The sequence below is a fragment of the Terrihabitans aquatilis genome (assembly GCF_052542005.1).
The window spans coordinates 285,295-342,965 of record NZ_JBOCUO010000003.1 but is presented as its reverse complement, the minus strand read 5'-3'; the positions used below and the strand labels follow the sequence as shown (position 1 = coordinate 342,965).

General features: G+C 60.3%; 49 protein-coding genes, 2 tRNA genes and 1 riboswitch (2 of these 52 only partly in view). Of the genes, 23 read left to right on the top strand and 28 right to left on the bottom strand.

Going from position 1 to position 57,671, the window contains the following annotated elements; translation table 11 throughout:
- The 5 genes from ACQ6S1_RS12545 to ACQ6S1_RS12525 form a co-directional block, all read right to left on the bottom strand.
- A protein-coding gene (locus ACQ6S1_RS12545; RefSeq protein ID WP_445041549.1) for an O-antigen ligase family protein crosses the window boundary here: on the bottom strand, positions 1-917 show its 5' portion. 604 nt of this gene lie to the left of the window's left edge; only the first 917 of its 1,521 coding nucleotides appear in the window; the start codon lies at positions 915-917; its stop codon lies beyond the left edge, outside the window.
- A gap of 34 nt (positions 918-951) precedes the next feature.
- Complete coding sequence (locus ACQ6S1_RS12540; protein ID WP_445041548.1) at positions 952-2,214, bottom strand: outer membrane beta-barrel protein; 1,263 nt, start codon at positions 2,212-2,214, stop codon at positions 952-954.
- Between the two features lie 35 nt (positions 2,215-2,249).
- On the bottom strand, positions 2,250-2,714 hold the full coding sequence (locus ACQ6S1_RS12535) for a hypothetical protein (protein WP_445041547.1): 465 nt from the start codon (positions 2,712-2,714) through the stop codon (positions 2,250-2,252).
- Between the two features lie 172 nt (positions 2,715-2,886).
- Positions 2,887-3,480 carry a polysaccharide biosynthesis/export family protein gene (locus ACQ6S1_RS12530; RefSeq protein ID WP_445041546.1) on the bottom strand — a complete coding sequence of 198 codons (594 nt, stop codon included), beginning with the start codon at positions 3,478-3,480 and terminating at the stop codon, positions 2,887-2,889.
- A gap of 105 nt (positions 3,481-3,585) precedes the next feature.
- A complete protein-coding gene (locus tag ACQ6S1_RS12525; protein WP_445041545.1) occupies positions 3,586-4,308 on the bottom strand; it encodes a metallophosphoesterase family protein in 723 nt (240 codons plus the stop codon).
- Between the two features lie 124 nt (positions 4,309-4,432).
- On the opposite strand from ACQ6S1_RS12525, the gene ACQ6S1_RS12520 reads away from it, so the two are divergent.
- Positions 4,433-4,507: transfer RNA gene (locus ACQ6S1_RS12520), tRNA-Gly, on the top strand.
- Between the two features lie 104 nt (positions 4,508-4,611).
- Positions 4,612-6,096: an MDR family MFS transporter gene (locus ACQ6S1_RS12515; RefSeq protein ID WP_445041544.1), complete on the top strand. Its 1,485-nt coding sequence runs from the start codon at positions 4,612-4,614 to the stop codon at positions 6,094-6,096.
- On the opposite strand, the gene ACQ6S1_RS12510 is transcribed toward ACQ6S1_RS12515, so the two are convergent.
- On the bottom strand, positions 6,073-7,176 hold the full coding sequence (locus tag ACQ6S1_RS12510; RefSeq protein WP_445041543.1) for a 2'-deoxycytidine 5'-triphosphate deaminase: 1,104 nt from the start codon (positions 7,174-7,176) through the stop codon (positions 6,073-6,075). The two genes, ACQ6S1_RS12515 and ACQ6S1_RS12510, sit on opposite strands and share 24 nt — an antisense overlap.
- A gap of 77 nt (positions 7,177-7,253) precedes the next feature.
- Positions 7,254-7,332: riboswitch (SAM riboswitch) on the top strand.
- A gap of 42 nt (positions 7,333-7,374) precedes the next feature.
- Between ACQ6S1_RS12510 and ACQ6S1_RS12505 the strand changes: the two genes are divergently transcribed.
- The 4 genes from ACQ6S1_RS12505 (at position 7,375) to argE (ending at position 11,701) form a co-directional block, all read left to right on the top strand.
- Complete coding sequence (locus ACQ6S1_RS12505) at positions 7,375-8,574, top strand: O-succinylhomoserine sulfhydrylase (protein ID WP_445041542.1); 1,200 nt, start codon at positions 7,375-7,377, stop codon at positions 8,572-8,574.
- Positions 8,575-8,610: 36 nt separating this feature from the next.
- Complete coding sequence (apaG, locus tag ACQ6S1_RS12500; protein WP_445041541.1) at positions 8,611-9,003, top strand: Co2+/Mg2+ efflux facilitator ApaG/CorD; 393 nt, start codon at positions 8,611-8,613, stop codon at positions 9,001-9,003.
- A gap of 62 nt (positions 9,004-9,065) precedes the next feature.
- Positions 9,066-10,517, top strand: coding sequence for a TrkH family potassium uptake protein (locus tag ACQ6S1_RS12495; protein WP_445041540.1), 1,452 nt, complete (start codon positions 9,066-9,068; stop codon positions 10,515-10,517).
- An 8-nt stretch (positions 10,518-10,525) separates the two neighbouring features.
- Entirely contained in the window at positions 10,526-11,701 is a 1,176-nt protein-coding gene (gene argE, locus ACQ6S1_RS12490; RefSeq protein WP_445041539.1) for an acetylornithine deacetylase, read from the top strand.
- Between the two features lie 11 nt (positions 11,702-11,712).
- Here argE and ACQ6S1_RS12485 read toward each other — a convergent pair whose 3' ends face one another.
- From ACQ6S1_RS12485 to ACQ6S1_RS12475, 3 genes are read right to left on the bottom strand one after another with little or no spacing between them, the layout of a single operon-like run.
- A complete protein-coding gene (locus ACQ6S1_RS12485) occupies positions 11,713-12,681 on the bottom strand; it encodes an Hsp33 family molecular chaperone (RefSeq protein WP_445041538.1) in 969 nt (322 codons plus the stop codon).
- 29 nt (positions 12,682-12,710) lie between these two features.
- Positions 12,711-13,637 carry an ornithine carbamoyltransferase gene (gene argF / locus ACQ6S1_RS12480; protein ID WP_445042019.1) on the bottom strand — a complete coding sequence of 309 codons (927 nt, stop codon included), beginning with the start codon at positions 13,635-13,637 and terminating at the stop codon, positions 12,711-12,713.
- Positions 13,638-13,643: 6 nt separating this feature from the next.
- Positions 13,644-14,852, bottom strand: a complete 1,209-nt coding sequence (locus ACQ6S1_RS12475; RefSeq protein WP_445041537.1) for an aspartate aminotransferase family protein — start codon at positions 14,850-14,852, stop codon at positions 13,644-13,646.
- A gap of 373 nt (positions 14,853-15,225) precedes the next feature.
- Here ACQ6S1_RS12475 and ACQ6S1_RS12470 point away from each other — a divergent pair, with 373 nt between their 5' ends.
- Positions 15,226-15,741, top strand: a complete 516-nt coding sequence (locus tag ACQ6S1_RS12470) for a GcrA family cell cycle regulator (protein ID WP_445041536.1) — start codon at positions 15,226-15,228, stop codon at positions 15,739-15,741.
- Positions 15,742-15,823: 82 nt separating this feature from the next.
- Here the strand turns inward: ACQ6S1_RS12470 and phoB are convergent, their stop codons facing one another.
- The 3 genes from phoB to ACQ6S1_RS12455 all read right to left on the bottom strand — a co-directional run bounded on the left by phoB (position 15,824) and on the right by ACQ6S1_RS12455 (position 18,549).
- Positions 15,824-16,525 carry a phosphate regulon transcriptional regulator PhoB gene (phoB, locus tag ACQ6S1_RS12465; protein ID WP_445041535.1) on the bottom strand — a complete coding sequence of 234 codons (702 nt, stop codon included), beginning with the start codon at positions 16,523-16,525 and terminating at the stop codon, positions 15,824-15,826.
- A gap of 3 nt (positions 16,526-16,528) precedes the next feature.
- Positions 16,529-17,248 (bottom strand): phosphate signaling complex protein PhoU, encoded by a 720-nt coding sequence (gene phoU, locus ACQ6S1_RS12460; RefSeq protein ID WP_445041534.1) that lies wholly within the window; start codon positions 17,246-17,248, stop codon positions 16,529-16,531.
- A 74-nt stretch (positions 17,249-17,322) separates the two neighbouring features.
- Entirely contained in the window at positions 17,323-18,549 is a 1,227-nt protein-coding gene (locus ACQ6S1_RS12455; protein ID WP_445041533.1) for an ATP-binding protein, read from the bottom strand.
- Between the two features lie 264 nt (positions 18,550-18,813).
- Between ACQ6S1_RS12455 and ACQ6S1_RS12450 the strand changes: the two genes are divergently transcribed.
- Positions 18,814-21,333: a heavy metal translocating P-type ATPase gene (locus ACQ6S1_RS12450; RefSeq protein WP_445041532.1), complete on the top strand. Its 2,520-nt coding sequence runs from the start codon at positions 18,814-18,816 to the stop codon at positions 21,331-21,333.
- Positions 21,334-21,395: 62 nt separating this feature from the next.
- Positions 21,396-23,885, top strand: coding sequence for a glycogen/starch/alpha-glucan phosphorylase (locus ACQ6S1_RS12445; protein ID WP_445041531.1), 2,490 nt, complete (start codon positions 21,396-21,398; stop codon positions 23,883-23,885).
- Positions 23,886-23,919: 34 nt separating this feature from the next.
- Here ACQ6S1_RS12445 and ACQ6S1_RS12440 read toward each other — a convergent pair whose 3' ends face one another.
- Complete coding sequence (locus ACQ6S1_RS12440) at positions 23,920-24,849, bottom strand: polyprenyl synthetase family protein (RefSeq protein WP_445041530.1); 930 nt, start codon at positions 24,847-24,849, stop codon at positions 23,920-23,922.
- Positions 24,850-25,034: 185 nt separating this feature from the next.
- On the opposite strand from ACQ6S1_RS12440, the gene ACQ6S1_RS12435 reads away from it, so the two are divergent.
- The 4 genes from ACQ6S1_RS12435 to hpnH all read left to right on the top strand — a co-directional run bounded on the left by ACQ6S1_RS12435 (position 25,035) and on the right by hpnH (position 30,786).
- Positions 25,035-27,680: an MMPL family transporter gene (locus ACQ6S1_RS12435; protein ID WP_445041529.1), complete on the top strand. Its 2,646-nt coding sequence runs from the start codon at positions 25,035-25,037 to the stop codon at positions 27,678-27,680.
- A 57-nt stretch (positions 27,681-27,737) separates the two neighbouring features.
- Complete coding sequence (locus tag ACQ6S1_RS12430) at positions 27,738-28,754, top strand: NAD-dependent epimerase/dehydratase family protein (protein WP_445041528.1); 1,017 nt, start codon at positions 27,738-27,740, stop codon at positions 28,752-28,754.
- A gap of 58 nt (positions 28,755-28,812) precedes the next feature.
- Positions 28,813-29,253, top strand: a complete 441-nt coding sequence (locus tag ACQ6S1_RS12425; protein ID WP_445041527.1) for a DUF2141 domain-containing protein — start codon at positions 28,813-28,815, stop codon at positions 29,251-29,253.
- Positions 29,254-29,580: 327 nt separating this feature from the next.
- Positions 29,581-30,786, top strand: a complete 1,206-nt coding sequence (gene hpnH, locus ACQ6S1_RS12420) for an adenosyl-hopene transferase HpnH (RefSeq protein ID WP_445041526.1) — start codon at positions 29,581-29,583, stop codon at positions 30,784-30,786.
- A gap of 46 nt (positions 30,787-30,832) precedes the next feature.
- On the opposite strand, the gene ACQ6S1_RS12415 is transcribed toward hpnH, so the two are convergent.
- The 8 genes from ACQ6S1_RS12415 to ACQ6S1_RS12380 all read right to left on the bottom strand — a co-directional run bounded on the left by ACQ6S1_RS12415 (position 30,833) and on the right by ACQ6S1_RS12380 (position 41,737).
- On the bottom strand, positions 30,833-31,546 hold the full coding sequence (locus ACQ6S1_RS12415) for a phosphorylase (protein ID WP_445041525.1): 714 nt from the start codon (positions 31,544-31,546) through the stop codon (positions 30,833-30,835).
- Positions 31,527-33,509: a squalene--hopene cyclase gene (gene shc / locus ACQ6S1_RS12410; protein WP_445041524.1), complete on the bottom strand. Its 1,983-nt coding sequence runs from the start codon at positions 33,507-33,509 to the stop codon at positions 31,527-31,529. The genes ACQ6S1_RS12415 and shc overlap by 20 nt, the downstream gene beginning before the upstream one ends.
- Before the next feature lie 12 nt (positions 33,510-33,521).
- Positions 33,522-34,796 carry a hydroxysqualene dehydroxylase HpnE gene (gene hpnE, locus ACQ6S1_RS12405; protein WP_445042018.1) on the bottom strand — a complete coding sequence of 425 codons (1,275 nt, stop codon included), beginning with the start codon at positions 34,794-34,796 and terminating at the stop codon, positions 33,522-33,524.
- Between the two features lies 1 nt (position 34,797).
- Positions 34,798-35,631: a presqualene diphosphate synthase HpnD gene (gene hpnD / locus ACQ6S1_RS12400; protein WP_445041523.1), complete on the bottom strand. Its 834-nt coding sequence runs from the start codon at positions 35,629-35,631 to the stop codon at positions 34,798-34,800.
- Complete coding sequence (hpnC, locus tag ACQ6S1_RS12395) at positions 35,628-36,500, bottom strand: squalene synthase HpnC (RefSeq protein ID WP_445041522.1); 873 nt, start codon at positions 36,498-36,500, stop codon at positions 35,628-35,630. The genes hpnD and hpnC overlap by 4 nt, the downstream gene beginning before the upstream one ends.
- Entirely contained in the window at positions 36,497-37,672 is a 1,176-nt protein-coding gene (locus ACQ6S1_RS12390; RefSeq protein ID WP_445041521.1) for a glycosyltransferase, read from the bottom strand. Before ACQ6S1_RS12390 ends, hpnC begins: the two co-directional genes overlap by 4 nt.
- A gap of 52 nt (positions 37,673-37,724) precedes the next feature.
- Positions 37,725-39,638, bottom strand: coding sequence for a 1-deoxy-D-xylulose-5-phosphate synthase (gene dxs, locus ACQ6S1_RS12385; RefSeq protein WP_445041520.1), 1,914 nt, complete (start codon positions 39,636-39,638; stop codon positions 37,725-37,727).
- Positions 39,639-39,931: 293 nt separating this feature from the next.
- Positions 39,932-41,737 carry an ABC transporter ATP-binding protein gene (locus ACQ6S1_RS12380; protein ID WP_445041519.1) on the bottom strand — a complete coding sequence of 602 codons (1,806 nt, stop codon included), beginning with the start codon at positions 41,735-41,737 and terminating at the stop codon, positions 39,932-39,934.
- 299 nt (positions 41,738-42,036) lie between these two features.
- On the opposite strand from ACQ6S1_RS12380, the gene ACQ6S1_RS12375 reads away from it, so the two are divergent.
- The 4 genes from ACQ6S1_RS12375 (at position 42,037) to ACQ6S1_RS12360 (ending at position 47,996) form a co-directional block, all read left to right on the top strand.
- A complete protein-coding gene (locus tag ACQ6S1_RS12375; RefSeq protein ID WP_445041518.1) occupies positions 42,037-43,920 on the top strand; it encodes a hybrid sensor histidine kinase/response regulator in 1,884 nt (627 codons plus the stop codon).
- Positions 43,921-44,036: 116 nt separating this feature from the next.
- On the top strand, positions 44,037-45,257 hold the full coding sequence (locus ACQ6S1_RS12370; RefSeq protein ID WP_445041517.1) for an O-antigen ligase family protein: 1,221 nt from the start codon (positions 44,037-44,039) through the stop codon (positions 45,255-45,257).
- Complete coding sequence (locus tag ACQ6S1_RS12365) at positions 45,148-46,434, top strand: glycosyl hydrolase family 28-related protein (RefSeq protein WP_445041516.1); 1,287 nt, start codon at positions 45,148-45,150, stop codon at positions 46,432-46,434. Before ACQ6S1_RS12370 ends, ACQ6S1_RS12365 begins: the two co-directional genes overlap by 110 nt.
- An 80-nt stretch (positions 46,435-46,514) precedes the next feature.
- Positions 46,515-47,996: a GumC family protein gene (locus ACQ6S1_RS12360; protein WP_445041515.1), complete on the top strand. Its 1,482-nt coding sequence runs from the start codon at positions 46,515-46,517 to the stop codon at positions 47,994-47,996.
- Between the two features lie 74 nt (positions 47,997-48,070).
- Here the strand turns inward: ACQ6S1_RS12360 and ACQ6S1_RS12355 are convergent.
- The 3 genes from ACQ6S1_RS12355 to mnmA form a co-directional block, all read right to left on the bottom strand.
- Positions 48,071-48,147: transfer RNA gene (locus tag ACQ6S1_RS12355), tRNA-Met, on the bottom strand.
- 69 nt (positions 48,148-48,216) lie between these two features.
- Positions 48,217-48,858, bottom strand: a complete 642-nt coding sequence (locus tag ACQ6S1_RS12350) for a class I SAM-dependent methyltransferase (RefSeq protein ID WP_445041514.1) — start codon at positions 48,856-48,858, stop codon at positions 48,217-48,219.
- The gene (mnmA, locus tag ACQ6S1_RS12345; protein ID WP_445041513.1) at positions 48,855-50,030 is read right to left on the bottom strand and encodes a tRNA 2-thiouridine(34) synthase MnmA; all 1,176 of its coding nucleotides are present in this window, start codon (positions 50,028-50,030) and stop codon (positions 48,855-48,857) included. Before mnmA ends, ACQ6S1_RS12350 begins: the two co-directional genes overlap by 4 nt.
- A 221-nt stretch (positions 50,031-50,251) precedes the next feature.
- On the opposite strand from mnmA, the gene sciP reads away from it, so the two are divergent.
- On the top strand, positions 50,252-50,530 hold the full coding sequence (gene sciP / locus ACQ6S1_RS12340; protein WP_445042017.1) for a CtrA inhibitor SciP: 279 nt from the start codon (positions 50,252-50,254) through the stop codon (positions 50,528-50,530).
- 266 nt (positions 50,531-50,796) lie between these two features.
- Here sciP and ACQ6S1_RS12335 read toward each other — a convergent pair whose 3' ends face one another.
- Complete coding sequence (locus tag ACQ6S1_RS12335) at positions 50,797-51,189, bottom strand: flagellar export protein FliJ (RefSeq protein ID WP_445042016.1); 393 nt, start codon at positions 51,187-51,189, stop codon at positions 50,797-50,799.
- A gap of 492 nt (positions 51,190-51,681) precedes the next feature.
- Here ACQ6S1_RS12335 and ctrA point away from each other — a divergent pair, with 492 nt between their 5' ends.
- Positions 51,682-52,380 (top strand): response regulator transcription factor CtrA, encoded by a 699-nt coding sequence (ctrA, locus tag ACQ6S1_RS12330; RefSeq protein WP_445041512.1) that lies wholly within the window; start codon positions 51,682-51,684, stop codon positions 52,378-52,380.
- A 51-nt stretch (positions 52,381-52,431) separates the two neighbouring features.
- Here ctrA and ACQ6S1_RS12325 read toward each other — a convergent pair whose 3' ends face one another.
- Together ACQ6S1_RS12325 and chpT are read right to left on the bottom strand one after the other, a co-directional pair.
- Positions 52,432-52,797 (bottom strand): response regulator, encoded by a 366-nt coding sequence (locus tag ACQ6S1_RS12325; RefSeq protein WP_445041511.1) that lies wholly within the window; start codon positions 52,795-52,797, stop codon positions 52,432-52,434.
- Positions 52,798-52,948: 151 nt separating this feature from the next.
- Entirely contained in the window at positions 52,949-53,602 is a 654-nt protein-coding gene (chpT, locus tag ACQ6S1_RS12320; protein WP_445041510.1) for a histidine phosphotransferase ChpT, read from the bottom strand.
- 160 nt (positions 53,603-53,762) lie between these two features.
- On the opposite strand from chpT, the gene cysQ reads away from it, so the two are divergent.
- The 4 genes from cysQ (at position 53,763) to ACQ6S1_RS12300 (ending at position 57,221) form a co-directional block, all read left to right on the top strand.
- Positions 53,763-54,578: a 3'(2'),5'-bisphosphate nucleotidase CysQ gene (gene cysQ / locus ACQ6S1_RS12315; protein WP_445041509.1), complete on the top strand. Its 816-nt coding sequence runs from the start codon at positions 53,763-53,765 to the stop codon at positions 54,576-54,578.
- A gap of 83 nt (positions 54,579-54,661) precedes the next feature.
- Complete coding sequence (locus tag ACQ6S1_RS12310) at positions 54,662-55,249, top strand: DUF1134 domain-containing protein (protein WP_445041508.1); 588 nt, start codon at positions 54,662-54,664, stop codon at positions 55,247-55,249.
- Positions 55,250-55,347: 98 nt separating this feature from the next.
- The gene (locus tag ACQ6S1_RS12305) at positions 55,348-56,286 is read left to right on the top strand and encodes a coiled-coil domain-containing protein (protein WP_445041507.1); all 939 of its coding nucleotides are present in this window, start codon (positions 55,348-55,350) and stop codon (positions 56,284-56,286) included.
- Positions 56,287-56,441: 155 nt separating this feature from the next.
- The gene (locus ACQ6S1_RS12300) at positions 56,442-57,221 is read left to right on the top strand and encodes an extensin-like domain-containing protein (RefSeq protein ID WP_445041506.1); all 780 of its coding nucleotides are present in this window, start codon (positions 56,442-56,444) and stop codon (positions 57,219-57,221) included.
- Between the two features lie 6 nt (positions 57,222-57,227).
- Here ACQ6S1_RS12300 and ACQ6S1_RS12295 read toward each other — a convergent pair whose 3' ends face one another.
- A protein-coding gene (locus tag ACQ6S1_RS12295; protein WP_445041505.1) for an NAD(P)H-binding protein crosses the window boundary here: on the bottom strand, positions 57,228-57,671 show its 3' portion. 573 nt of this gene lie beyond the right edge of the window; only the last 444 of its 1,017 coding nucleotides appear in the window; its start codon lies beyond the right edge, outside the window; its stop codon occupies positions 57,228-57,230.

Sequence of the window (57,671 nt, the reverse complement as noted above, 5' to 3'; positions counted from 1 at the left end):
CCGGCGAAGGAGAAGCGGCCTCGCCGACGCAGGCCGAAGCCCAGCAGGCATAAGGTCGCGATCAAGGTCGATGCAAGGCCGGCCCGGGATGACGACAGCGCCAAAGCCACGACGAGGCTGATCGCTGCGATCAAAGCGAGCCCCGTCCATCCCTGGAGACCTTCAATGAGGGAGGCGAACCGACGCTTCCATCCGCGCTCTCGCCGCCTGATTTTGTCCAGAACGGCGAGAAGGAAGGCGATTGCCACCAGTAAATGGAGACCCGCCCAGGTCGCGAAGGTATTGCGATTGATGAACGTACCCGTCACTGAATCACGGTAAGCCAGCTTCGGAAACCAGAGCACTCTTTCCGGCGCCAGCGCAAAACCGACAATTCCGTAAGCGGCGTAGATCAGGCCGATCAGCATCATCACCGTGAGCAATTGCAGGGCGCGTTTTTCGGAATGCCCCATTTGCAGCGCTAGCCAGAACACGCCGACGATCGTTGCGAAACGCACCAGCCCGAGCAAGCTCAGGCTGGGATTGAGGCTGATCGACGGGAGAACGGGACGGCCGAGGATATCTGCGGATGTCTGCCAAAGCGGCGGCGACCAGTTTGGCAGTGGAAGTGTCTGGATCAGGATCCAGACGGCAATCACCAAAGCTAAGCCCATCAGCAGAGCAAGGCGCCGCACCGGAAAAGCAAAAGAGCGTTCCTGAAGACGAAGGGCGACGTCATAGCCTGCGACCAGCAGCCCGATTACCAGGGCATTGATGCCCCAGGAGACGAGCCCGTTGCTGCCGAACCAGAATGGACATGCCGCCAGAAACAGGATTAACCCGCAGAAAGTTGTTTTCTCAAGCATTTCGCCGGCATGCTTTCGCGAGCCGGTCTGCGCCGCGAAACGAACAGGCGTTTCAGCAGCAAAGCCGCTCAACGGAATTCACTGCAGGTCTTAGGCACGCACTTGCTCAGTACTGGTAACGAAGCGTTGCGCCATAAATGTTCTGGCTGAAGGATTCGACATCCACGGCGCTCGTATCAAAATCGGTGTACCTGTAATCCAGGCTGACATTCCAATTGCGATTGACGAGATACTTGGCCGACAGACCCGCCTGCCAGGTTTCATCCTCCCGGTCTTCATCCTGGAAAGAATGATCGATATAGCGCAATGAGCTGGAAACAATAAGATTGCGCAGGACCTCATAATCCACAGCCACCCCAAGGGAGCTAATGACCAAGCTCGAACCGTCGCCATAGCCGGATTCACCAGCTTCCCGGCGCCCCGACAAAGTGGCCGTCCATAGGGGAGTAGCGAACCATTTCAGGTCGCCGCCAAAGGTGTAGGTCGAGATATCCTCAAGCTCGGGCGAATCGAAATTCTGAGCGAGATAACCGCCGTAAATCTCACCATGCAGAAGGCGCGATGCTTCGAACTTCACACCGCCACGAACTTGGTAGCCGTCGGAATCGAAGGTTTCATCATCGAATGCGCGGTTGTTATAAACCAATTCGGTGAAAACAGAGGTCAGCGGGCTGATGTCGTACCCGAGCCGAGCGCTTGTCGAGAGAACATCGTAATCAAGAAACTCATTGCCGGTGTATTCAACGCCATCGATCTCATCGAACTCGACCCGCGCAACTCCAACGCCAGTACCAAACCACAGCCGGTTGAAGCTCTTGCTGATGGCGAGGCGTGCGTCATAAACGTCACGTTTCACAGACTCATCGACCGCCACGATGGAATCCAACGCGCCCGGCTGCAGCAATTCGCTCTTGTATTCAAAACTCGGGAGGACGGCGAAGTCCCGTTGGATGTCGATGCGCCCCTTCGCGCCTGCGATGGCCTCAATCCGGTCGAACTCGTCGACGTCCGAATTGGAATAGGCGATCGCGTCGATGCCACCGTAAATTTCAAGCGAATGCCTGCTCCAGTTCGAGCGGACCTTCATCTCAGGCGTGAGATGATATTCGAACGAGCCGTCCTCATCAGCCGATGCACGAACATTGTCGTTGTAAAACACCGAGGCTGCGACCGAGGGAAAATAGGTAAAGCCACCCACCCGAATGCCGGCCGGGTCATAGGCCGGGCGGGCACGGTCCGCGACAGCGACCGGCCCAGTTTCCGCCGTATTTTCCGCGACGACGCTATCAGCTGCCAAAGCCGGCAGAACGAACCCGCTCGAACAGGCCACACCGGCGAGAACGATTGTGAATGCAGATGCTCTCAACATGGATCTACTTCCCGGCACGCAGTTTCGATCCACACTCAGTTGGGGCTCGCAAGCCCGCCTCCGAAATTGTCGTAGAATAAGGGCACGACGTAGTCGGGTGCGGTGCCGCGCGCCAAAAGAACCCTGAAGCCGCGCGCCTGAGCTATCCGGAATGCATCATCGCCACATTGCCCGGCAGCGGAGACAATCTCCGCATCGGCAGCGCGCCCTTCCGAATTCAACGCCAATTGGGCACCGGCCAAGGCGGAGGCGAGCAGTTCGATGTGTTGGGGGCCCGCATTCCGGGAAAGAGCCACCACATCACGCGCCATCTCGGGCGAACTGATCAGTAAAGCGACGAGCTCATCGTGCGATCCGCGCTCCACAACATCCAGAGCCGCAGGAGCGAAGGTCCCGGAGAAAGCGCAAACCTGAGCTGAAGGAGCGGCTTCTATAGAGGCAGGCAGGAACAATGATGCCGCTAAAGCGGCTGCAATGGCAGCAGAGAAGAATTTAGCCACGATCCAGCCCCCCCGACCAACATCAGGAGACTAGCACACGGACCGGCTCTGCGCAATTTTCACCAAGCTTATCTGTTTTCAATCAGAGGTTTTACTAAGTAAAAAACACAACCTGAGATACACTGTGCTAGCGGTTTTCCGTTCGCAATCTCCGATTAATGCAAGCCTCCGATTAGAAATATCGCTCTGGAACCCTGACAATATCTCCGGGCCCAATCTGAACATCGGGCGTTGCGGTGACTTTGCGCTCCTGCGCTTCGTGCGCTCTCTTCAGAAAGACGCTTTTCGTCTGCGCTCGATAGGTAAAGCCTCCCGCCGTGGCGACGGCAGACACGACATTCATTCCGTTGCGATACGGATATTCGCCGGGCTTGGTTACTTCGCCCATGATGAAGAACGGCCGGTAACTCTCCACCTGTACCGAAACCTTTGGATCTCGCAGATAACCGGATCGCAGTGCCGTGGTCAGAGCAGCAGCAAAGCCTTGGGGCGTCAGGCCTGCAGCCTGAACACGGCCGACAAGCGGGAAGTCCACCGCGCCGCTCGAATCGACCTCAAAATCACCGGTAAGATCGTTCTCGCCGAACACGATGATCTTCAGCTTATCGGCTGTTCCCAGAACATATTCGGATGTTGGCGCGACCGCAGACGAGCTCGAGACGCCACTTACAGGGCCGGAGGCGAGTTGTGACGGGGCCGTTTGACACGCCGCCAAGGCTATACAACCCAGTAAAGCAAGCGCTCGCGAAAGTCGTACAACTTTCATAACACAATCCCTACTTGTGTCGCGCGCTGAATACCGCGTCACAACTCGGGATTAACGAGCCTAACAGCAGACCGCAAGGGAGAACCCATTCAGTCGTTCTGCCGCTTACGTTGCAAGAATTTTGATCTTCCCTTCCTCCAGAACCACACAACTCAGATGACCGGTCAGAAACGCACCTGTGTCCACGTTGATGCGATTGGGCCTTACCTCCACTTCCGGCACAGGCGTGTGCCCGTGCACGACGATGCGGCCGAAATTAACTCCGCTGGTCAGGAACTCATCCCGGATCCACCTCATATCGCGCAGGTCCTGCCGATCCAGAGAGACCCCCGGGCGCACTCCTGCGTGGCAGAAGAAGTAGTCGTCGGTCAGCACCGCATCGCACAGATCGTTGAAGAAGGCCCGCTGCTCGGGAGTGAGCGCCGCGGCCATCGCGTCCGCCGCGTCTGCATATCCCCGGCCCATCATCATCTGCCGCGTGGACACGCCGTAAGAGTGCAGCATCTCCAGCCCGCCCTGCCTGCGCCAGGTTTCGGCGACGTCGGGTGTGCTGAGAAATGACTGAAAAATCTCCTCATGATTGCCCTTCAAGGCGATATGCGGTGCACCGAAAGGCTGTTCTACGAGCCGATCAATCACGCCCCTGGAGTTCGGGCCGCGATCGATGTGGTCTCCCAGCGTCACGACGAGACAGGATGCGGGGTCTATATCGCGCATATCGTCGTTAATCGCAGCGATCAATCGATCAAGAAGATCGAGCCGGCCATGGATATCGCCCATGGCATAGGTCCGGCGTGGCGACATGTCTCCCTCCAGACGCTCGATCATGGAAGCTCCTTCATACCCAACTGCCCCGCTCGGAGACTTCTAACCGGCTCCCTTCCGACAAACCACCGCAACTGAGCATTGCCGTCTTGCCGATACTTCAAGGGATCGATACTTTCAGCCTCGCGCGGGCGTAGTTCAGAGGTAGAACGTCAGCTTCCCAAGCTGAATGTCGTGGGTTCGATTCCCATCGCCCGCTCCAAGACAGCCTGCCGCCTCTGTTTTAACGATTTCGCGACTTGCTGAACGCGGATAGGCGCGCCATATGAGGCACACCCCTACGCATGAGGGCATCCTCAGGTTTTAATGCCCACTTTTTCCCCCGTTCTCCGCCGCCCCCTCGTGCTGGCATCGATCATGGCCTCTATGTTCATGATTGCCATCGAGGCGACGATCGTCTCCACTGCCATGCCGCAGATCGCGAGCCAGCTGGGCGATCTCCACCTGTATTCGTGGGTGTTTGCAGCCTTTCTCCTGAGCCAGACCGCAACCACGGTGGTGTTCGGTAAGCTGGCCGATCTTTACGGCCGCAAGCCCGTTCTGCTCGGTGGGCTCGCCGTTTTTCTCATCGGGTCGGCATTATGCGGTGCCGCTTGGTCGGTTCCTTCGCTGATTGCCTTCCGCCTGATCCAGGGCATCGGTGCCGGGGCGATCCAGCCGGTTGGTCTCACAGTGGTCGGCGATCTGTACTCGCTCGAGGAACGCGGCCGGGTGCAAGGCTACCTGGCCAGTGTCTGGGGAATCTCGTCAGTGCTCGGGCCGCTTGCAGGTGGCTTCATCATCCAGCATTTCGACTGGGCGTGGATCTTCTGGATCAACATACCGATCGCCATCATCGCCGCTGCGGGTTTCCTTACGTTTCTCCATGAAGACGTGAAGCGTGAGCGCCGTAGCGTCGATTTTATAGGTGCGGCCCTGTTTACGGTCGCGGTTGCCTCCATCATGACGGCGCTGACCGAGACCGGCACCGGAAATATACGCACAGCCACCGGGGCAGCGGTCTTATGCGTTGCGGCCATCGTCCTGTTCGTCCTTCAGGAGCGGCGTGCGCGTGAACCCATGATGGCCTTCGGCCTCTGGGTCCGCCGCCATATTGCCACTGCGAACCTCGCAACACTGCTCAGTGGCATGACGATCATCGGCCTGACCACGTTCCTGCCCATGTATGTGCAGGCCGTACTTGAGCAATCTCCACTCGTTGCAGGCTTCACGCTCACCGCTACGGTTCTCGGCTGGCCGATCGGTGCCACTCTCGCGGCTCGGAATTTCCGTCGCTTCGGATTGCGGCGGATGCTGTTGCTGGGCGCTTTGCTGCTCCCGTCGGGCGCAGCTGTTTTTCCCCTACTCAATCCGGGTTCATCACCGTGGCTTGCGGCCCTCGGATCGGTGATCGTCGGGCTCGGCATGGGCTTCCTGAGCAATTCCGCCATCGTGCTCATTCAAAGCAGTGTGGGCTGGACAGAACGTGGAGAGGCGACTGCCTCCAACATCTTTGCGCGGAACCTTGGGAGCACGCTCGGCGCCACGCTGCTCGGCGCGGTTTTCAACATCTCGCTGACGCGGCACGGGACCGACGGCGCTTTCGATTTCGAAGGCATACGCCGCCTGCTTGACCCGGCCACCATGGCCGCAAACTCGGACGTCCAGATAGCTCTTGCCCAGTCACTTCACGTGACCTTCATCGGCCTTTTCATCATCGCGCTGCTGACTCTGATCGTTTCCGCCTTCGTGCCATCGGGTCATGATCGCAGAGCCCCGGCAACGGCCTCACCCGATCCGGAAGTGCTTTGAGAGCTTGAGCCCCTGCGCCTGATAATTTGAGCCGAGGTCCTGCCCGTAGAGAGTCTCAGGTAATGCGGACAATCGTTCGTACACCAGGCGACCCACCGTCTGACCGTGTTCGAGGATAAACGGCACTTCGTGGCTTCGCACTTCCAGAACGGCACGAGCACCCCGTCCGCCGGCCGCCGCATGGCCGAAGCCGGGATCGAAGAAGCCCGCATAATGCACACGAAACTCTCCGACCAGCGGGTCAAACGGCACCATCTCGGCCGCATAAGCGGGCGGCACATGCACCGCCTCGCGCGACGCCAGGATATAGAATTCGCCGGGGTCGAGGACGAGCTTGCGATTTTTGGCCGACACGGGCTCCCAGAAATCGTCAACCTCGTAGCGGCCGGGCTGATCGACATCGATGACGGCGGTGTGCCGCTTGGCACGATAGCCGACGCGTCCGTCCGCCTCCGCTCCAGCCAAATCGACCGTCACGGAAATCCCGTCGCGGAGATCGGGCTGATCTGTATCGACCAGACGTTCGGAATTCTGAAGGCTGCGCATTTCACTCTCGTCAAGTCCGACATGGCCACGACGAAAGCGAATCTGGGACAGGCGCGAGCCGGTTCGAACGAGCACCGGGAACGTTCGGGGGCTGATCTCTGCCCACAACGGACCGACATAGCCAGTGGGCAGGCTGTCGAAGCCGCGCACACCGTCCGCAATCACTCTGGTGAAAACGTCGAGGCGGCCGGTGGAGCTTTTCGGATTAGTGGTGGCCTGCATGCCCTCCGGCAAGGACAGGCTTTCCAGAAGCGGAACCAGATAGACGCAGCCGGTCTCTAGCACCGCGCCGTCCACAAGGCTGAATTCATGCATCAGCACGTCATCGAGACGCTGGCGTACGGTTTGGCCCGGACCAGGCAGGAAGCTGGCGCGCACCCTGTAGGCGCAGGTACCGAGACGCAAATCGAGGCTCGCCGGCTGGATTTGCCGCTCTACCGCAGGGGTTTCCAGCCTGACGGAGCCGGCAGCAATAAGATCGCGAATGGCCTGAGCCGGCGCAATGCCCGGGTCGAATTTGTTATCGCCGCTCATGAGTTCCGCCTGTCGCTGTCATGCAGCCTCTTAGCAACCCCTCCGATTGACGCCAAGCGGAAGCGGGAGTAGAGCCACCGGGGTTCCGTGGTGATTTGAGCCGGCCGGCTTGCAGCCACGTAAAATAACTCGCTAAAAGGCCGTCGCGCTGATGTATTTCATATGCTTCGCGCAGCGGCCCAGACATGAGGTGTCCGCGTGTCCAACAAGCCCCCTCTTCCCGCCCGCAAGTTGAAGCCTGCGACCATCGCAGTGCACGAAGGCGGTCTGCGCAGCCAGTATGGCGAGACGGCCGAAGCCCTGTTTCTGACGCAGGGTTACGTCTACAATTCCATGGAGCAGGCGGAAGCCCGTTTCACCGGTGCCGATGCCGGCTTCCAATATTCGCGTTTCTCCAATCCGACGGTCTCGATGTTTGAGACACGGATGGCGGCCCTCGAAGGTGCGGAAGAAGCACGCGCCACTGCGACAGGCATGGCTGCTGTAAGCGCCTCGATGCTCAGCTTCGTCAATGCGGGCGAACATATCGTCGCGGCCAAGGCACTGTTCGGATCCTGCCGCTATATCGTCGAGGATCTGGCGCCGCGCTTCGGCATCAGTTCGACGCTCGTTGACGGCACCGATCTCGACCAATGGCAAAAGGCTGTTCGTCCGAACACGAAGGCGTTCTTCCTTGAGACGCCAACCAATCCGACACTCGACATCCTCGATATCGGCGCGATTGCCGAAATTGCCCATTCTGCTGGTGCGAAGCTGATCGTGGATAACGTTTTCGCAACGCCGATCTTCCAGAAGCCGCTGGAGCTTGGCGCCGACATCGTCTGCTATTCGGCCACCAAGCACATCGACGGGCAGGGTCGTACGCTCGGCGGCGTCGTGCTCGGCAGCACCGAATACATATCCGGATCGCTGCAGATGTTTCTGCGGCAGACCGGACCTTCGCTGTCTCCGTTCAATGCTTGGGTGATGCTGAAGAGCCTGGAGACACTTGCCATCCGCGTCGGGCGGCAGGCCGAGAGCGCAGCCCGCATCGCGGATTTCCTCGCCGATCATCCGAAGGTTCAGCGCGTGCTGTATCCCTTCCGCGACGATCATCCGCATGTCGAGCTGGCCCGCCGCCAGATGAGTGGCGGCTCCACTCTCGTCACGTTCGACGTCGAGGGGTCGAAAGCGGAAGCATTTCGCTTCGGCGGCGCATTGGGCATCGTCAAGATCACGAACAATCTGGGCGACGCGAAGAGCCTGATCACGCATCCCGCCACCACTACGCATCAGCGTCTGTCAGCCGAGGCTCGCGCGGAGCTGGGCATTTCCGATGCCATGCTGCGTCTTTCGGTCGGACTGGAGGATTGCGACGATCTGATCGAAGATCTGTCAATCGCATTGGACGCAATCTGACGCGTTCTTTGAGCCATCTTTGTGTATGACCATGCCATGTACAGCGCCACGACCCGCGATATCCAGATCACCGTCACGCCGAAATTCCTGACCCATGAATCGGCGCCGGAAAAGGCCCACTTTGTTTGGGCCTATTCCATCGACATCGAAAACCATGGCGGAAGCACGGTTCAGCTGTTGTCCCGCTATTGGCGCATCGTGGACGGCAGCGGACGGGTGCAGGAAGTCGAGGGCGCCGGCGTCGTGGGAGAACAGCCCGTTCTGCCTCCGGGCGAAAGTTTCTCCTACACGAGCGGAGTACCATTGACGACGCCAACCGGATTCATGGCCGGGCGTTACGTCATGGAAACGGAGGCGGGAGAACGCTTCGACGTCGAGGTTCCCGCCTTCTCGCTGGACAGCTCCGACGATTACCGCGTTTTTCACTAGCGGCATTTTTGCTTCACATAGGGCAGGATAAACTCTCACGCCCTGTCCGCTCCGGTTCCGAATTGATCGATTTTCGTCCTGTTCTTCGCATCCTCGGAGCGTTCATCACCCTGCTCGGGCTGCTGATGCTGCTTCCGGCAGCGGCCGATCTTTTCGCCGGCTCCAATGATTGGCGTGTCTTCGCAGCCTCAAGCGGCCTGTCGGTCTTTCTCGGCTTCGCACTCTACACGTCGGCCAGGACCGGCGAGAAAACCACCCTTTCCATCCGCCAGACATTCCTGGTGACGGTATTATCGTGGATCGTTTTGGCAGGATTTGCGGCTTTGCCCTTCATGTGGGGCGAGATCGATCTCAGTTTCTCCGCCGCCTATTTCGAGGCCATGTCCGGCCTCACCACAACCGGCGGCACCGTTCTGGCCGGGCTCGACGACATGCCGCCCGGACTGCTGCTCTGGCGTGCCGTGATGCATTTCTATGGCGGCATCGGAATAGTCGTGATGGCCATTGCCGTCTTGCCAATGCTGCGCGTCGGCGGCATGCAGATGTTCCGATCGGAAAGTTCGGACCGGTCGGAGAAGATCTTTCCCGGCGCTGCGCAGATCGCGGGTTCAATCTTCGGCGTGTATCTGACGCTGAACCTGCTTTGTGCCGTGGCTTATATGATCGCGGGGATGGAGCCGTTCGACGCCCTTCTGCACGGGATGTCGACCGTGGCAGCCGGCGGGTTCTCCAGCTATGACAAGTCGCTGGGATATTTCCAGAATCCCGCAATCGAATGGGTCGCCGTCGTCTTCATGCTCGCGGCCTGCCTGCCCTTCGTTCTCTACGTCCATGCCGTGCGTGGGCGGCCGGGACGGCTCATCCACAGCTCCGAGGTGCGCACCTTCTTCGGCATCGTTGCAGGCGCCACCGCGGCCTTATGGCTCTACCTCGTAACCCAGGACATCCAGGAGCCCGGACTCGCTCTGAGGAATGCGGCATTCCATGTTGCCAGCGTCATTTCCACCACCGGTCTCGCCACACAGGATTACTCGGACTGGGGCGCCTTCGCCGACGTCACCTTTTTCCTGCTGATGTTCGTGGGCGGCTGCACCGGATCCCCGGCCGGAGGCATCAAGATTCTGCGTCTTCTCATCATGAGCAAGGCGGTCACGCAGCAATTGCGTCGCATGCTTTATCCCAGCGGCGTGTTCCCGATCGTCTTCCAAGGCCACCCCGTCCCGGACGATGTGGTCCGTTCCGTCGCCACCTTCACGATCGTCTATCTCGTCGCTTTCGCACTGATCTCGCTGGGCCTGTCAGCCACTGGACTCGATTTCCGAACCGCGCTCTCGGCAGGCGCCGGCAATCTTTCGAATGCCGGGCCCGGCCTCGGCCCGATCGTCGGGCCTGTCGGCAATTACAGCTCGCTCACTCCCCCGGCCCTGTGGCTGCTCTCCTTCGCCATGTTGATCGGCCGTCTGGAGATTTTCACGGTGCTGGTGCTTTTCCTACCCCGCTTCTGGCGGCCATAAAGGCAGGCATGATTACGCAGCCCTCACCCTCCATCATCGCCATCCTGGAAAAGCTGGTCTCATTCGACACGACAAGCGACCGCTCCAATCTAGAGCTGATCGGGTGGGTCCAGAATTATCTCGCGGATGCCGGCGTTGCCGCAACCGTCGTTCCGAATGCCTCCGGCACGAAAGCGCTCCTGTTCGCCCGTATCGGACCGGAAGATGTTCCGGCGCTTGCTTTGTCGGCCCATACCGACGTCGTTCCGGTGTCGGGTCAGGAATGGTCGAGCGATCCCTTTGTGCTCACCCTCCGGGACGATCGTCTGTATGGCCGTGGAGCCTGCGACATGAAGGGCTTCATCGCGGTCGTCCTGGCGGCCGTGCCCGCTCTGCGGGCTGCCTCCCTAAAGCGCCCCGTCCAGATCGTGCTGACTTACGATGAGGAGACCACGATGGACGGCGTGGCCGATGCGCTACGCGCGCTCGGAATGGCCTGGCAACCTCCCCACGCCGTCATCGTGGGCGAACCGACATCCATGAGGGTCGTCGACGCGCATTTGTCGATCGCAGGCGTGCGCATGGACATCACAGGACGAGCTGCTCATTCGAGTCTGCCTCATCTCGGCGCAAGCGCCGTTCTGGCGGCGCATGAGATCATCGGCGAATTGCAGGCCATAGCTGCTGAATTCCGTGACGCGGGTGACCCCACCGGCCGGTTCACGCCTCCTCATTCCACGCTGAATATCGGCCGCATAGAGGGCGGAAGCGCGCACAATATCGTGCCGGTCAATTGCAGTCTCGAATTCAGCATGCGCGGTGTTCCGGGCTGCGATATCGACGCAGCCGTCGATCGGATCATTTCCTTTGCCTTGGGTCCGGTGTTGCAGCGTTTGCAAGAAACAGCTCCGGAAGCGCGGATCGCGATCGATCGCTGGCTGGTCGCCGCCGCGCTCGCACCAGATCCGGGATCACCGGCCGAGCGGATCGCGCTGCGGTTAGCGGAAGCCAACGACACCACAACCGTCGCCTATGCCACGGAAGCCGGCGCTTTCCAGCGCGCGGGTCTGCCTGTTGTGGTGTGCGGACCGGGTTCGATAGATCAGGCCCACACACCGGACGAGTACATAGAGCTCAGCCAACTGGCGGCCGGCGAAGCGTTCATGGCCCGACTTATCCGGGAATGCTCCGCCGCACCACTTTAGCGTCGAACCATTCAGCTGTCGGCTATCTCCACCTCGGCGGGCGTGACCACATAACGTTCCGAGCAGAACTCGCAAGTCACGGTGATGACGCCATCGTCACCCACCATTTCGCGGCGATCGTCATCCGGAAAGCTCTTCAGCATGCCGAGAATCCGGTCGCGGGAGCAGGAGCAGGATTCCCGAACGGGCTGAGAATCGAAGACGCGCACGCCGCGTTCATGGAACAGCCGATAAAGGAGATCCTGGCTGGAAATGGTCGGATCGATCAATTCATGATCTTCGATCGTGCCGACCAAAAACTGGGCCTCGTTCCAGGCGTCCTCATCCTCGGCTTCAGGCACATCAACGCCTTCTGGCGCGTCGCCGGGCGGAAGGTCACGCGCTCGCACGCCTTCGCCGGCCGCCGGCAAAAACTGCACGAGCAGTCCTCCGGCGCGCCACGTCATCGTGCGCTCCTCGGTGCTGGCATCGAAGGCTTCCGCGACAGCAAGCCGGACGCGGGTCGGGATCTGTTCCGATTGCTGAAAATAAGTATGCGCCGCCGCCTCGAGACCCTGCCCTTCGAGCGGTACGATACCCTGATAACGGTTCATCTCGTTGCCCGGGTCGATCGTCAGAGCGAGATGACCCTTACCGAGCAGATCGCCATCAAGCGACACGTCGGCTGTTGCGAGCCTCTCGGCGTCAAAACGCGCATAGGCCCTCAGACTGTCTGGCGCCTTGTAATCGACGACCAGCATGTCGATCACGCCATCGGTCTTGGCCTGCAATTGGAAGCGGCCCTCGATCTTGAGCGAAGATCCCAGAAGCGCCGTCAGAACCACGGCCTCTCCGAGCACTTTGGAGACAGAAGCGGGATAAGCATGCCGCGCCAGCATCGCGTCGACGGACGGCCCCAGCCGCACGACGCGACCGCGCACATCCAGGCCTTCGACCTGAAAAGGAAGAACGCTGTCGTCAGCAGAAAGCAGAAGAGTCATCGGATTCCATCGCTTGAAGGGCTCACCCCCTACAGAGCGTCGAAACACCAGGCGAGCACGCCCTTTTGGGCATGGAGGCGGTTCTCCGCCTCGTCGTAGACCGCGGATTGCGGTCCGTCGATGACTTCGTCTGTGACTTCTTCGCCCCGATGGGCAGGCAGGCAATGCAGGAATATGGCATCGGGGGCTGCCAATTTCATCAGGGCCGGATCGACGCGATATGGGCACAGCAATTCCAGCCGCCGCTCTCGGTCGACATCGCCCATGGAAACCCAGGAATCCGTAATGACGCAATCAGCTCCGGCCACGGCCTCACGCGGATCGTTGGTCAGATGAAGCGTTGCCCCCTCCTCCCGCGCCCGGGAGACCAACCCCTCAGCCGGGGCAAACTCCGCTGGCGTGCCGACGATCATTTCGAAGTCGAGCTTGGCCGCAGCATGCATCCATGATGCGAGCACATTGTTGGAGTCACCAACCCAGGAGATCTTGCGGCCCGCGATCGATCCGCACCGTTCCTCGAATGTCAGAATATCCGCCAGCACCTGACACGGATGCGACTTCTTGGTCAGGCCGTTGATCACGGGAACGCTGGCGTAATGCGCAAGCTCCAGCAGCAAATCGTGGCTCAGCGCACGCACCATGATCGCATCGACAAAGCGCGAGAGCACCCGTGCCGTATCCTTCAATGCCTCGCGTTCGCCAAGTTCGATCTCCTTGCCGGTCACCATGATCGGAGAACCACCCAGATCGTTGATCCCGACCTCGAAGGACATCCGCGTGCGTAGCGACGGTTGTTCGAACACGAGGGCAATATTCCTGCCGGCGAGAAACCGCCGTTCCACAGCAACCGGGGTGTGACGCTGCGCCTTCATGGTGACTGCCGCATCAAGAATCGACCGGACATCGCCCGGTGACAGATCGGCGATGTCGATAAAATGCCGGACGCCGTTCACAATAATATCCTACTCGGCAGCGCTGCGCCCGGAGGCAAGCTTCGTTTCCAGATCACTCAAGGCCGCGTCCATGCGCTCGATCGCGCCGTTCAGATCGTTTTCCTCGATCGTAAGAGGCGGCAGCAAACGCACGACATTGTCGCCGGCTGGCACCGTCAGCACATGATGCGCGGCGAAAGCCGAAACCACGTCGCCCGGCGCCAGATGGCAGCGCAAGCCGATCATCAATCCCTCGCCACGGATCTCGGCGACGAGCGCGGGATGCCGATCGGCCAGCGCCGCGAGCTTCTGCTTCAGCAGAAGCCCCTTGTGCTGCACGCCATCGAGGAAGCCCGGCGCCAGCATCACATCGAGTACGGCATTGCCAACCGCCATGGCGAGCGGATTGCCGCCGAACGTGCTGCCATGGGCTCCCGCAACCATTCCCTGGGCCGCGCGGTGTGTAGCGAGGCAGGCCCCAAGCGGGAATCCGCCGCCAATCCCCTTGGCCAAGCTCATGATATCCGGTGTGACGCCTGATATCTCATAGGCGAACAAATGACCTGTCCGGCCCATGCCACTCTGCACTTCGTCGAAGATAAGCAGCAGATCGTGCTTGTCGCAAATCTCGCGAAGTAGACGGAGGAACGGAGCGGGCACGGCTTTTATGCCGCTCTCGCCCTGCACAGGCTCGATGATAATCGCCGCCGTTTCTGGCCCGATCGCTGCGCGCAAAGCCGCTTCATCGCCCACATCGACGTGGGGAAATCCCGGCACGATAGGGCCGAACCCTTCGAGATGCTTCTGATTGCCGCCGGCCGCGATCGTCGCCAAGGTCCGTCCGTGAAAGGCGCCATTGAACGCGATGACTTGCCAGCGCTCGGGATGGTCGTTTGCACTCTGGAACTTGCGGGCCATCTTGATAGCCGCCTCGTTCGCCTCAGCGCCTGAATTCGCGAAGAACACCACGTCCGCGAAGCTTGCTTCGGCTAGGCGCGCCGCCAGCCGTTCGCCTTCTGGAATGCGATAAAGGTTCGACGTGTGCCAAAGCTTCGCCGCCTGTCCTTGGAGCGTGGAGACAAGATGCGGGTGAGCATGCCCCAACGCATTCACTGCGATGCCGGCACCGAAATCGAGATAACGCTCGCCGTTGCCAGTAACGAGCCAAGGCCCCTCACCATGGTCGAATGCGAGCTCGAGGCGAGCAAAAACGGGCAGCAGCGAAGAGTTCGCAGTCACGGCGCCCTCAAAGAAAAAGCAGGACAAAAAATAGAAAGGCGCCGCCCAGGCCCGAGCGGCACCTCATCTGAAACAATTTTAAAGGCTGGAGTCTCTCTGTCAATCGCAGGAGCCGAGCTCTAGCGCGTTGATTTGACTCCAGACTCGAGTTTGGAATGCCGAGTTTTCCCGACAGCTGGGGAAAACAGCACGTTCCCCTTTCGGACTCTTGCGACCGAGTCCGTGCATATTGTAGTTTAGATCTCGTTAAGCACGACATCTCGTGCGCAGAACTTCAATCGAACCACTAGAGACAGTGTTTCGGTTTCCCGACCAATGGCCGGGAGCCTGAGCAAATGGATTCTGGCTGCGACCACACGACAGGGGTGCCGCAATGAATTGGACGGACGAGCGAGTCGAGCTGCTCAAGAAGCTCTGGACGGATGGACTGAGCGCCAGCCAGATCGCGGCCGAGCTGGGTGGCGGTGTCACCCGCAATGCTGTGATTGGCAAGGTCCATCGCCTGGGTCTTTCTGGACGCGCGAAGACGGTTACCAGCGCCCCTCAGCGCCCGCGCAAACCACGAGCGCCGTCTCATCCATCGACCACGACGTCCGGTCTTTACCGGGTGCAGGGAACGACGGCCCTTGCTCCGGTGGCAGTAGCCGCGCCCGACCTCGAACCCTTGCCGGCTGTTGCACCGCGCGCCCATCTGGAAGCGGTCAGCTGCGAGCGCGTGACGATCATGGACCTGCGCGAAAGCATGTGCCGGTGGCCGATCGGCGATCCCGGCCGGGAAGATTTCCGCTTCTGCGGAGCACGCTCGGACGCCGGAATCCCGTATTGCAATTATCACTCCCAGCTGGCGTATCAGCCCAGCATCGATCGTCGGCGCCGCACGGCCGCCTGATCATCAAAGCCCAAAAGAAAAAGCCGCGGAAACGCGGCTTTTTCTTTGACGATCACGCTGAATTTCAGTTCTCGATCAGCGATCAATTCGGTCGGGAGAACGTCTCGTCGAACGAATAACCGGACCCGCGGACGGTGCGTATCGGGTCTGGCCGGCGGCCACGATTGATGGACTTACGAAGACGTCCGACATGCACGTCTACCGTCCGCTCATCGATGTAAACGTCGTGTCCCCAGACACCGTCCAGCAATTGCTCGCGGGAGAACACACGACCTGGTGTCTGCATCAGAAACTCGAGCAGGCGGAATTCCGTCGGACCGAGATCGATCTCCCGTCCGGATCGGCGCACCCGCCGCGTGTCACGATCAAGTTCAATATCGCCAGCCTTAAGCTGCGAGGCGACCTGCGAAGGGTTCACACGCCGAAGAAGGCTGCGGACCCGAGCGACCAGTTCTGGCACGGAAAATGGCTTGACGACATAATCGTCGGCTCCGGTTGCCAGCCCCCGCACGCGCTCGGCCTCCTCGCCGCGCGCCGTCAGCATGATGATCGGCAGCAATTCCGTTTCGGGACGCGCCCGCAAACGGCGGCAGAGCTCGATGCCGGACAGGCCCGGCAACATCCAGTCGAGAAGGACGAGATCGGGCACTCGCTCCCGTAGGCGCGTTTCCGCCTCGTCGCCTCGGGCGACGCTCTCCACATCGTAGCCTTCGGCTTCCAGATTGTAGCGGAGCAGCAGCGTTAGAGGCTCTTCATCCTCTACAATCATAACCCTCGCAGGCATACGCTACGCACCTTCCGCGTAAGACACGGTGGTCATGCTCGTGAGGTCGCCCTTCGGGCGCTCGTCCGTGAGGACTTCGCCAAGGACCAGATAATGGATGGTCTCGGCTATGTTGGTTGCGTGATCCCCGATGCGCTCGATGTTCTTCGCGCAAAACAGGAGATGCGTGCAGAAGCCGATATTGCGCGGATCTTCCATCATGTAGGTGAGGAGCTCGCGGAACAGGGACGTGTAGATCGCGTCGATCTCTCCGTCCTGCCGCCACACTTCGAGCGCACGCTCGGCATCACGCCGCGCATAGCTGTCGAGGACGTCCTTCAACTGTGCGAGTACCAACTCGCTCATATGGTCGACGCCGCCCGCAAGTTTCGGAGGCTGCAGCTGACCTTCCAGTGCGATCACGCGCTTGGCGATATTCTTGGCGAGATCACCGATGCGCTCAAGATCGTTCGAGACGCGAAGCGCGGCCACGATCTCGCGGAGGTCCACAGCCATCGGCTGCCGCCTCGCGATCGTCAAAACCGCCTTTTCCTCGACCTCACGCTGAAGCGCATCAACCGTGCGGTCGATCGAGATCACGTTCTGGGCAAGACTGATGTCCCGGTCGAGGAGGGCGCTGATCGAGTCGCTCACGAGCTTCTCGGCCAATCCTCCCATCTCGGCTACCATTTCGCCGAGGGACTTCAGATCTTCGTCGAATTGCTTTGCCGTATGATCAGTCATGGGGCCGCCGCTCATAAGTCAAGGGTCTCTTAGAAGCTGTCAATGACGCTTGCATGACACGAGATGCGGAGCGATTACCCCTCCGCAAGCATTTTCCCGAGTCGACGCATCGTCTTTATATTCGATCGCGCCGGAGATGTTTCCAGTGCAATCGTAAAACGGGCGCCTCCCCCTTCCGGACTTTCGATCAGAAGACGTCCCCGATGCCGGGCCATGATGTGCTTGACGATCGCCAAGCCGAGCCCGGTCCCCCCCTTGTCACGGCTCTGGCCGGCATCGATGCGATAGAAACGTTCGGTGAGCCGGGGCAGATGCTCGGCCGCAATTCCGGGTCCGTAATCACGCACGCAGAACTGTGCTTCCTGTCGGTTGCCGATCGTCGTGCCAAACACGGCAACCTCGATCCGCTTCCCGGCCTGGCCGTACTTGATGCCGTTCTCGGTGAGATTCTCTACCACCCGGATCAGTTCATCGCGATCTCCCGCCGCCATCAACGGCTCGGACGGGATGGACGTGACGATGGTTACCTCGCGTTCGGTGGCGAGTGGAGCCAGGCTGTCGAGAACCGTCTTGACGATCTCGACCAGATCCACCTGATCGACGGGGCGCATGTGCTGCTTCTGCTCGATCCGGGAAAGCGACAACAGATCATCCACGAGCCGCGACATGCGGGCGGCTTGCCCGCGCATGATTTCGAGAAAGCGGGCCCGGGCGTCGACATCGTTTTTCGCGGGGCCTTGAAGGGTCTCGATGAAACCGAGGAGAGCTGCGAGAGGCGTGCGCAATTCGTGGCTGGCGTTCGCCACGAAGTCGACGCGCATCCGCTCTGCTCGACGCAGATGTGTCAGATCGTGAAGCGTCAGGAGAACGAAGTCGGGCGCCTGATCGGCCGATGCGATCGTGCGCACCGGATCGACATGAGCCTCCGTCCAGCGGTCCACCGGCACACGATCGGCATATTCAACGACACAGGCAGGCCCGCCTCCGCCTACCCCCCGAACCGCGTCCAGAACCTCCGGCACCCTCAGGGCGAAAGAAATAGGTTCGTCGGGCCGCAGATTGGACAAAGCTTCCCGGGCGGCATTGTTGAACTCTAGGACGGCCCCCCGCTGACTCAGCAAGATGGCGGGCTCCGACAGCGCCTCTATCAGCGAGCGGATCGAGGGCGGGCTCGCAACGGCGCTTTCCCGTCGGTCTTCACTCTCCGATGGTACGACCTGCGGCACGATGAGAGTGACCGCGACGATGAGCAAAGCTCCAAACAGCGCGATCAAAGGTGATACCGCGCCGAAAAGCGCCATCGCAGCCAATGTGCCCAGGGCTGCGATTATCGGCGTGGCTGCGGCCCGTAACCGACGTTCCGTATGGCTCGTCAAACGAGTCCAAGCTGAAAATTTGTGGCGCGTTACGTCGCTCATTATCCCCCCTATATAGAAGGGGCCATGACGCTATGACAGCAGCGTGACACGTCATCCAAGAGATCTGATTGCCCGCCTCAGACCTTGACCTTCCACCGAGGGGAAGGCCCATCTTGTAGGCTTGAGCAAAAAACTCCGAGAGACGTGATGGGAATCGGCGAGCAAAATACCTCCTCTCAAATCGAGGAGAAGTCTTCCGCTATCGTGAAAGATCCGGTTTGCGGCATGGATGTCGATCCGCTGCAATCTCCACACAAAGCGGAATACGAAGGATCAGCCTACCACTTTTGCTCTGCGGCTTGCCTGAACAAGTTCGAAGCGGTGCCCGAGAAATACGCAAGGCCGTCTCACAGCGCCTGCCGCGGGCATTCGCATCCTTCACCGGCGGTTGGAAAAGCCAAAGACCCCGTTTGCGGAATGGATGTCGACCCTCAAACCTCCAAACATCAGTCCACATATGAAGGCAGTATCTATTATTTCTGCTGCAATGGTTGCCGGACCAAGTTCGAGGCTGATCCGCAAAAATACCTGTCGCCGAGAGAAGCGGAGCCCGCGCCGGAAGGCACGATTTTCACCTGCCCGATGCATCCCGAAATTCGACAGGAAGGACCGGGTTCATGCCCTCTGTGTGGAATGGCCCTTGAGCCTCTTCTTGTCACGGCCGAGGCTCAGCCCAATCACGAACTGATCGATTTCACGCGTCGCTTCTGGATCGGCGCCGCCCTTACGCTTCCCGTGTTTGCGCTCGCCATGATCGAGCACCTGCTCGGCCTCCATCTTGTGGCGCCGGGAATCTCGAACGTCGTTCAATTCGCTTTGGCGACGCCTGTCGTGCTTTGGGTGGGCTGGCCGTTCTTCGAACGAGGTTGGCATTCTCTGGTGAGCCAAAACCTCAACATGTTCACGCTCATTGCGCTCGGCACGGGCGCTGCCTGGCTATACAGCACCGCTGCAACCTTCGCCCCCGGCCTTTTTCCAGAGGCCTTCCGTGGCCATGACGGTGCGGTGCCGGTCTATTTCGAGGCAGCGGCCGTCATCGTGGTTCTGGTGCTGCTTGGCCAGATTCTCGAATTGCATGCTCGCGACGCGACCGGAAACGCAATCCGCGCGCTTCTTGGTCTTGCGCCGAATACGGCTCGCCGCGTGAGGAATGGTTCGGAAGAAGACATCCCGTTGGAAGAGGTTCAGATGGGCGATCTGTTGAGGGTGCGCCCAGGTGAGAAGATGCCGGTGGACGGCACCGTCAGCAGCGGACGTTCCGCCGTGGATGAATCACTCATCACCGGCGAAGCCATGCCTGTCGCGAAGCAGGAGGGTGCGAACGTCATCGGCGGCACGATAAACGGTCAGGGCACACTTCTCATCCGAGCCGACAAGATTGGCCGCGATACGATGCTCTCCCGGATCGTCCAATTGGTATCGGACGCCCAGCGCAGTCGGGCGCCGATCCAACGTGTGGCCGATCAGGTTTCGGGCTTTTTCGTCCCGGTCGTCATTGCGGTAGCGCTCGCCAGCTTTGCCATCTGGGCGGCAGTCGGACCCGAGCCGAGCTTTTCGTATGGGCTGATCGCCGCCGTTTCCGTATTGATCATCGCCTGCCCGTGCGCGCTCGGCCTCGCAACCCCGATGTCGATCATGGTTGCCGTCGGCCGGGGCGCGGGTGCCGGAGTTCTTGTTCGCTCTGCAGAGGCGCTGGAACGGCTTGAGAAGGTCGATGCCCTCCTCGTCGATAAGACGGGCACCCTGACCGAGGGGAAGCCGTCTGTTACGAAGGTTGTGCCCACCAGTACCTTCACCGAAACGGAGGTGCTGCGCCTCGCTGCGAGCGTCGAACGTGCGAGCGAACACCCGTTGGCAAATGCCATCGTTGCAGCGGCACTGCAGCGTGATCTTTCGATCGCTCCCGTTGAAGACTTCGATTCGCCCTTGGGTAAAGGGGCGGTGGGCGTTGTCGAAGGCAAGCGCATCGCACTCGGCCATGCGGCCTTTTTCGATGAAATCGGGATCGCGACCGCGTCGCTCGCGGAGCAGGCCAACGCGTTGCGCACCAGTGGTGCGACGGTGATTTTCATTGCTGTCGACGGCAGCCTCGCAGGCCTTGCCGCGATCGCCGATCAGGTAAAGGCGACGACCCCTGACACCATAAAGGCGCTGCATCAGGCCGGCCTGCACATCGTGATGCTGACCGGTGACAACCGTGTAAGCGCGCAGGCCGTGGCGAATGCGCTGGGTATCGACGAGGTCCGCGCCGAGATTCTTCCCGAGCAGAAAAGTGCGATAGTCCGGGAGTTTCAAAGCCGTGGGCGGATCGTCGCAATGGCCGGAGATGGGGTCAATGACGCTCCGGCACTGGCCGCGGCCGATGTGGGAATTGCGATGGGTACCGGCACTGACGTCGCCATCGAAAGCGCAGGCGTCACGCTTCTGGGGGGCGATCTCTCGGGCATCGTGCGTGCACGCATCCTATCGAAGTCAACGATGACGAACATTCGTCAAAATCTCGTCTTCGCATTCCTCTATAACGCGATTGGAATTCCCGTTGCCGCCGGTATCCTCTATCCGGCGCTTGGGCTTCTGCTGTCGCCCATGTTTGCCGCGGCGGCCATGGCATTGTCCTCGGTCAGTGTCATAATGAACGCATCCCGCTTGCGCGGCTTGCGACTCTGAAACGGAGGCGGCACAGCCCTTGCCTCCTCCGTCTCGTCTACACACGAAGATGCAGGTGACCCATGCTCGAAAAGCGCCCGGATGAAACACTCATTGCAGCCGACAGCCCGGACGCCCTCGAACAAAAAATTTCCGACGTCAAAAGCGCCATTATCAGCAAAATGACGCTGGCGGTCGGCAAGGACCCCGCTTTCGCAACGGATCGCGACTGGTTTCTGGCCTGCGCTCTCACCGCCCGCGACCGGGCGACTGCCCGTTTTCTTGAAGGGAAGCGCAACAACGCATCCGATTCTAAGAAGCGGGTCTATTATCTTTCGCTGGAATTCCTGATCGGCCGTCAGCTGACGGATGTTCTTTCAAATCTCGGACTGTTGGACGTTTTCCGCCAGGCATTGGGTGATCTGGGGGTCGATTATGAACGGGTGCGGGCCACTGAGCCCGACGCCGCCCTCGGCAATGGCGGGCTGGGACGCCTGGCCGCTTGCTTCATGGAGAGCATGGCTACGCTCGGTATCCCAGCCTACGGCTATGGCATCCGCTACGATCACGGCCTGTTCCAGCAGGTTATCCAGGACGGCTGGCAGCAGGAAGTGCCGGAATACTGGCTGTCATTCGGCAGCCCCTGGGAATTCCTGCGCACGGATGTGATCTATGACATCAAATTCGGCGGATCGGTCGAGACCAAACTGACGGATAAGGGCGTCACACGATATATCTGGCATCCGGCCGAGATCGTTCACGCCGTTTCCTACGATACTCCGATCGTCGGATGGCGTGGTGAGAACGTCAATCCCCTGCGCCTGTGGTCAGCCCGCGCGGTCGATCCGCTGCGGCTTGAGCTCTTCAATCAGGGTGATTACGTCGGGGCAGCTTCCGATCAGGCGCGCGCAGAAGCTATTTCCAAGGTTCTGTATCCGAGCGACGAGACTGCTTCCGGTCAGGAATTGCGGCTGCGGCAGGAATATTTCTTCGTGTCGGCGTCGTTACAGGATCTGGTGAACCGACATCTGCGGATCTACGGCGATCTGCATTCGCTGCCCGAACGCGCGGCTATCCAGCTGAACGACACTCATCCCGCCGTCGCCATCGCCGAAATGATGCGGCTGCTGCTCGATGAGCACGGCCTTCCCTGGAATGATGCCTGGGCCATTACGGCTGGCACCTTCTCATACACGAACCACACTCTGCTTCCCGAGGCGCTGGAGACGTGGCCTCTTCCGCTGTTCGAGCGGCTCCTCCCTCGCCACCTTCAGATCATCTATTTCATCAACAATCTGCATCTGGAAGCCGCAAAGGCGGCTTTCCCGGGCGAGCCTGATCTCCTGACGTCCGTGTCAATTATCGATGAGCGTGATGGCCGGAAGGTTCGAATGGGCCAGTTGGCCTTCGTCGGCTCCCACACCATCAATGGCGTTTCGGCACTCCACACCGATCTCATGCGCAAGACCACCTTCCGTGATCTGAATCGCATCTATCCGGATCGTATCCAGAACAAGACGAACGGCGTTACCTTTCGGCGCTGGCTGCATCAGAGCAATCCGGGACTTACAGCCATTCTGCGCGAGGTCTGCGGAGACGAGGTGCTCGACAATCCGGAGCGGATCGTCCAGTTGGCCGATCACGCGGAGGATTCTGCGCTGCAAAGGCGCGTTCAGGCAGTCAAGCGTTCGAACAAAACGGCTCTCGCCAAACTCATCCTCGAGCGGACCGGAGTTCGTGTCGAACCGGGCGCATTGTTCGACGTGCAGATCAAGCGAATTCACGAATACAAGCGCCAGCTTTTGAACCTGCTCGAGACGGTTGCGCTCTACCATGCGATGCGAGCCAATCCGTCGGCCGGATGGACGCCACGTGTCAAAATCATCGCCGGCAAGGCTGCGGCGAGCTATGTCAGCGCGAAGTTGATCATCAAGCTGGCCAACGATATCGCCAAGACGGTCAATTCCGACCCAGCCGTTCAGGACCTATTAAAGGTCGTGTTCCTGCCGAATTACAATGTCAGCCTCGCCGAGACGATCATACCGGCGGCCGATCTTTCGGAGCAGATTTCTACCGCCGGGATGGAAGCCTCCGGAACCGGCAATATGAAGCTTGCCTTGAACGGTGCATTGACCATCGGAACGTTGGACGGCGCCAATATAGAAATCCGTGACAATGTCGGTGATGACAACATCTTCATTTTCGGGCTCACCACGGAAGAAGTAAGCCATCGCCGAGAACGTGGCATCAGCGCCGCATCGGCCATCGCAGCATCCCCCGCCTTAGGACAGGTGCTGGACGCAATCTCAGACGGCGAATTCTCGCCCGATGATCGGGGGCGCTTTGGCCATCTTATGGAAGGTCTGCGCAACAACGACCGCTACATGCTGACCGATGATTTCGACAGCTATTATGCAGCGCAACGACGCGTCGATACCTGCTGGCAAACGCCCGAAAGATGGACGCGTTCGGCAATTATCAACATTGCGAACATGGCCTGGTTCTCGTCAGACCGAACCATCCGCGAATACGCCAACGACATCTGGCACGTTTCGCTGCCGGCCGCGAATTGAGGACATGCCCCGGCCTCGACCGGAGCATGTCCCATCACCGGTCCCGGTCTGCCACGAAATGGGCAGCGGCACGCAAGACATCTGCTCGATCACCGAAAATTGCCAATGCCAACTCCGCTTCGTCGACAAGAGCGGACAAACGCTGACGAGCAACGTCCTTACCCCACAACCTGACAAGGGTGCCCTTGCCCATAGCCGCATCCTTGCCGGTGGCCTTGCCGATGACGGCCGCATCCGCTTCCTCATCAAGGAGATCATCGGCAATCTGGAACGCCTGTCCGAGCGTGCGTCCATAGACCAAGAGGGCATTGCGCTCATCCACGCTGGCGCCGCCGAGGATCGCTCCCATTTCGACGGATGCCAGAAGAAGCGCCCCTGTTTTCATCGCCTGAAGACGCAAAATCGCCGAGTCGTCGAGGTCGAGCGGCGTGCCGCCGTCGAAGCGCCCTTCGGCCGCAAGATCCAGCAATTGACCACCGACCATGCCACCCAGGCCAGCCGCACGGGCAAGCGATTTCACGAGTTCGACGCGCACGATGGGATCCGACGAAGTTGGCTCATCGGCCAGCACGTCGAATGCGAAGGTCAGAAGCGCATCGCCTGCGAGAATAGCGGTCGCCTCATCGAACCGGCGGTGAGCCGTGGGCTGCCCGCGCCTCATGTCGTCGTTGTCCATGGCAGGCAGATCGTCGTGGACGAGGCTGTAACAATGAACGAATTCCATGGCCGCGGCCGCCCGCATGACCCCCTGCCCCTCACAGCCGAACAGACGTGCGGACTCAATGACGAGGAAGGGGCGCAGCCTTTTGCCACCGGCGAGAGCTGCATAGCGCATCGATTCGACCACGCGTTCAGGCCGAACCGTTTCCCCTGGCAGAGGCTCAGCCGTCAGCAGCTCCAGCAGTACGGAATCGATCTCCTTGGCGGAGCTCGACAAATGCACGGCAAATTCAGCAGGTTTCAAAGTAACTGCCTTTCGCAGAATGAGGCCCAACGGTAGACACAATTGACGCCCAATGGGACGATGCGGGTGCAAGGCTCGCCCTGAGACTTGGACGACAAACCAATCTCACGACACGTTTAAAAACATTCTGACTTATAACGACATCCTGACCTCAAGGCCGGGCGCAACACGGCGGAGTATCCGAAATGGGCAAGACGGGCGAGCGCATTTTCGCGACATGTGCGAACGTGTGCATCAAGCATCGTTGGCTTGTCGTCCTGGCAAGCATCCTCCTGACGGTTCTCGCCGCCTGGTATTCGAGCTTCCTCACGATCAATACCAGCACTGACGGCGTGCTGTCCGATCAATTGGAATTCAGGAAGGTCGAAAAGGAGTACCGCGCCCAGTTCCCGAAAGAGGAATCGGCCCTCGTCATCATCGATGCCCCGACCCCGAGGGATGCCGACAGTGCGGCGGACAATCTGGCGGTTCGGTTGAGCGCGCGGTCAGACCTGTTCAGCCATGTGCGGGTGCCGGGCAATTCATCGTTCTTTACGGACAATGGGATCCTCTATCTCGGCGTCGATCCGCTCACCAATTTCCTCGCCACACTCGACAAATCCGCATCTCCCCTTCGCCTGTTCAGCCAGGACGCAAGCCTTCGCGGCGTCGCCACATTGATCTCCGATCCACAGGCCGGTTCCGGCCAAGCGGACAGCGCCGAAGCCGCCCGCCTCTTCGCAGAGCTCGGCGAAACTGCCAGAGCGCGGGCCGAGGGGGATCAGGACAAACAGGCAAATTGGGTCAATATCTTTGGAATCCAGCGGCCTGAGGGACGGCCCGGCACGCGCCGCTTCGTCCTCGCTCTTCCGGTTCTCGACAATTCGTCCCTCGACCGCGCCAAGCCTGCCATCGAAGCGCTGCGTGAAGAAATTGCAGGCATGGAGAGCGAAGAGGCAGAAGGTGTCAAAACTCAGATCACGGGAGATCCGGTCCTCCGCCAGCAGGAACTGAGCGATGCCTTTTCGGGCGCAGTTACCGCAAGCGCCCTCTCCTTCGTCCTGGTGGCCTTGAGCCTCGTGCTCGGCATCCGCTCATTCCGCCTCATCGCAATCTTGCTGGTGACGCTCACGATCGGCGGCATCTGGACGACCGGTCTCGCCACGTTGTTCGTTGGTCGGCTCAACCTTATTTCCGTAGCCTTCATGGTGCTCTTTCTCGGCCTAGGTGTCGATTTCGGCACGCATCTCGGCCTGCGTTTCATGGAAGGCCTGAAGAAGGGCGCTTCCTTCGCGGATTCCATGCGCACCGCCATGGTGGGCGAAGCGCCTAGCATCGGCCTCAGCACCCTTTGTGCGATCGTGGCCTTCCTGTCGTTCGTTCCGACGACGTACACCGGCCTTGCGGAATTCGGCATAATCTCCGCGCTGGGCATGGTCGTCGCATTCGTGATGACGTTCACGGTTCAGCCGGCCTTGATGGCCGTGCTGCCGCCGAAGGTTTCCAGATGGGAGGCGCCTGAATTCGGGATCGGCAAATGGATCAAGGGCCATTACCGAGGCATCCTGATCGTCTCCGCGCTGGTGACGGTGGGAGCGCTGGTCGCGGCGACAGGCGCGCGCGTCGACACCAACCCACTCAATCTGCAAAATCCAAAAGCTGAACCGGTCGTAGCCTTTCGCAGCCTCGCGCATGATCCCCAGACATCGCCCTATTCGGTGAATGTCATCGCGTCCGACCTCGAAGACGCGCATGCACGCGCCAGCAGGCTTGCACAGCTTCCCGGTGTCGCCCACGTCGCAACCGCTGAAGATTTCCTGCCGAAGCAGCAAACCGAAAAGCTCGGCCTGATCGAGGCCACGAAAACCAACCTCGGCACCGAGTTTTTTGACACCGGGAACGTCTTGCAGCCACCCGATTCTGCAGCTCTCAGCGCTGCGTTCACGCAGCTCCAGGAAGCTGCGGCCGGTATCGCGGCCTCTTCTCCCGAAGGTTCGGATGTGCAGCGTTCCGCCGTTCTTCTGCGCGACGGCTTGAACTCCTTCGCAGAAAAGCGCGGAACGGGTCCGGAGCAGCTCGCCGAGATTCAGTCCGCCTTGGTGGGCTCCTTGCCCCAGATCGTTTCCGCCCTCCGGGAGCGGCTGGCGGCTGCGCGCATCCTGACGGTCGATGACCTCCCCGATGACATTCGCAAGGATTGGATCTCGCCTCAGGGCGGAATCCGCCTCCAGGTACAGCCGGCAGACGATATTGGCAGCCCGGAAGGGATGGAAAAGTTCGCGACCACCATCAAGCAGGTGGAACCGCGCGCATCCGGCGCTCCCATCAGCATCACAGATGCAGGTTCTGCGATCCTGAAATCATTCCTGGAAGCGATTATCTATACGGTGATCGCCATCGGCCTCATCGTCATACTTCTACGGCGCCGCGTCTCGGATGTGCTGCTGGTGCTTGCGCCTCTGGCCGTCGCATCGATCTGGACCGTGGCATGCTCTGCCCTGTTCAATTTGCCCTTCAACTTTGCCAACGTCATCGTCATCCCGCTTCTGATCGGCCTCGGCGTCGCCGGCAGCATCCATATCGTGGTGAGAGCGCGAGAGCTGGAGCACGAACAAGTCGCGGGGGCGGAGCCGATAGATGTCTTCGAGACATCGACATCACTCGCGGTTCTCGTCACGCAGTTGAACAACGTTGCTGCCTTCGCCACCCTCGCCATCTCGCATCACCGAGGTCTCTACAGCATGGGCATGCTGCTCGGCCTCGCCATCCTGCTCGTGGTGATCGTATGCCTCGTCGTGCTTCCCGCCGCCATGATGGCACTCGATCGACGCCGAAGGCTGCGGCACGTCTAGCGTACGCCGTTAAACCGTGCGATTGCCGTGGCGCGTTTCCTCATGGGCGGGTGCGAGATGGCAAAGGTCTTGGTCACAGGTGGTTGCGGGTTTGTGGGCCGGCATCTTGTTTCGGCGCTTCAGGCGCGCGGGGACGACGTGCGTGTCCTGGACGTCCGTTCGCCCAAGGAAGACTTTATCGGTGTCGATTTTCGCCAAGGGTCTATCCTTGACGCAAAGACTGCCAAGGATGCCCTGCACGAAATCGAATGCCTCTATCACATTGCAGGCATCCCCCATCTGTGGGCCCGATCGCCTCAGACATTCGATGACATCAATCGTCGCGGCACCGAGACGATGCTGGAGGCTGCGGCCTCCATCGGTACGGCCCGGATCGTTCATTGCTCCACGGAATCCATTCTTCTGCCACCTCGGAAAGGAGGCGTGGTCCAACCGGTCAATGAGCAGATTCCCCTGACTGTCGAGGACATGCCCGGCCCCTATACGCGATCAAAGTTTCTTGGGGAGCAGGCCGCTCTCCATGCAGCGCGGAACGGAATGAACCTCGTGGTGGTCAATCCAACGATCCCGATCGGCGCGGGTGACGACAACATGACCCCGCCTGCAATGATGCTGGAATTATTCCTGCGCGGCGGCTCTCCCATGTTTCTTGACTGCATCCTTAATTTCGTGGACGTCCGCGACGTCGCCGACGGTATCATCCTTGCCGGAGATCGTGGCCGTGCCGGGCAACGCTATATCCTCGGAGGCGAGAACCTCCCGCTTCGCGATCTGCTTGGTTTTCTGGAGCAGGTCACGGGACGAAAAATGCCGAGGCGAACGGTGCCGGGCGCGTTGGCCCTCACTGCGGGCATTGTTTCCGAATGGATTTCCCGCCGTTTTCACGGGAGGGAACCTGCGGCAACACGCGAAGGTGTGCTCGTGGCGCTGCGCTCCGCACCCTTCGACAGCTCTAAAGCGAAGACGGAGCTCGGCTACGCGCCCTCGCCGATCGAAGGCGCTTTGAAGGCCGAGATCGCGTGGCTCGCCCGCCGAAACGGGATCAGCTTGCCGGCAGCTTTCTCCGCTGCCTAGCTTTCGCCAAGAAACTCATGCTGATATCTCTTCGAATACAGCTAAGGGAACATCCTCCATGAAGCTTCCCATACTCGTCCTTGCCTCGGCGCTCGGGTTTGCGGGCTCAGCCAGCGCAGGCACCGTCATCATCAACATCAGCGGCATCGAAGTCGGGAAAGGCAGCGTCAAGGTCGGCATTTGCGATACCGGTCTCGGCGAGGAAGGCTGCCCGATCGGCGCTACCCAGCCGGCCGTCGCGACTTCCCAGCAATTCGTGTTCGAGGATATTCCGACAGGCCATTACGCCTTCGTGGGCTATCAGGACCTCAACGACAACGGTTCCCCGGACAAGAACTTCCTGGGTATCCCGAAAGAGCCCATCGCGCTCAGCAATGGCGCATGGGAGAAGCTAGTGCCGACCTTCGCGGACGCGCAGATGCCCATTTACGATGGACGGGAAAACCGCATTCCCCTCACCCTCCAGGTTTTCGGCGGGAAGAAAGCCGCTGCACGCTGAGAGCTGAGCCTATCCGATTAACTGCACGTTCGGCGGGCACTCGACGGGCGATGCCCTTCCGTGCCATATATCACCGAGTTGGTTGATACTGGAAAATGGGCGCGGTGTCCTTATTTAGCATCTGAGCCTGAATGGCGGTCCAATGCGGGTTGGGCCTCCATACGCCACACTCCCCCTTCTGCGTGAGGCCTAGGCAGACGGTTCAGGATGCCGGCTGAGCCGACCCAGATCCGGGATCCCGCAGATTATGAATGATGTGGCCAGTTGCAAAAACCTGCTGGCCTTTTCGGATGACGGCGCTGCGGCGCAATCGTGAAGGAGCCGTAAGTGGGCATCCCCCTGAAACAGATCGTCGATGTCGGCAGCTACATCGTAAAGAAAGAGCTTTCGGGCACGAAGCGCTATCCGCTTGTGCTGATGATGGAGCCGTTGTTCCGCTGCAACCTGGCCTGTGCGGGCTGCGGAAAGATCGATTACCCTGATGAAATCCTGAACAAGCGCATTTCCTATGAAGATGCGATGGAAGCCGTGGATGAGTGCGGCGCTCCGGTGGTGGTGATCGCCGGCGGCGAACCACTCATTCACAAAGAGCTTCCGCAGATTGTGCGGGGCATCATGGCGAAGAAGAAATACGCCATCGTTTGCACCAACGCGATCCTACTCGAGAAGAAGATGGATGAGTACGAGCCCAGCCCGTACTTCACCTGGTCCATCCACCTCGATGGCGACAAGGAGATGCACGACAATTCGGTGTGCCGGAACGGCATCTACGACAAGGCCGTCTCTGCGCTAAAGGAAGCGAAGCGCCGCGGCTTCCGCGTCACCATCAACTGCACCTTCTTCCAGAATGCCGATCCCGACCGGATTGCGCAGTTCTTCGACGAAGTGACGGCTCTCGGTGTTGACGGCATGACGGTATCGCCGGGCTATGCCTATGAGCGTGCGCCTGACCAGCAGCACTTTCTCAACCGGCAGACGACTAAGAACATCTTTCGTCGGGTGTTCAGCCAGGCCAAGGGCAAGGGCTGGCAGTTCAACCAGTCGACCATGTTCCTCGACTTCCTGGCCGGCAACCAGAACTACAAGTGCACGCCGTGGGGCAACCCGACGCGCACGGTGTTCGGCTGGCAGAAGCCCTGCTATCTGCTTGGCGAGGGCTATGCGAAGTCCTTCAAGGAATTGATGGACGACACGAATTGGGACAATTACGGCGTCGGCAATTATGAGAAGTGCGCCGATTGCATGGTCCATTCGGGTTTCGAGGCCTCGGCCGTGCGTGACACGATTCGCCGTCCGTGGAAGGCTGCAATGGTATCGATGTTTGGCATCAAGACCACAGGCCCCATGGCACCGGAGATCCCGCTGACCAACCAGCGTCCCGCCGAATACGTGTTCTCGCGCAATGTGGCCGCGCAGCTTGAACAGATTCGCACGAACAACCGCTCGACGACGGTGGATACCGAGGACCATCAGGAACTGGTTCGGTCTCCGGACCCGGGTCCAGAGCGCTCGGCGGTCTCCAGCGCTGCTTGAGCGTATTCTATAGGAACAGAAAAGCCCGGCTTCATGCCGGGCTTTTTCATGACTGCTTATGTAAAAGCTGACTTCCTATGGCTGGCACAAAACCAAGCGCCCGAAAGGCGGCGGCCGCATCACGGCTGAGGTGAAACAGATCCAAGATCTGTTCGGGCCGGCGCGCCAGGCTTTTGAACACCGCCGGCAATGAGATTCCACCGTCCGGCTTGAGGGCAGATGTCACCAAAGGCGGTAAAGCCCGAGAGGCGGGATCACAAACGACACGGATTGCTGCAAAAGGCAGCTTGTTTTGCCGGGCATATTCCGCGGCGATGTGAGATTCCATATCGACTGCCGCAGCTCCGGACTCGCGAAACGCGGCCTGCTTCGTAGCCACGTCCGCGAAGGCGAAGTCAGCGCCGACCAGCGGGGCATGAACAATCTTCAGGCGTGGATCGCCCGAAAGCGCATTCTGCAGAGCGGCCAACAGCTCCGCATCGCAGGACCATTCCGAAGACCCGGTCACGATCTTCGTGCCCAGCACCACATCCCCAGGTTTCAGACTTGGATCGAGCCCTCCAGCGACACCGAAACTGACCACGGCGCGACAGTTCGGCGATCCCCGTTCGGCGAGGATTTCGCGCAGGCGGGATGGTACGCCACCGCTGCAAACTGTCTCCACCGATGCACCGGCTGCGATGCGTGCCTCACGAGCGATCCCTGTGATCACCAGTACCGGCTGTGCCTTGTCAGAGAGGTCACATGCCGAAGGCGACATGACCGCTATTGCCCTTTTTAAGGTTGCGATACCGCGCCATGGCCCAGATGGGGAAGAATTTCGCGTAGCCGTGATAACGCAGATAAAAAACACGCGGGAAGCCGCCGCCCGTGAATGTGTCTTCTGGCCACAATCCGTCCGATTTCTGGTTGGCGTTTAGCCATTCGATGCCGTGCGACACTGCAGGGTGCTCGTTCATCCCAAGAGCCTGCAGCGCCATGATGGCCCAAGCCGTCTGCGAAGCGGCGGACGGCGCAGGCTCGTAACCGCTGTAGTCGAGCTTATAGCTGTCACAGCCCTCACCCCAGCCGCCATCGCTGTTCTGGATGGCAAGCAACCAATCAGCGGCTCGGCGCATCACCTCCGCATCGTGTGGCACGCCGGCGGCGTTGAGCGCGCAAAGCACGGACCATGTCCCGTAGATGTAGTTGACGCCCCAACGGCCGAACCAGGAACCGTCCTTCTCCTGTTCGGCAATGAGATAATCCACGCCCTTCTTCAGCGGCACGCAGCTTTCCATCGTCTCGCCGAGCTGAGCGAGCATGGACACGCAGCGCGCGGAAACATCCACCGTGGGTGGATCGAGCAATGCACCATGATCCGCGAAAGGTATGTTGTTCAGGTAATGATAGGTGTTGTCGGCGTCGAAGGCGCCCCAGCCTCCGTTCTCGCTCTGCAGGCCGACCACCCATTCGCGCGCACGCGCGATGGCTTCATCGAAATCTTTCCGCGCAGGATCACCGATCTTAGGCTTGGCGCGGTCCATTCCCATGACCACGACGGCCGTGTCGTCCACATCCGGGTAGTGCGCGTTGGCATATTGAAATGCCCAACCGCCAGGCCGCACGTCCGGGCGTGCGGTTGCCCAATCGCCCTTCACGTCCAACACCTGATGTGGCTTCAGCCAGTTCAGGGCGTCTTCCGCCGCCATTTCCGCCTGTCCGCCACCCACTTCCAGCATTGCGTGGCTGGCAAGCGCTGTATCCCAGATAGGCGAGAGGCAGGGCTGGCAATAAGCCTCGTCATCTTTTACCACGAGTAGCTTTTCGATCGACTGACGCGCAAGAACGACACGCGGATCATCTGCCGGTACGCCCAGCACGTCGTACATTTCGAGCGCATTGACCATCGCAGGGAAGATGGCACCCAAGCCGTCCTCGCCGTTCAGCCGCTCATCGACAAAGGCCATGGCCTTTTCGATGGCGCGCTTCTGGCTGTTTTTCGGGAAATGGGGCTCGGCAAATTTCAGCGCGATGTCGAGCGTGCCGAAGAACTTCTTCCAGAACGGATTCTGGTGCGCGCCACCGCTCTCCCATTTTCTGACCTGCTCCGGCGGCACCACAAACAGTTCCCGGACATTGATCCCCAGCTCGTTCTTCGCCTGAGGCTTCAATGTCTGAAGCACGAGGAGAGGAACTATAACGGTCCGAGCCCAGTAGGAGACCTTGTCCAGATGGAAAGGAAACCATTTCGGCAGGAGCATGATCTCCACCGGCATGGTGGGCACGGCCTTCCAAGGCACCTGTTGGTAAAGCGCCAGAAGGATCTTGGTGAAAACATTGGCATTGGCTGCGCCGCCATGTGCCAATATGGCCTCACGTGCGCGGGCCATGTGAGGGGCATCGACATCGTCGCCGATCATCTTCAGCGCAAAGTAGGCCTTTACACTGGCGCTGATGTCAAAGGCGCCATTGTGGAACAGCGGCCAACCGTGATGCTTTCCCTGTATTCGGCGAAGATACACGCCGATCTTACGCTCCAGCTCAAGATCGACGGGCTCGCCACGGTAATGACGCATCAACACGTATTCGGCGGGGATGGTCGCATCTGCTTCCAGCTCGAAGCACCAATGCCCATCATCTTTCCGGTATGAGAGCAGTCCGCCGGTGGCGGATGCAATGCGCTCCTCAAGTGTCTCCAGAGAGATCGCCTCGTTCTGTCGCACCGCCGATACCTCGTTCACGTCCTCACCTCCTCACGCGGCCTGCTGCGCCACGCGTCCTTCCTTTGCAATAATGGCCTTCGCGGCCGAGAATCCGGACCGCACAGCACCTTCCATGCAGGCAGGCAGACCCGTCGCAGTCCAGTCGCCGGCAAGAAACAGATTGTCGTAGCTGGTTTTGGGACCGGGCCGCTTCACCGCCTCGCTCGGAATGGCGGCGAAGGTCGCGCGCCGCTCCCGATTGATCTGCCATGGCGGTAATTCTGCGGGAAGGCCGGTCACTTCTGCCACCTCCGCCCACACTTCGCGCGCCAATTCCTCGCGATTATGGGTCATAAGGTCATCCGCCGCGCTGATCGTCACCGAAAGATGATCGTCATAAGCGAACAGCCATTCCGAACGTGAATTGACCATACCCATATAGATGGGATGTCTAGGGGGGGGCGCGATTTTGAAATGCAGGTTGAGGATCGCCTTGAATTTCTCCGGCGTCACGAGGCCTGGAACATAAGCCTTGGCCACAACCGGCGGTGTCGCAAGCAGGACTTTATCTCCCGGGGCGATCTCTACCTTCTCATCTCCGAAATCGAGTGCGACCGCACGATCTCCCTCATAATCGATCCCGCGAAGTGTACGCCCATAGCTGAAGGTGCCGCCGCGCTCCGTCAGGTAGCGAAGGGCCGGATCTATATAGGCCGACGACATGCCTTTGTGAGCGATCAAGGGCCGGCAAGCCTTGCCACCCCCGCCGAAGGTTTCGCGGAACAGCGTAATGGCCATTCTCGCGTCCGCTTCTGCCGGCTCGACATTCAGCGCAGCCAACATCACCGGGCGCCACAGCCTCTCATACAGGGGAGAGGTACAATCCATCACCTCTCCCACTTTTTTGCCATCCTGATTGGTGGCTCGCAGAAGACCCAGCGGCGCGAGATAATCAAACGGGCTCGTGTCCGGAACACGCCTGCTGGAATCGAACACCCACCACGGCAGTCGGCTCGCATTCGGGCGCAGCGTCCAGCGCTGACCATTCTTAAGATCGACGAACGGAATTTCCGCAGCGTTCTGGGTCATCTCCTTCAGACCATCGATCCGCTGAAGATAATTGATCGCGGCGTGATTACCCGACAGCAGGAGATGACTGCCATTGTCCACGACGATGCCGAGAACCGTGTCCACGAATGAGCGGCAACGGCCGCCAGCCGCTTTTGCCGCTTCATAGAACCTGACACCGTATCCTGCATCGACGAGATCAATCGCGGCCGCGAGACCGCCGAGACCCGCGCCGACAATGTGAACCGTGCCCGGCATCCTAAACCACTCCATACATAAGCAACGCGCCAAGCAAACGCAGCTTGCGCACACCAACTCGACTGCGAGGAGGCGCCCAGCCCTGCGCTCGCAAACGCGACAGCACATCCCGATAGGCTGCGCTCATAAGACGCGGCGCACGCACCGCTGCACGAGAAGCCCCGTCCATGATGGCGTCGGCTTCTTTGAAATGCAGCGCCGCCTCCTCCGCCAGAACGCGGCAGACCTGCTCCAGGCCCGGCTGGGCCAGGATGGTCGCCGCATCCCCCAGATCGGGTTTCATGCCGGTCTTTTCCAGTTCCTCGCGCGGCAGATAAAGGCGGCCTATCGCGGCATCCTCATCCAGATCACGCAGGATATTGGTAATCTGAAGTGCGCGCCCAAGATGATGGGATAGCGATGTGCTTTCCTGCGCATCGAGCCCGAAAACGGGCGATGACAAGCGACCGACGGCGCACGCCACCCGGTCAATATAGAGGTCGAGCGTCTCCCGACCCGGCGCAACTATCGGCGTCCCGACGTCCATTTCCATGCCATCGATGACGGAATGAAAGTCTTCCCGCTGGAGGTCGTAGGTCTGCACGGCTTGAACGAGGAAAGCGGCCTGCTTCGGATCGGCACCTTCGAACAGCGCGTCAATGTCGCGACGCCAAGCCTGTAATCCAGCTCGTTTTTCAGCCTCCGTGCCCCCTTCATCGGCGATGTCATCGACGGCCCGGCAAAACCCGTAAACCGCGAACATGGCTTCGCGTCGCGCGCGGGGCAGGATGCGCATGGCAGCGTAGAACGAACTACCAGAGGCTGGAGGAGGCGCAGAATTCTCCAGAGCGCTCATGCCTGGATGCTCCGGCGTGCCGGTATCAACGTGCGCCTCAACAGCATGCCTGCGGCCGAGCTCAGAGTGGTGGCCGCAAAGCCGATCTTGCTGAAGTGAACCTTTTCACTGAGCGGATCGCGATGTTGCAGACCCTTGGCAAGGATCAAAGCTAGGCGATGGATCGCCGCAATCTCAAGCGCAAGCCGCGTATTGGTGATGTTGTCGAGCAAAGGTCGCCCTTCTTCGAGAAGGATGACACAGCGACGCGCAAGGTCGACGACGACTGCACGAAGCTGCGGATTGGCCTTTGATGCCGCAAGATCCTCGATCCGAGCTCCATGAGCGGCAAGGACATCTGCCGGAAGATAGACACGTCCGAGCGTGCGGTAATCCTTTCCACAATCCTGCAGATGATTGATGATCTGCAGCGCAGCGCATATCGCATCCGAGGCCGCCCAGGTGTGCTGCGCATCCTCCCCATGAACATCCAGCACGTAACGTCCGACAGGCATTGCCGACAGCGCGCAATAGGCCATGAGCTCGGACCAGTTTGCATACTGATTTTTCCGGGCATCCAGCCGGAATGCGTCCAGCAGATCCCTTGCGTGGCGAGGCGTCAGCCCCCGTGCCGCGAGTTCGCGCCGTAACGGCTCGGCTTCGGGATCCGCTGGCCCCTCGCCGATCAATGCGGCATCCAAAGCGTCCAGCATGCGGAGCTTTTCTTCCGACGACAATGTCGGATGGTCGGCAACGTCGTCGGCCGCTCGCACGAAATCGTAAAAGGCGAGGATAGGCCGGCGATAACGCTTCTGGATCAAACGGGAGGCAACCGGGAAATTTTCATCTCCATGGGATTTCCCCGAGCGGGCGTCGGTGGCCGAGATCATGCTCCGGTACTCTCGGCCGCAGCCTGGTAACGGCCCTTCCAGGCGCCGCCTTTCCCGCGCCAGTGCTGAACGGCAGAGTCCACGGTAAAGCCGAGATAAAGCAATGCGATGAAGGGCAGCGCGATGCCCCATGCCGGTGAACGCCGATAGAGCCGCAGGACCGGCTGGAACGAGATGGCCATAAGCGCCCATACCGCTGCACCTAGGAATCCCGGCCAGCCGGGAGCCAGCAAAGCCAGAGCCGGAGGGGTGATGTAGGTGATGAACATGCCGAGCACCGCGCCGAGCAGGCGCAGTGGCGAATAATCCAACTCGGCATAGGCCGAGCGTGAGACCATGCGGCGAATGTGATCGAAATCGTCATAGGGGCGGATGCTTTCTACCGCCTCGGTCAGACCCAAGAAAACTGGCCCTTGTTTTTTCAGAAGGGCGCCAAGAGCGCAGTCGTCGATCAACGCATTTCGGATGGCAGCCACGCCGCCGGCCGCCTCGAGAGCATCATAGCGCACCAGCATGCAGCCACCCGCCGCAGCCGCAACATTGTTACGGGCGTCGTTAACCCAACGAAACGGATACAATTTCTGGAAGAAAAAGATGAAGGCCGGGATCAACAGCTTTTCGGCAAAACTGTCACACCGCAGCTTCACCATCAGAGACGCAAGCACCGTACCACGGCTTTCCGCACCGCGCACCAAACGCTCCAAAGCGCGGGGATCGCGATAGCCGATATCCGCGTCCGTGAAGAGCACATATTCCGGCGCGCCCGCTTCTGCCATGGCCGCCACGCCCTGGTGCATGGCAAAGAGCTTGCCGGTCCATCCCGCAGGCGGCTCGGAGCCATCGAGGACAGCCAAGCGATCGGAGACGCCGAGTTGATGCGCCGTGCGGTGTGCGATCTCCGCCGTCCCATCTGCACTCTGATCGTCGACCAACAGGACAATGAAGGGACCGGCATAGGTCTGTTGTAGAAGCGACCCGACGCTTTCAGCGATGACATCGGCCTCATCGCGAGCAGGAACGATTGCAACGACGCTCGGCCAGTGCTTCGGCGCGGGAAGTTCATCGGGCGAAAAGCGCGTATCCCGCTCGGCTGCGCGCCAGAATCCGCCACGCGCGGCGATCAGATAAATCCAGATCGCGCCCGACACGACAGCCAGGATTGCCGATATCACTCCGAACACCCCCTGAACGCGATCCCAGCGATCACGGCATGCCGCGACACCGTTACGCCCGGTCCTTCACAGCCCGCGGGTTCTTCTGCAACACCTCGAACACCTTGGCAACGATGCCACGAGCATCCAGCCCGGCGTCGGCGTACATGCGATCAGGCTTGTTGTGGTCGGTGTACTCGTCAGGAAGAACGAGCGAGCGGATTTTCAGGCCATCGTCGAGCAGGCCCCGATCGGAAAGAAGCTGCAGCACCTGGCTGCCGAAGCCACCAACCGACCCTTCTTCTACCGTGATCAACAGCTCATGCGTGCGCGCGAGTTTCAAAATCAGCTCTTCATCGAGCGGCTTGGCAAAACGCGCGTCCGCCACGCTCGTCGATAGGCCCTTGGCTTCAAGCTCGTCAGCGGCCTTGAGAGCTTCATGCAACCGAGTGCCGAAAGAGAGCAACGCAACTTGCGTTCCCTCGCGCATGATCCGCCCTTTACCGATCGGGATCGGAATGCCCTTTTGCGGCATTTCCACGCCGACGCCCTCGCCCCGCGGATAACGGAACGCGATCGGACCATCGTCGTAGGCCACAGCGGTCGCAACGGTGTGAACGAGCTCCGCTTCGTCAGCTGGCGCCATCACAACCATGTCAGGCAGACAAGCGAGAAACGCCGTGTCGTACGCCCCCGCATGGGTTGCGCCATCGGCACCGACATATCCCGCCCGATCGATGGCGAAACGAACCGGCAATTTCTGCAGCGCCACATCGTGGATGACCTGATCATAACCGCGCTGCAGGAAGGTGGAATAGATCGCGCAGAAAGGCTTGTAGCCCTCTGTGGCGAGGCCGGCCGCAAATGTCACGGCATGCTGCTCAGCAATTCCGACATCGAAGGTACGATCCGGGAAGCTCTTCTCGAAAATGCCGACCCCCGTGCCGTCAGGCATCGCGGCCGTAATGGCGACGATCCTGTCGTCGTCGATGCCTTCCTTCGCCAAAGCATCACCGAACACTTTTGTGTAGCTCGGGAAATTGGCCTTTGCCTTGTTTTGCGTTCCGGTGCGCACGTCGAACTGCACGACACCATGATATTTGTCGTCAGACGCCTCGGCCGGAGCGTAACCTTTGCCCTTCTGCGTCACGACATGGACGAGCACCGGGCCGTCCTGCGTATCACGGACGTTTTCGAGGACCGGAAGCAAGTGGTCCAGGTCATGCCCATCGATCGGCCCGACGTAATAGAAGCCGAGCTCCTCGAACATCGTGCCGCCCGTGAGGAAGCCACGTGCATATTCCTCGGCTTGCCCGACCTTTTCCTGAACGAAATGAGGAAGGCGTTTGGAGAGCTGCTTCGCAGTTTCGCGGATGGAATGGTAAGCACGGCCTGAAATGAGACGTGACAGATAGGCCGACATCGCACCCACAGGCGGTGCAATCGACATCTCGTTGTCATTGAGGATCACGATCAACCGGGAGCCAAGGGCTCCGGCATTGTTCAACGCCTCGAACGCCATGCCCGCAGACATCGAACCATCGCCGATCACCGCGATGATGTTGTTGTCGCCTCCGGCAAGATCGCGCGCTACGGCCATGCCGAGGCCCGCCGAGATGGAGGTCGAACAATGAGCCGCGCCAAACGGATCGTATTCGCTTTCAGAACGCTTCGTGAAGCCTGACAGCCCGCCGGCCTGACGCAAAGTGCGAATGCGATCGCGCCGACCTGTCAGTATCTTGTGCGGATAGGTCTGATGACCGACGTCCCAAATGAGACGATCACGGGGCGTATCGAACACGTAGTGCAAGGCGACAGTGAGTTCGACCACGCCCAGGCCAGCGCCAAGATGCCCGCCAGTGACAGACACCGCATCAATGGTTTCCGCGCGCAATTCAGCTGCCAGCTGGGTGAGCTTTTCCTCTGGAAGCTGGCGCAGGTCTTCCGGCGTGCGGATCGTGTCTAGAAGCGGCGTCGAATGCACCATAATCGATCTTTCACAAACGGGCTGGTACCCGACTTATTAAACTGCCCCAGGCGAACGAGACATTACCATGCCTCAGGTTGCAACCGCTGAAGCAGGCTCAGACAGGGCTCTTTCCGCTCATTCTAGGGAAGATGGCACAAATACAACACCATCAAACACGGGCCTTCCCACTCAGAACCGTGGGAAGAGTAAACGGGAGAGAATGACGGGCCGTGGTATATCAAGCTCCGCGGCTTAATTGAAGCCACCTGACTTAAGCCTAAAAAGGCGTCCGGCAAGCCGGGCAAGTAGGATCAACCCGCCACAGGCACGGCCATTTCCGAGATGGCCCTCGGGCCATAACTGTCCTCGTTTCCCGCGAATTGGTGCGTGTATAGCCGCTTATAGAGGCCGCCTCTTTCGAGAAGCTGGTGGTGAGTACCCTCTTCCAGAACGGTGCCTCCGGCGATCACGAAAATGCGATCGGCATTCACGATGGTAGAAAGGCGGTGAGCGATCACGATCGTGGTGCGCCCCTTCATCAAGCGATCGAAAGCGATCTGCACCTTTCGCTCGGTCTCGCTGTCCAAAGCGGAAGTGGCTTCATCGAGCAGCAGAATAGGCGCCCCCTTCAAAAGAGCACGCGCAATGGCAATGCGCTGCCGCTGCCCTCCAGACAATTGTACGCCATTCTCGCCGACATCGGTGTCATAACCGGCATCGAGTTCGCCGATGAAATCATGCGCGAAGGCATCTCGCGCAGCCGCTTCCACTTCAGCATCGCTGGCGCCCAGACGTCCGATCCGGATATTTTCCCGGATGGTTCCGCTGAAGAGGTAGGTATCCTGGCTGACGAGCGCGATTTGCTCTCTCAGGGCGCGGGCGGAAAAGTCGCGAATATCCCGGCCATCCAGCAATATCCTGCCTTCATTGAGATCGTAAAATCGCTGGATGAGAGCGAGTATTGTGGACTTTCCTCCGCCGGAGGGTCCGACCAGAGCGACTTTCTGATCCTTGAGAACCTCCAGATTCAAGCCGTTCAGAACGGGTACATCGCTGCGGTAGCGGAAACCGGCCTCCTGAAAGACAAGCGCACGCTCGATCTCAGGCACCGTGTCGCCGCCCTCGGCCTCATGGCTCGCGCTCGGGGTATCGAGCACCGTGTACATCATGCGGATACCGACGATGGAAGCCTCGATGTTGAGCCGCAGCCGGGCCAGGCGTTTCGCCGGTTCATAAGCCAGCAACATCGCTGTGAGGAACGACATAAAGACGCCAGGAGACTGATGCCCGTTGACAGACGCCCATCCCGAATAGAGCAGGATGAGCGCGATTGCGATGCCGCCCAGGCTTTCCATCAGGGGGCTGGACCTGGCCTGAAGGCGGGCGATCTTATTTGCACGATCCTCCGTCGCCAGCACCGCTTCATCCATCTGGGCTTCCATGTAGCCGGACAGGTTGAAGGCCTTGATGATGCGGATGCCGTGGACGGTTTCCTGAAGCAATTGCACGATGCGCACGCCGTGCTTGAATTCGCTGGATGCCAAGGCGTTGATGCGCTTGACGAGCTTCACGACACCCCAGAAGGCCAAAGGCGCGATCACGAAGGCGATGAATGACAACAAGGGGGCCTGGATGACCATCACCAGGAGCAGGCCGATCAGGGTAAGGAAGTCGCGCCCGACACTCACAACGATCGTGTTCAGCACGTTGCGCGCCGCGTTTGCTCCCCCCGACACCCGCATGATCAAATCGCTCGACGGCGTGCGGGAGAAGAACTCACTGCTGAATTTCAGCACGTGTCGGTAAAGCTTGCGCTGCAAATCCGCGACCACGCGGTTTCCCACATGGCTGAGCGCGACATCCTGGGCGTAAGTGGCAAACCCCTTCGCGATGCTCAATCCCATGACGAAGAGCGAATAGGACAGCAGTGTCGCCAAATCCTGGCTGATGAAGACTTCGTTGACGATGTCCCGCATGAACCACGCCATGGCCGAGGTCGTCGCGGCTACCACCGCCATGAAGGCGAACGCAATCGCATAACGCCGCCAGTAGAGTCGAAAATTTTCCTGAAAGAGGCGGCCGACAAGGACGCTGGTCTCCCCCTTGAAGAACGGCAAGGAAATCCCAGGATTTTTCCAGAAACTAGACATTAAGAACGGCTGATCCTCGACGCATCGAGCCGCTCATATCACATCGAGAGGGCTCTGTTCACCTCGCCTCAATATCCGCTGTTCCCTGCGGCATCTCGTCGGCGGCTGCCCACTCGGTGCAAGATTGACGTCATCAGCAAGCCGAACGACGGCAACCTTGAGATGAAAGTGGCAGCCTCCCGGAGGTGAATGGGCTTGGAGGCGGCGGATAAATCGGGCAATTGGGTGTTACCCAGGTTTGATTGGACTCCACCAATCGAGGCGAGATGGCCCACGATACCGCTGTTACCAGTTCCCCTTATGAGCTCCTAATCCAGCATGTGATCGATCACGCGATCTACATGCTGTCTCCGGACGGCACGGTCGCGAGTTGGAACCCGGGAGCCGAAAGGATCAAGGGGTACAAAGCCGATGAAATCATCGGCGCGCATTTCTCAGATTTTTATACCGCAGAAGACCGCGCTGTAGGAAAACCGCAGGAAGCCCTGCGCATCGCTGCAACGGACGGCCGATTCTCAAACGAAGGCTGGCGGATCCGCAAGGATGGCAGCCGGTTTTGGGCCCTTGCAGTGATCGACGCCATCTACGAAGAGGGCAGTCTGATCGGTTTCGTGAAGATTACGCGGGACATCACCATTCAGCGGGAAGCCCATCTCGCTTTGGTGGAAAGCGAACGGCGCTTCCGCTTCCTGGTGCAGGGCGTCATCGACTACGCCATCTACATGCTCGACCCGACGGGCCACATCACCAACTGGAACACCGGTGCGGAACGCATCAAGGGCTATAAGGCCAGCGACATCATCGGCCAGCATTTCTCCGTCTTTTACACTGCGGAAGACCGGGCCCGTGGGACGCCTGAAAACGGCCTCGAACAAGCCCTCCGCGAAGGACGCTTCGAAGCCGAGGGGTGGCGCCAGCGCCAGGACGGCACACGCTTTTGGGCCAGCGTTGTGATCGATGCCATCCGTGACGAAACCGGCGATCTGATCGGCTTTGCAAAAGTTACCCGCGATGTGACGGAACGCCGAATGACCCAGGAAAGGCTCGAACAATCGCGGGAACAGCTGTTCCAGGCTCAGAAGATGGAAGCCCTCGGTCAGCTCACCGGAGGAATCGCACACGATTTCAATAATCTTTTAACAGCCATTTTGGGAGGCGCCGAACTCGCCCTTCGACATTCCGGTGATAGCGAAAAATTGCATCGCTTGTTGGAAGGCATCAGAGCATCCGCCCAGCGCGGCGGAAGCTTGACCAAACAATTGCTGGCGTTTGCACGCAGACAGGTCCTTGAAGCCGAGACGATCGATCTTCTTCAACAATTGCCAGCGACAGCCGACCTTCTGAGGCATTCGCTGACGCCAAACGTGTCGCTGTCGACGGAATTCCCAGAAGAGCTTTGGACGATCGAGGCCGATCCGGGGCAATTGGAGCTGGCGATCCTCAATCTCGGTATCAATGGACGCGACGCCATGCCCGACGGAGGACAGCTCACCCTGAGAGCCTGCAACGTCGTACTGGCCGGCGAAGTAGACAACCTTCACGGAGAATTTGTCGCAATCAGCATGTCAGATGAAGGAACCGGCATCGCACCGGAAATCCGACAGCGCATCTTCGAACCCTTCTTCACGACGAAGAGCTTTGGAAAAGGCACGGGTCTCGGCCTGAGCCAGACTTATGGGTTCGTTCAGCAATCCAAGGGTGCCCTTGGGTTGGAGTCCCAGCTGGATGTCGGCACGACGATCACGATCTACCTGCCGCGCAAAGGCAGTGAGATCCGGCAAGATCAGGGCGTCTCCATCGTGCTGCTCGTAGAGGACGATCCACACATCGCCGAACTTACTGCGGAGCTGGTGCGCGATATCGGTTACGAACCCAAAATTGCATCGAGCGGGAATGAAGCACTGGCTATTTTGGCTCGGACGTCCGGGGTCCGATTGCTGTTCACCGACCTCGTTCTGCCTGGAGGCATGAGCGGCATAGAACTGGCCCGCAAGACCCGCACTCGTTTTCCCGAGATGCCCGTGCTGCTTACGAGTGGCTATAGCGACGCGATGACGGCTTGCTCTGGTGAGTTTCCCCTACTGACCAAGCCATATTCACTGCAACAATTATCCGACAAGATAAAAAGTCTGTTGGCACCGACTAACTGAACGTCTTTTACGCGCCGCCTTGAGTATCAATTCATACAGCGACAAACTCCGGGTGACCTGGATTCCCCAGGTTGCCGTCAGAAGATCTTAACGCCAGACGGGTATACCAAGGTCCTATGACGACCTTTGGCAACAGCAGCCCTCACCCGCACGCCACAGAGCGATCACTCAATCTGAATGCCCTGGCGTTGCGCGATGGCCTCTTTTTCACGGCCGTCGTTCTCATGAACTTCACTTTGCTGCGCCCCTCCCCTGTCGATCTTGCCTTCATTGCAGCGATATCGATGAGTGTGTTTGTCAACCAGCGGTTTACAGGAGCATTTCTGCTGCTCCTGGCTCTTCTAGCCGTCTCGATCACATCATTTTTCGCATCGTCACTGCATCTTCTGGGTGATCCGGAGGTCCGCTTTCAGATCATCATCAAGACATACGTCGTCCTGCTGGCTGCTATCGCCTGCTACGTCTCAATGACGTGGGGCCCAGAGAAATTCCGAAGGTATTTTCAGGCCTACGTCGTTTCGTGCGTGATATCAGCAGGCCTCGGAATCTTTGGTTTCCTGACGCAGAACTCCGTACTGACGTGGGACGGGCGCGGGAAAGGTCTTCTCGACGACCCAAATATGTACAGCTCTTTCCTGGTGCCAGGCGCCTTGGCCTGCATGTACTTTCTAAGCCAGAAAAGAAGCTTTTGGGCGACACTCGCCCTCGGCATCATCATTGTTGGCATTCTCGTTTCTTTTTCACGCGCCGGTATTGCCGCTCTCCTTCTATGCGGCTCCCTATATCTTGTTTTTCTCAATAGGCGCGATCTGGGGCGCGCCTTTGTTATGCTCCTGATTGGGCTGATGATTACACTGATGCTCGGGGCAATCGCGGCGCTGGTCTTCGACCAATTCTCCGATAAAATCGCCGATCGCTTCACCTTCGCCAAAAGCTACGATGTCGGGCATGGAGGGCGCTACGACCGTTACGGCATGGCGTTTCCGATCATCCTGGACCACCCGCTCGGCATTGGTCTGCTGCAATTCCGGAAGTATTTCGACGAACCGGTGCATAACATCTTCATCGGCGCATTCATGTATTATGGATGGGCGTCGGGTCTTTCCTGGCTTGTGATGGTGGTTACCGCAGCAAGACTCGGCTGGCGCAATTGGCGGATGACGCGCCACCCTATGTCGGTTTTGCTGTCGATGTGTTTTCTTGCCGTAATTGCCTGCGCGTCACTGCATGAGGGTGAGCATTGGCGCCATTTGTGGTTCCATCTTGGTCTCATGTTCGGCTTCAATCCTACATTCTTTCCGCCCCCTAAGACCGGGCGACGGTCAGACGAGGCGTAATTTGGCAGCCTCTGGCGAACTTAACGTCAAAAGTCCTCCCTTTAACGCGAGGGGAGATGGGATGTTCGACGATCGCCCTGCCATTCAGTCCGCCATCGATACCGTCCACGGGGCGGGCGGCGGATCCGTCTACCTTCCAGCGGGGATATACGTAATCGGCCCAGAGCCTGGAGATCGGTCACCCGGCGGCCTGCAGATGCGCTCAAACGTGCTGCTGCGAGGCGACGCGCCTGGAGCCAGCGTGCTGAAGCTGCGAAACGCCTGCCATCGCACGCTTCTCTATGGGCCCGACAACGTCGATGAACTGTGGGGTCGCGGCTCGGAAAACGGTTTGCAGAACTGGTCGCTTGCCAATCTCGAACTCGACGGCAACCGAGCTACGAATGCCGATGGAGATGGCCTTCGGATTTATGGATTTCGACCAAATGTCGAAAATCTCAATATTCGCGACGTTGCGGGACATGGCTGGCGAACAGAATGGGCCTCCTACGGTTCACATCTCCTGGGAATGGAAGGTCTGATCAGCAATGTCCGCATCGACAATTGCGGTCGACATGGCATGTGGTTTTCGGGACCGCATGACAGTGTGCTGACGAATGTGATCGTCATCGACTCTTCACGCGACGCGCACGCGCGGTTTGACGGTTTTCATCTGACGGGCAGCGTGTCTTCGAGGTTCGTAACCTGTCATGCCTGGAATAGAGCCGAGGGCAACCGCATGCGCCATGCACTCTCGGACGAGGCCGGTGGTAACGATTTCATCGGCTGCCAGTTTGAGGGCGCTTATCGCGCCAACTTTCAGGCGCTCGGACAGGGATCGGTCTTGGTTGGATGCCGGATGTTCGCGGCGGCCAATGGGATCGGCGTGATCGTGCGATCCAGCGAGATCGTGATGCGGGGGTGCGTGATCGGACCGCCATTGGAGGGCGCTCCACCTTCCCGCGGTATCCTTCTCGGCCAGCCCGGAGACTGGGTGGCTGCTTGCGATCTCGATCTATTCGCCCGCGAACAGGAGCTGGGGCTTGTTGATTTCACTCATTCGTCAGGCAGTAACAGCCTAAAGATCCGCGGGTTCAACGGGCGCGGCATCGCCTATGCCGGCCGGCCGCATCCAAGCGATGAAGTCGACCTTCTCTGCTCGGGCGATGGTGGCGGATCGCTTCGTCAGCGGCGGTGACAGGATCCGTCTCACGTTGAAGAATTAACATCATCGCAATCAAGACGTGCGCAGATGATCGCTACGAGCGAGATGCCTTTATGCACGTAAGCGATAAGCCGCCTGTTTCGCAGACAGAGCGTCACAAAGTGTCCGGCGAAGCAGATCTTCTGTCCATCGGCCGCGCGATTTGGACAAAAAAGATCCTGATCATCGTTCCGACGATGCTGATCGGCGCAGTGTCACTGTTTGTCGTCACCAGCCTGACGCCGCTCTACAGGTCTGAAGCGCGTGTGCTCGTAGAACAGCCGGACAATGTCTACACCCGGCCTGAAGGCTCGGTGCAGCAGGCCCGCGCGGAAGCAGACGAGTTGGCGGTCGAGAGCCAGGTTCAATTGCTGACATCGCGTGATCTCGCGCTGGCCGTCGTAAGGAAGCTCGACCTTTCGAACAGAGCCGAGTTCAATCCGCCTGCCGGACAGACCTCGTTTCTACACAGTCTGATGTCGCTGGTGCGGCGCGACACCGATAAAATGCAGCGATCGGCAGAAGACCGCGCACTGCAGCATTTCTATCGCAATCTCAGCGTTTTCGCGGTGACGAAGTCCCGCGTGATCGTGACGCAATATTCTTCGGAAGACCCGGTTCTGGCGGCCGACGTCGCGAATACGATGACGGAGCATTATCTCGAACTGCAGCAGACAGCGAAACTGGAGACCACGCGGCGGGCCTCTGATTGGCTGAGTTCGCAAATATCCGATCTCAGCCGCCGCGTCGCAGAAAGCGAAGCCGACGTCGAGAACTTCCGTATTCAGGAGAATCTGCTGGTCGGGACCAACAATTCCACATTGTCGGCCCAGCAGCTCAGCGATTTCAATTCCAACCTGTCTAATTCGCTCAATCAGCAAACTGAAGCACAAGCGAAAGCGGACAGTATCACTGCCGCTCTGAAATCAAACCGCCCGATCGAGACGCTGGACGTCGCCAATTCTGAATTGATGCGCCCGTTGGCGAACCAAAGAGTCGCCCTCGCTGCGATGATCGCCCGGGAATCCCGCACCTACCTGCCGGGACACCCGCATATGATCGAGCTGACCGCGCAATCATCTGCTCTGGAAGCACAGATCCGCGAGGAAGCACGCAAGCTGGCCCGGGGTTATGAGAACGAAGCCAAGGTGGCGGCCGCCCGCGTCGCGACCATCCGCAACACCCTTAATGCTCAGAAGGAGGTTGCGGCGGATGCCAACAAAAAGGAAGTGGAGCTCCGTGCGCTGGAGCGGGAAGCCCGAGCGCAGCGCGAGTTGCTGGAGCAGTTCCTGGCGCGTTATCGCGACGCTGCTTCACGAGAGCGTGCCGACGCGTCGCCACCGGACGCGCGAATTATTTCCCGCGCAGCACCGCAATTCACGCCCTATTTCCCGAAGCCCGTCCCCACCGTGATCTTGGCCACATTGGCGACGTTCGTGTTGCTCATCGTGGGCGTCGCGGCGAGCGAGTTCATGGCCGGTCCACCCCATGTTCCCACGAGAAGGCGGAATGGCCCGGAACATTTCAACGGAAATGTCGGGACCGCCACCACCTGATTGATCGGCCCGAAGAAAGCTAACCCTTTCCCGGGGTGGCATCCGGGAGAGTCGATCGAAGATGTCTGGAAAAATGGTAGCGGGAGAGGGACTCGAACCCCCGACACGCGGATTATGATTCCGCTGCTCTAACCACCTGAGCTACCCCGCCATGGTGTGCGCGATATAGGGAATCCTTCGGAGACGTGTCAAGCTGACATGTGCAGGATGCTTGCAGCGTTCAGCTTTTCTTGCGCAACCGAACCAGCTTGAAAAAGCCACCCGGAAAGACCGGTTCTGCTCCGACGAACTGCATATCCGTATGCCGATCCGCCCAACGTGCCAGCCGCGATACCTTGAAATCCGAGCTCCAGCCGACTTTGCTCATGAGCGGGGCGAGGTGCGTTTCTAGGCGTGCCTGCAGCCCATGATCTGCGCCGAGCTTCGATGTGACGATGATCTCCCCGCCGGGACGAAGCACCCGTCGAAATTCATTAAGCGCGCCTTCCGGATCCGGCACGAGAGTGATGACGAAAGGGACAGCCACCGCGTCGAAACTCTCGTCAGCAAACCCCAGACGACAGGCGTCCATGCTGGCGAGCAATTGCACATGCCGCAATGATTTCTCGTGGACCTTCTCAACTGCTTTTTTCAGCATGTGCACTGACAGATCGACACCCACCACACGCCGATCCTCGGGATAATAACGAAGCACGAGCCCTGTTCCGACACCCACTTCCAGCAGGTCCTGGCCGCAGCGCGCGGCCGCATTCGCCGTCTTGGAATGGGCATCGGACAGAAGCTTGTGGTAGACGGCATCGTAGATTGGCGCCCATTTCTGGTAGACGCGTTGCTGCCCTTCGAGATCGTACTGCACGCTCATCGGTTTACCAGTTCCGCATCACGAAGTTCAGCGGCCGCGCGAGGTGCCGCCGCAATGATACCGCCACCGAGAACGCGCGCCTGTCCATCGGCCCTGTCGTAGAAAACACAGGCCTGGCCTCGCGCAACGCCCTCTTCGGCCTCGCTCAACAACACTTCAAGACCATCCGCACCGCGCCGGAGCAGAGCGGGCGCCGGAGGCCGGGTGGAACGCACCTTTACGAAAAGGTCCAGACCTTCCGCCCGCATATCCTCGAGGCTCTCGTCACCCAGCCAATTGATGTCGCGTAGCACGATGCGATGCACAGTCAATGCTTCGCGCGGGCCGACAAGGACGCGGCGCTGCGCCGCATCCACGGCGACGACGAACAAAGGTTCGCCCGTGGAGAGCCCAAGACCGCGGCGTTGGCCGATTGTGTAGTGCATGATGCCTTTGTGCTGCCCGAGGATGCGCCCGTCGATGTGCACGATGTCGCCGGCTTCGGCCGCATCCGGCTGCAGCCGACGGACGATTTCGGCGTAGGAACCGCTCGGCACGAAGCAGATGTCCTGGCTGTCGTGCTTTTCGGCGACGTGAAGGCCGAACTCGCGGGCGAGATCGCGCGTCTGCGTCTTTGTCAGGTCCCCAAGAGGGAATCGGAGCAGATCGAGCTGGGCACGGGTCGTGCCGTAAAGAAAGTAGCTCTGGTCACGATCCGGATCGAGGCCGCGCAGCAAGGCGCGCCGGCCATCGCCCAGGGTACGGGACGACACGTAATGACCCGTGGCAAGGGCGGCGGCACCGAGATCGCGGGCGGTGTCGAGGAGATCGGCGAACTTGATGCGCTGGTTGCATTCCACGCATGGGATCGGCGTCTCGCCCGACGCGTAACTTGCCGCGAACCGGTCGATGACCGCCGTGCGAAAACGGTCCTCGTAATCGAGAACGTAATGCGGGATGCCGATGGCATCGGCGACACGCCGCGCGTCATGGATGTCCTGACCCGCGCAGCATGCACCCTTCCGATGGACCGCCGCGCCATGGTCGTAGAGCTGCAGCGTCACGCCCACGACGTCGTAGCCATCACGCTTCAGCAGCGCGGCGACGACGGATGAATCGACGCCGCCCGACATGGCCACCACCACACGATGATCGGGAGGGTTTCCGGGAAGGTCGAGATGTGGAGATACCAATGCCTGTGTCCATGCTTGTCGGCAGAAGCCCACAAAGCGCCAATGTAGGCGGTTCACCGCCGTCGTTCTACCCTCGTGAAGGCGGCCGGCGCCGTCCGAAAGGCATCTTTACGGCTCCGATCAGACAGATAGCTCGGTTTTAGGGTTCCAGCTTAGGCAAATCTTAAATGCCAATACCTACATTGGCAAAGATCGATGGTCAGATGTGTTGAGAGTAGATGATGACCGAGCTGCCACGCGCAAAGGTAAAATATGTTATCGGCCCGGATGGCAGCCCGTTAACTGTTGCTGATCTGCCCCCGCCGACCACCAAGCGCTGGGTCATTCGCCGCAAGGCGGAAGTGGTGGCCGCCGTCCGCGGCGGCCTTCTCAGCCTTGAGGAAGCGTGCAGTCGCTACACTCTCACGGTCGAGGAATTCCTGGCGTGGCAGGCATCGATCGACCGGCATGGATTGGCCGGTTTGCGGACCACACGGATCCAGCAATACCGGGTAGGCTGAATTTTCGCAGCCTTTACATTCCATTCATTTTTACTTTGTTTTTACGAGATCGGCACGCCAAGGCGTGCCGATTTTCTTTTGGCCTCAGGCGCGGGCCAACGCCTCCCCCGTTCGGGGGACAAACTTCAGAATGTCGGTGGGATCTGACCGCGCCACCTCATGGAGCGGACGCGGAGCCTTCGACAGGCAGGGCCAACAGGCCCGGATCATGCCCGAAAATTTCGGGAAGGTTCTTCCGTGATGTCTCGGGGGGAATCCCCGAGACATCAGCTGGCGCGGCGGGGATGGGCCTCACCGGTGGCGGCTTCTTCGCCGGCACGACCGCTGCGCAGATCGCGCTCGCCCATCATTTCCATCTTCTTCAGCTCGTCCTCGGCTTCCGCCAAGGCGCCCTGAGCCTCTTCGAGCTGTCCCTTCAGTTCATCGGCCGAGCGAAGAAGATTGTCGCGACGCTGCGCGGCCGCCCGGGCGTAGGTGGGATACGCGAAGTGGTTGACGTCCTTGATGCCCGCCCGGCCTTCCTCCGCATGAATTTCACGGTCGAGTTCTCCGGCCATGCGCGTGAACTCGGCCATCATGGCTTCGATCTGCGCCAGCTGGCGGCGGCGGTCGTCGACCTGAAAACGCTTCAGGCGGATCATGGTGTCGCGCGGTTTCATACTCTCGTTCATGACATCAGCCGGTTAGGATCCGGTTTCGTCCGGATCGACAATCTGATTCAACTGCCCACCATTTTGCCGCATTCAGATTGCTCGTTCCTTACAACGGCCGCGCCAGCCTGCCCTGCCCCGGGAACGGTTCATTCATACGTGTTGCGAAAAAGGAAACCGAAAGCGGCGACGCTAACGGTTCGTTTACTCCGCTGATTAATCATGTGGATCTGTCGGGGCTGCGGAACGTTCCCCGATGAACTGGAACCTTGGAGTCCGATGAATCCCTTAGGGGATGAACTTCATGTTTTGGTTGAGAAAGTGTTGAGGCCTTTTTTCGTTTTAAATCAATGGATTATGGCTTTTTCATTTTCTTGAAGACACAGCTTGATGAACAGAATCAAACTCTGTTAACCATTCTGAGTTAGCGTTCTTAAACGATTGGGAATGGTCCCGGCTTCGCGCCGCGACGCGGCACCGCTGGAGCGTGGAGGGCAAAGAATGCGCGTGCTTCTGATCGAGGACGACAGCGCGACGGCGCAGAGCATCGAATTGATGCTCAAGTCGGAGAGCTTTAACGTCTACACGACCGATCTCGGCGAAGAGGGTGTCGACCTCGGCAAGCTGTATGATTACGACATCATCCTGCTGGATCTGAACCTCCCCGACATGTCGGGTTACGAGGTTCTCCGTCAGCTTCGGGTTTCGAAAATCAAGACGCCCATCCTGATCCTTTCCGGCCTCGCCAGCATCGAGGACAAGGTTCGCGGCCTCGGCTTCGGCGCCGACGATTACATCACGAAGCCCTTCCATAAGGACGAATTGGTCGCCCGCATCCACGCCATCGTGCGGCGTTCGAAGGGCCATGCCCAGTCGGTGATCAACACCGGCGATCTCGTGGTGAACCTCGATACAAAGACGGTCGAAGTCGGCGGAAATCGCGTTCACCTCACCGGCAAGGAGTACCAGATGCTGGAGCTCCTGAGCCTGCGCAAGGGCACAACGCTGACCAAGGAAATGTTCCTCAACCACCTTTACGGCGGCATGGACGAGCCGGAGCTGAAGATCATCGACGTCTTCATCTGCAAGCTGCGCAAGAAGCTGGCCTCGGCAACCGACGGCAAGAATTACATCGAGACGGTGTGGGGGCGCGGTTACGTGCTTCGCGAGCCGCCGGAAGATCTGCGCGCGAGCGCCTGACGGCAGCCCATCGCCACAAGAAAAGCCCCGCTTCGGCGGGGTTTTTTCGTTTCAGAGAAGACCGATTTCCTGGAATTTGGCTTCCAGCGTCTCACGGTCGAACGGCTTGACGATGTAGGCGTCCGCCCCTGACCGCAGGGCCACGGCGATCTGCGCCACGTCATGCTCCACGGTGCAGAAGACAATCTTGGGCGCCCTGCCCTCTTCCGTCGCCCGCAATTCCTTGAGGAAATCCAGCCCGTCCATCACGGGCATGCTGCAATCGACGAAGATGCTGTCGGGCATCCATTGCCGGCAGATTTCCATCGCCTGCTGGCCATTTTCCGCTTCGCTGACACGGATATGCTGGTTCTCGAGGATGCGGCGCGCGACCTTCCGGATCACGCTCGAATCATCCACCACAAGACAGGTTCTCATGCGCGCCCCCTCCCCGGAACGGCGAGCGCCGCTTACACCGCGTCCCGCTTCGGGACGATTTTCGGTGCATTCAACATGAGATGCGACGTTTCACCAAGGGGTGAACGCGGCCATACGCATTTGAGGTATGTGGCTGTGGCCGAAAGTTTTTTCAGACCGGGCTGCCCGAGCGGGCGAGGATCGTGACCTGATCGTTCTCCAGGCTCATGTCCACGCTCATTTCGGCGGTGCGGGCGACAAGGCCGGTAAAAAAGGGCTGGATGACGTGCGCATCGACGTGATTGTCGGGCGGCGTGCCGGCAATCAGCTCCGGAATGTTGGCCGGGATGCGCGCCATGGGCCCGGTTGTCCCGATACGGAACAACGTATCCGGCTCCACTCCCTCAACGGCCACGTCGATGACGCCGCCGCGCGGGATCGTGGAATTGGCGATGACGAGCAGATTGAGCAGGAGCTTGACCTTGTTCTTCGGCAAAAGGGCGCGGGGCGCGGCCCATTTCAGCTCGGCCTTGCTGTCGCGCAGGAAACCGCGAGCGACGTTTTCAGCATCGGCAAGATCGATCATCGCGCCTGCCGAACCGGCTGCGCCATAGGCGAGACGGGCGAATTGCAGGCGGGCGGAGGCCTGGGCCGCGCTCTTGCGGACGAGATCGAGCGCGAATTCCCGCATCTGCGGGTCCTTCTCCTCCTCCAGGACTTCCAGGCCGTTGACGATGGCCCCGACGGGGCTGATGACATCGTGACAGAGCCGGCTGGAAATCAGGGCGGCGAGATCGAGGGCATGAAGATCGACGGGCGCGGTCATTTCTGTTCCTGACTGACGCGGCATCGGTTTCGGCGCGCCGAGAGCGATCTTGCCTGATACCCTTCACAGGGATTCGCCTCAAGACGATTAACCACCTTTCCCGCCAAAGCGCTTTCATCCGAGGCGATCGGGCGCCTCTCTCCACAGGAACCTCCGCGACGTGCCCCTGCCGAACGATCTCCGAACGCTCGCCATCGACCTCTCCGCTCTGGCGGCGCAGGCGGGGCGCCTGATCCTGGACGTGGCGCGCACGGAGCTGACCATTGCCGAGAAGGGCGATTTTTCGCCCGTGACCAATGCCGACATCAGGGCGGAGGCGCATCTTCTGGAGGGGCTGGCGCGGCTTCTGCCCGGCATCCCGGTTCTGGCGGAGGAAAGCGCCTCGCGGGCCGAGATCCCCGATATCGGCGACACCTTCCTCGTGGTCGATCCCCTTGACGGAACGCGGGAATTTTTGGCGGGGCGGCCGGAATACACGGTCAATATCGGGCTGGTTTCCGGTGGGCGGCCGGTGCTGGGCGTGCTTCATGCACCCGCCCTTGCCCGCATCTATTGGGGGGCGGAAGGAACGGGCGCGGCCCGGGCCGACGATGTGCCGATGGATGTGCCGATCCATGCGCCGGTGGTGTGCCGATATGTGCCGATCCGCACCCGCACTGCCGATGATGCGCCGGTGGCGCTGACGAGCCGCGGCCACAACGATGCGACGACGGAAGCCTTTCTCGACCGCCTCGGCATCGCGGAGCGGGTGCGCATCGGCTCGGCCATCAAGTTCGCGATGCTGGCGGAGGGGGCGGCCGACATCTATCCACGCTTCGGACCGACCATGGAATGGGACCTCGCGGCGGGCCACGCCCTGATCGCGGCGGCCGGCGGCGCGGTGCTGACCCCGGAGGGCGATGCGATCCGCTACGGCAAGGTGGAAACGGGCTTCCGCAACGGTCCGTTCGTGGCCTGGGGATATCCGCCGCGCTGAATGGCCTTCGCAAAGACATTTTTGCAGGCGATGCTGCCAAAGCGATTCGCAGCGCCGGGCTGGCGCACAGGGACTGGGGCATCATGACGAACTTCGCGCGATCCATCCGATTCATCTGCGCCTTCGCGGCCTTCATGCTGACGGCCGCGCTTCCGGCCGCCGCGCAATACGAACCCTCGGGCCGTGCCGGCACCTATTCGGCCGACGAGATCGTCCAGCAGGGCCACAAATTCTTCGGCGTGGTGTCGCGCGAGCTCGCAACCCTCGTGCAGCGGGCGGGCAGCCAATGGGGCCAGCCGAACGGCTACATTCTCGGCCAGGAGGGCTCGGGCGCGATCGGCGCCGGGGTGCGCTATGGCGAAGGCAAGCTGTACATGAAGTTCGGCGGCGAGCGCCGCGTGTACTGGCAGGGCCCCTCGCTCGGCTTCGATTTCGGCGGCGAAGGCGCGCGGACCATGATCCTGGTCTACAATCTGCCCGGACCGGACAGCCTGTTCCGCCGCTTCGCCGGCATCAACGGCTCGGCCTATCTCGTCGGCGGGTTCGGCATGACGGGGCTTGCGGCCGGCGATGTGGTGCTGGTTCCGATCAAGTCCGGCGTCGGCGCGCGGTTCGGCGTCAACATCGGCTATCTGAAGTTCACGCCGAATTCGACCTGGAACCCCTTCTGAGCCTTCGGGCGTTTGTCCGCAGCTCTGCCGGAAACACTGGCTCTTGCCCGCGCCGCATGGCATGAAGGCGGCCTCATCATAGGGAATGAAGGCTTCGAATGGTCGAGCCGCTCCTGTACGCCGCGCTCGGCTTTCTGACGGCAAGCCTGCTCGCCTTGTTCTTCGGACGCGCGCTGTGGAACCGTGCCGTGCGCATCACCACGCACCGCATCATGCGGCGGCTGCCGCTGTCGCGCGAGGAGATCGTCGCGTCGCGCGATCTGCTGCGCGCGGAGCAGGCCGTGGAATATCGCCGGCTCGAGCGGCAATCCAATCTGATGCGCGAGCGGATGGGCGCCAGCATGGCCGCCGTGGGCGAACGCGACGTGCGCATCGCGGAGATGAAGACCGCGATCGCCGCCGACCGCGCGAAGCTGACCGACAGCCAGGCCCGCGAGACCGCCGCACGCGAGGAAATCGACCGCCTGAAAGCCGAACACGATGTGGTTCGCGAAAAGCTGGCGGAAGCCGAGCGCAATTTCGCCAACACGAAACGCGACATGCAACGCTGGCAGGGCGATCGCGGCGAGCTGATGGAGCTGGCCGATCAGCGCCGCGCCGAGCTGGCGGAAGCCTCCGCCCGGTTCGCCAATCTTCAGCGTTCCTCGGGCGACCTCGAACGGCAATTGGCGCAGGCACAGGCCGAAGCCGCGCGCGCCCAGACCGATCTGGCCAATGCGCTGGCGGCCCGCCAGCAGGAAGTGGAACGCGCGGAGCGGTTCAACGCCCGCCTGGTGGAGACCGAAAGCCGGTTGTCGCAGGCGCTGACTCAGCTTGAAACCGCCGGCCGCGACCGGACGCCGGCTGCGACCCGGCCGGCGGCCAGCCCCGAGGACATGGCGCTGCTGCGCCAGCAGATCGAAAAGCTCGGCCGCGACCTCGCCCGCGTGGCCGGGGCCAAGGCGGAACCCGCGCCCGAACCCGCCAAGCCTTCCGGCGGCGGACGCACGGCGAGCCGCAAGCGCGCGGCGCAGCCCGCCGGCACGTCGCGCAATTGAGGCGAAGGGCCGCGCGAACCCATCGCGCTCTGGGGAATTGTCTCCTCGTGCAGCAATATTCCCGCGTTTTCCTCGCCATTCTCTGCATGGCTTTCGCCACGAGTCTCGGGGCGCCGCCTTCCCTCGCCAAGCCGCAGGTGCGGAAAGAACGGCGCTTGAAAAACGTTCCGCTGCCGACGCCCCGGCCAGCAGAGCTGAGCCCGAAGAAGGAAGAGACGGCGGAGGTTCCCGTGCCCGAGCCAAAGCCCGAGGCCGAAACGGCGAAGGAGAAACCGCCCCTGCACGCCGAGGCGCCGCCCGAACAGAAGACGATGGCCGAACCGCCGACCGCCGACCCGAAAGCGCCCGCGCCGCCGAAGCCGGCCGAGGAAACCGCCGCCTTGAGCGACCCGGAATGCGAGGCGCTCAAGGCCGGCGGCGAGGTGGAGTTCAAGCCGCTGCCGGCCATCACCGAAGGGCAATGCGGCGCACCCTTCCCCATCAGCCTCATCGCGCTGACGCCCAAGGGCGGCGAGCGGGTGGAGCTGGAGCAGCCCGTGGTGATGCGCTGCGCGGTGGCGGCGGCCACCCTGAAATGGGTGAAGGAAAGCGTGCAGCCTGCCGCGCAGAAACATCTGGGCGAGACGCTGAAGGCGTTCCAGTCCACCAACGGCTATGCGTGCCGGGGCCGCAACCGCGTGAAGGGCGCGAAGCTGAGCGAGCACGCCCGCGCCAATGCGATCGACATCGGCGCCTTCCAGACCAAATCCGGCAAATCGATCCCCGTGGGCGCGACGACCGAGCCGGGCCTGACCTTCATGCTGGACATCCGGGCCAAGGCCTGCGGGCCGTTCACCACCGTGCTGGGGCCGGGCTCGGACACCTACCACGCCACCCATTTCCATCTCGACACGATCAAACGCGGCAAGAAGGGCAACACCACCTATTGCCATTGAGGTGAGTCAGGGCCGCGCGCGGTCCTCCGCGGCGTAATCGAACAGCGGCCAGGGATAGGCGGCCAAGACCGGGAAGGCCTCGCGCCAGCCCGAGGGTTCCTGACGGGCCAACCAGCCGCAGATCGGGCCAACAGCCTCGGCATAGGTGGTGATCGGCCGATAGCCCAAGGCCTCGGCGGCCCGCATGTCGAGGACGAAGGGGCCTGGCACGGACCAAGGCGAGCGGCCGATTTCGGGATCGGCATTCGCACCCAGACGAATTATTTCGCCGCGATAATTCATGTGGGCCGCGATGAGCGTGGCGATCTCGAAGGCGGAAGGCGCCTGCGGATCGGCGACGTTGAGAACGCGGCTGGCGGGCTGGTCCAGAACGGCCTTTGCGAGCGCCGCGATGTTGGCGGCCGCGCTTGTGTGGAAGCGACTTTCGCCATTGAAGGCCAGGGGGATGAA

Excerpts from the sequence above, each read along its gene's own strand:
- ACQ6S1_RS12540 (WP_445041548.1), bottom strand. The coding sequence starts at position 2,214 with ATGTTGAGAGCATCTGCATTCACAATCGTTCTCGCCGGTGTGGCCTGT.
- ACQ6S1_RS12530 (WP_445041546.1), bottom strand. The coding sequence starts at position 3,480 with ATGAAAGTTGTACGACTTTCGCGAGCGCTTGCTTTACTGGGTTGTATA.
- ACQ6S1_RS12525 (WP_445041545.1), bottom strand. The coding sequence starts at position 4,308 with ATGATCGAGCGTCTGGAGGGAGACATGTCGCCACGCCGGACCTATGCC.
- ACQ6S1_RS12515 (WP_445041544.1), top strand. The coding sequence starts at position 4,612 with ATGCCCACTTTTTCCCCCGTTCTCCGCCGCCCCCTCGTGCTGGCATCG.
- ACQ6S1_RS12510 (WP_445041543.1), bottom strand. The coding sequence starts at position 7,176 with ATGAGCGGCGATAACAAATTCGACCCGGGCATTGCGCCGGCTCAGGCC.
- apaG (WP_445041541.1), top strand. The coding sequence starts at position 8,611 with ATGTACAGCGCCACGACCCGCGATATCCAGATCACCGTCACGCCGAAA.
- argE (WP_445041539.1), top strand. The coding sequence starts at position 10,526 with ATGATTACGCAGCCCTCACCCTCCATCATCGCCATCCTGGAAAAGCTG.
- ACQ6S1_RS12485 (WP_445041538.1), bottom strand. The coding sequence starts at position 12,681 with ATGACTCTTCTGCTTTCTGCTGACGACAGCGTTCTTCCTTTTCAGGTC.
- ACQ6S1_RS12470 (WP_445041536.1), top strand. The coding sequence starts at position 15,226 with ATGAATTGGACGGACGAGCGAGTCGAGCTGCTCAAGAAGCTCTGGACG.
- phoB (WP_445041535.1), bottom strand. The coding sequence starts at position 16,525 with ATGCCTGCGAGGGTTATGATTGTAGAGGATGAAGAGCCTCTAACGCTG.
- phoU (WP_445041534.1), bottom strand. The coding sequence starts at position 17,248 with ATGACTGATCATACGGCAAAGCAATTCGACGAAGATCTGAAGTCCCTC.
- ACQ6S1_RS12455 (WP_445041533.1), bottom strand. The coding sequence starts at position 18,549 with ATGGCGCTTTTCGGCGCGGTATCACCTTTGATCGCGCTGTTTGGAGCT.
- ACQ6S1_RS12450 (WP_445041532.1), top strand. The coding sequence starts at position 18,814 with ATGGGAATCGGCGAGCAAAATACCTCCTCTCAAATCGAGGAGAAGTCT.
- ACQ6S1_RS12445 (WP_445041531.1), top strand. The coding sequence starts at position 21,396 with ATGCTCGAAAAGCGCCCGGATGAAACACTCATTGCAGCCGACAGCCCG.
- ACQ6S1_RS12435 (WP_445041529.1), top strand. The coding sequence starts at position 25,035 with ATGGGCAAGACGGGCGAGCGCATTTTCGCGACATGTGCGAACGTGTGC.
- ACQ6S1_RS12430 (WP_445041528.1), top strand. The coding sequence starts at position 27,738 with ATGGCAAAGGTCTTGGTCACAGGTGGTTGCGGGTTTGTGGGCCGGCAT.
- ACQ6S1_RS12425 (WP_445041527.1), top strand. The coding sequence starts at position 28,813 with ATGAAGCTTCCCATACTCGTCCTTGCCTCGGCGCTCGGGTTTGCGGGC.
- ACQ6S1_RS12415 (WP_445041525.1), bottom strand. The coding sequence starts at position 31,546 with ATGTCGCCTTCGGCATGTGACCTCTCTGACAAGGCACAGCCGGTACTG.
- hpnE (WP_445042018.1), bottom strand. The coding sequence starts at position 34,796 with ATGCCGGGCACGGTTCACATTGTCGGCGCGGGTCTCGGCGGTCTCGCG.
- hpnD (WP_445041523.1), bottom strand. The coding sequence starts at position 35,631 with ATGAGCGCTCTGGAGAATTCTGCGCCTCCTCCAGCCTCTGGTAGTTCG.
- hpnC (WP_445041522.1), bottom strand. The coding sequence starts at position 36,500 with ATGATCTCGGCCACCGACGCCCGCTCGGGGAAATCCCATGGAGATGAA.
- dxs (WP_445041520.1), bottom strand. The coding sequence starts at position 39,638 with ATGGTGCATTCGACGCCGCTTCTAGACACGATCCGCACGCCGGAAGAC.
- ACQ6S1_RS12375 (WP_445041518.1), top strand. The coding sequence starts at position 42,037 with ATGGCCCACGATACCGCTGTTACCAGTTCCCCTTATGAGCTCCTAATC.
- ACQ6S1_RS12370 (WP_445041517.1), top strand. The coding sequence starts at position 44,037 with ATGACGACCTTTGGCAACAGCAGCCCTCACCCGCACGCCACAGAGCGA.
- ACQ6S1_RS12365 (WP_445041516.1), top strand. The coding sequence starts at position 45,148 with ATGAGGGTGAGCATTGGCGCCATTTGTGGTTCCATCTTGGTCTCATGT.
- ACQ6S1_RS12360 (WP_445041515.1), top strand. The coding sequence starts at position 46,515 with ATGCACGTAAGCGATAAGCCGCCTGTTTCGCAGACAGAGCGTCACAAA.
- ACQ6S1_RS12350 (WP_445041514.1), bottom strand. The coding sequence starts at position 48,858 with ATGAGCGTGCAGTACGATCTCGAAGGGCAGCAACGCGTCTACCAGAAA.
- sciP (WP_445042017.1), top strand. The coding sequence starts at position 50,252 with ATGACCGAGCTGCCACGCGCAAAGGTAAAATATGTTATCGGCCCGGAT.
- ACQ6S1_RS12335 (WP_445042016.1), bottom strand. The coding sequence starts at position 51,189 with ATGAAACCGCGCGACACCATGATCCGCCTGAAGCGTTTTCAGGTCGAC.
- ctrA (WP_445041512.1), top strand. The coding sequence starts at position 51,682 with ATGCGCGTGCTTCTGATCGAGGACGACAGCGCGACGGCGCAGAGCATC.
- ACQ6S1_RS12325 (WP_445041511.1), bottom strand. The coding sequence starts at position 52,797 with ATGAGAACCTGTCTTGTGGTGGATGATTCGAGCGTGATCCGGAAGGTC.
- chpT (WP_445041510.1), bottom strand. The coding sequence starts at position 53,602 with ATGACCGCGCCCGTCGATCTTCATGCCCTCGATCTCGCCGCCCTGATT.
- ACQ6S1_RS12310 (WP_445041508.1), top strand. The coding sequence starts at position 54,662 with ATGACGAACTTCGCGCGATCCATCCGATTCATCTGCGCCTTCGCGGCC.
- ACQ6S1_RS12305 (WP_445041507.1), top strand. The coding sequence starts at position 55,348 with ATGGTCGAGCCGCTCCTGTACGCCGCGCTCGGCTTTCTGACGGCAAGC.